The sequence below is a fragment of the Clostridium sediminicola genome, assembly GCF_050402865.1.
GTDB classification, from domain to species: domain Bacteria; phylum Bacillota; class Clostridia; order Clostridiales; family Clostridiaceae; genus Clostridium_AF; species Clostridium_AF sediminicola.
In genome coordinates, this window is record NZ_BAABMF010000021.1 from 1 (window position 1) to 57,671 (window position 57,671).

A 57,671-nucleotide genomic window follows, 5' to 3' on the forward strand; every position below is an offset into this window, starting at 1 on the left:
TAGGTGAAGGAAGAAAATTAGCAGATAAGATAGGAACAGATTTATCAGTACTTTTATTAGGAAATAAAATAGATGAAGAAGCAGAAAAATTAGCCCATTACGGAGTAGATAAAGTTATTTATTTTGATCATGAAAAGTTAGAAAATTACTCAACAGATGCTTATTCCAAAGTTATAGGTGAGTATATATTAGAAAATCAACCTGAGTCAGTATTGATAGGAGCTACTTCAATTGGAAGAGATTTAGCGCCTAGAATTGCAGGAAGAGTAGGAACTGGATTGACAGCAGACTGTACATCATTAGATGTAGATTCATCAGATAATAAATTATTACAAACACGTCCTGCTTTTGGTGGCAACTTAATGGCGACAATTATATGTCCAAAGAATAGACCACAAATGTCAACAGTAAGACCTGGAGTAATGGAAAAAGCAGAATATAAAGATAAAGCAGCAGAAGTAGTTAAGATAGTTCCTGAGTTAAAAGAAGAAGATATAATCGCAAAAGTATTAGAAGTAATTAAAAGTGAAAAGAAAGCTGTATCATTGACAGATGCAGAAATAATTGTATCAGGTGGACGTGGAGTTGGTGCTCCAGAAGGATTCAAGCTTGTTGAAGAATTAGCAGAAGTTTTAGGTGGAGTTGTAGGTGCTTCAAGAGCAGCAACAGATAGTGGATGGATAGATCAGTCACATCAAATAGGACAAACAGGAACAACAGTAAGACCTAAGCTATATATAGCATGTGGTATTTCTGGAGCTATTCAACATATGGCAGGTATGTCAGATGCAGAATGTATAGTAGCAATAAATAAAAATGCTAATGCACCAATATTTAAGGCAGCACATTTCGGTATAGAAGGAGATTTATTCAAAGTTATTCCGGAATTGATAGAAGCGATTAAAGAAATGAAATAGTAGTCAACATAAATAATATTGAAGAAAGGAGACATCAGATGAAACCATTAGAGGGTATCAAAGTACTAGATTTAACAGTGCTCAATGGATTATGTACTATGGAATTGGCAGATTATGGGGCAGAAGTGATAAAGGTTGAAAAACCAGGAATGGGAGATCTTATAAGAACTTCGGAGCCATTAAAAGATGGTATTAGTCCATATCATGCATTTCTTGATAGAGGTAAGAAGAGTATCACATTAAGTCTTGAAAGTGTAGAAGGAAAAAAGATATTTAAAAAACTTGTTAAACATGTAGACGTCCTTGTTGAAAATTTTAAAGTAGGAAAAATGGACGAATTAGGGTTAGGGTATGAAGTTCTGGAAAAAATAAATCCTAAGCTTGTGTATGCAACTCTTACTGGTTTTGGAACTACAGGGCCTGAAAAAGATTATCCTGCAAATGAGATAATTGCACAAGCCAAGAGTGGAATGATGGATATAACAGGTTTTCAAGATGGACCACCTACACTTATTGGAATGTCAATAGGTAATCAATATGCTTCTCTTTACTTAGCTTCAGCAATTTCTATTGCGATTTTTCATACTAAACGTACAGGCCAAGGTCAAAAGGTAGAAACGTCAATGTGGGAAGCTTTATTCGCTGTAACTGAAGACAAATTAACAAGTTATGATATTGGTGGAGAGAATCCGACTAGAGTAGGAAATGCACATCCACTTATCAACCCTTATGATATTTTGAAATGTAAAGACGGACATGTAGCACTTGGAGTATCAACAGATCGCCAATGGAAAAGCTTTTGTAGTGAATTTGGACTAGATGATTGGGTAACAAATCCTAAATATTGTGATAATGAAGCACGTGGAAAATATTATTTTGGAGATTTAAGAGATAAGTTAGAAGATTATTTGCAAAATTTTACTAAAGCAGAAGTTTCAGATAAATGTGAAAAGGCTGGAGTTCCAGCTGCGGGATGTAATACCGTTACTGAAGCAATGAATCAGGAACAATTAAAAGTAAGAGACATGATTGTTGAAGTAAATGACCAAAGAATAGGACCTATCAAAATGGTTGGTAAGACAATTAAATTTCATCAAGACAATGAACTTGATAATGTGTTTGCATCAGCACCATTACTAGGTGAGCATAATCAAGAGATATACAAATTGATTGGATTAAGTAAGGAAAATCAAATCTCATTGAAAGAAATGAAAATAATATAGTTAAAGGAAGGTGAAAATATGAGACCTTTAGAAGGTATCAAAGTGCTAGATTTTACCCAAGCTTTAGCAGGTGTTTTTTGTGCTTACTATATGGGGGATTTTGGTGCAGAAGTTATTAAAGTTGAAAGACCCAAATACGGAGATCAATCAAGAGGATGGGGACCCTTCAAAAATGAATTAAGCGGATACTATGCATCTTTTAATAGAAGCAAAAAAAGTATTACAGTAGATATGAGAAGTGAAGAAGGTAAGCATCTTATTTTAGATTTAGTAAAAGAATGTGATGTAGTATTAGAGAACTTCAAAGTAGGAACACTAGATAGACTGGGAATAGGATATGAAAGAATGAAAGAAGTAAATCCAAAGATTATCTATGGTTCTGTTTCTGGGTTTGGAATAGAAGGACCTCTTTCACATCTACCTTGCTATGATATAGTTGCAGCTGCAAGGAGTGGAATAGTAGATCGTACAGGAGAAAAAAATGGTGAACCAGTGAAACCTGGATATTCTCTTTGTGATAACTGGAGTGGATTAAATTTATTGAATGGTATTTCTATGGCATTATATAGAAAAGAAATATCCGGTGAAGGTATGAGACTTGATGTTTCAATGTTAGATAGTGCATTCTATTTAATGGATTGGCCAATGATTGAATATTCAGTTTTTGGTACAATTCCTGAAAGAAATGGAAACCATCATGCATCTATTGCGCCTTATGGGGTTTATAAAGCAGCTGATGGATATGTGGCTCTTGCTGTAGATTGTGAAGAGGATTGGAATAAGTTTTGCAAATTAATGGATTTAGATTATTTAAATAACAATCCTAAATTTATAGATAATGAAGCAAGGCTTAAAAATCTTTCGGAATTGGTTGAAGAAATAGAAAAAGTAACAAGTGAAATCCCTAAATTAAAAATTGAGAAAATGCTAGCGCCTAAAGGAATAGCAGCTGGTTCAGTTATGACAATTCCAGAAGTTATAAATAGTGAGCAAACAAAAGCAAGAGAAATGGTTATTGAAGTTAATCAAAAGGCAATTGGTAAAATGAAAACAATGGGTATTCCAATGAAATTTAGTAAAACTCCGGGTAACCCATACAGCTCCGCACCGTTGTTAGGAGAACATAACGATGAAATCTTAAGAAAACTTTTGTATCTTAGATATACTCAAGAAATACATGAAGATTTATATCATAAGCAAGTTGTCTAATGATTAAGCCATAAACAGAATACCAGCCAGATTGCTGTTATGGCTTGATCATGAAATTGTGCCATAAATATATCTAATAATTCAGAAAGTAAAGTTAGACATGGAAAAACTGTCCATCATAAGATGGGCAGTTTTTCTATACTTCAATATTATACTTTCTTTTAAGTCTGGAAGCTTTAGATTGACTCATCATAAGAGCTTCTGCTACTTTTCGTGTTGTTTTATGCTCTTTAAAAGCATCTTCTATAAGTCGTTTTTCTAAATTATCTATAGCGTATTGATAATTCTTTTTATTACTTGGGTCATTTTTAATAAGTTTTTCAAGAATGTATGGAGGAAAATCTTCTAGCTCTATAGAATTTTTGTTTGATAACACTACAGCTCTCTCTACAACATTTTTTAATTGTCTAATATTACCAGGCCAACAATATTTGCAAAGAATATCAAGTACTTGTTGTGAAAATACCTTATTGAATTCATATTTTTCATTAGCGGAGTTTAAAAAGTAATTGGAAAGGGCGATAATATCCTTTTTTCGCTCTCTTAATGGAGGTAATGAAAGGTTTACAACACTTAGTCTCCAATATAAATCTTGTCTAAATCTTTTTTCTTTAATTAGTGCCTCTAGATTTTGATTAGTTGCGGCAACTATTCTAATATTAACTGATTTTGGGGATTTAGCGCCTATAGGATAAAATGTTTTATCGTCAAGAACTGTAAGAAGTTTGGCTTGAAGAGCCATTGACATTTCTCCTATTTCGTCAAGGAAAAGAGTTCCATTATCAGCTAATTCAAGTAGTCCAATCTTTCCTTTAGGACTAGCTCCTGTAAAAGCATGAGGAACATAACCAAATAGTTCAGATTCCATCAAATTTTCAGGTATTGTTGCACAATTTATTGATAATAGAGGATGATTCTTTCGAATACTATTTTCATGTATGTGCTTAGCTAAATAAGTTTTACCTGTACCTGACTCACCTAATAACAAGATAGATATATCAGCTTGGGAAGCTTTATTTGCTATCTTCAATATATTTTTATAAGAAGAACTTTCAGCAATGAAAAGATTATTTGATTTCGAATCTTCTTCATTATGATTTTCAGTAGAATTATCATATCGTTTAAAGCTGATATCGTAATTATGTAATTTTTCTTCAACAGAACTAACTACCATTTCAATTTCGTCATTTTTATCAAGTAATGGGACAACAGCTGAGACTCCCGTTCCTCCCATACAGAATTTATGTTCAACCATAATACGTTTTTTTTCTCTATATAATGTTGGGTGACATGTTGGCTCCCAACGCCCTTTATAAAGATCAATGGTATGTTTACCTACGATTTCCATTGGGGTCAAACCATAGTGTCTAACACATGCAGGATTTACATATAACACTTTTCCGTTTTTATCAGTTACATATACTTCATGGTGAAGATTTTCTAAAATTCTTAAAAGTGTATCTCTATCAAGATGATCCAGATATTTTTTATTTTGAAGATCATTATCCATAATTAATACCTCCATAATATTCAAATGTATTCTTATGACGATTTTAAAAGTATTTTGTAGTACAAAAGATTGCTGTAGATTACGGAATGTAATTCATATATATATTATAACAAAAAATAGATATACTGTGTCGAAATGTTATCAATAAAGTAAGAGCTATTAAGAGTAAATATTTAAAGAGTGAGTCAATTGTGATTAGAAATTTATCTATATCACATCAAATCCATATGGCTTATCGACAATTTTATTTTCAGGTTTAGTTTTAATTAAATATAATGCCATATATATATCACCAGAGGATCCTAATAAGTTTAGTAAATAAATAAAAGCTCTAATCCACCCATCAAAAAATAGAGACAACAATGAAATAATAAATATAGGGAATAGTAATACGACTAAGAATTTATTTCTTTCCAAAGCTTTTCCGGAAGTCTCTTTTGTATATGCAAATAAACCGTTAAATCCAAAAGATACTGAACATCCAAAAAATTTATATGCTATGCCATGCATTAATTCGTGAAAAATTGTGATGAGAAGCATTATAAGGAAAATGTATAAAAAGAAATCGATTGAGGGATTCTGGGTAGGAATAGTAGAATATTTTGAAGTTATGAAACTATAAAGAGCACCATCAAGCATACTATAATGAATTACTGTTAGAATAATTGCAAGGGCAGTACATTTTAACTGAACTTTCCATGTTATTCTGAATGACATTCATATCACCTCCATTAAAGTATAGACGTTAAATATGAATATTATTCCAAAGTTATTTTAAGGTGTAATATAAATCACATTCTAAATATGATTAGGGATAGAAGAAAAATTAAAGAAATTCACGATGCATAATTAAAAAAGGAGATTAATTGAGCATCGTGAATTATGTATTTCCAATTGAATAAGGTACATTAAACTAAATATACTAGGTATCGAATTTTTCAAATATTGAATCTTCAGGTAAGGGTTTACTATAAAGATAACCTTGAAGCATATCACATTTGTATTTCTGAAGTTGTTTAGCTTGATTAGGATATTCAACTCCTTCTGCTACAACATTGAGACCAAATTTATGAGCTATATATATAATTGATTGAATCAAATCTTTTTCATTACTAGTTTTATTTATAGCATCAACAAAAGATTTATCAATTTTTAGTGTGTCAATAGGTAATTTTGTTAAATATGATAATGAAGAATATCCAGTACCAAAATCATCTAAAGAGATTTTTATACCCATTTCTTTTAGTGCATTTAAAGTTAAAGAGCAAGATTCAAAGTTATCTATTAGTGAAGTTTCGGTTATTTCAAAATTTATTAATGTTGGATCAATTCCTGTGGTTTGTATTATCTCATTTACAGAATCAATAAAGTTAATTTGTTTTAATTGTATTGCTGACACGTTTACTGATACAACTAATTTTTCTTTTTTTCCTACATTAATTTTTTCGGAGAATAAAAGAGCATTTTTTATAACCCATTTACCAATATCGAGTATCAATCCCATTTCTTCAGATAATTTTATGAAATCATTTGGTGATACAAAACCAAATTCTGGGCTAACCCACCGTATTAATGCTTCAAAACCTTTGATTTTACCATTCGTTACTCCAATTATTGGCTGATAGTATAGAACAAATTCTTCATTTGAAATCGCCTTTCTTAATCCATTTTGTAAAACTAACTTACGATTTAATTCATCGTTTATTTCTTTTTTAAAAAACTTATAACAGTTTCTACCTTTTTCTTTAGCTTTGTTCATTGCAGCATCTGCATTTTTCATAAGGTCAGAATATGAGACACCATGGTCTGGACAAATAGCAATACCTATACTGGCTGTAATATAAAATTTATTTTCCCCAATACAAAAATGTTTTTCTAGATTTTTAGATATTCTTTTTACTTCAGCCTCTATTAGTTCTTTACTATGATGGTTTTCTAAAAGAATTACAAATTCGTCGCCACCAAGGCGAGCTAAATAAGAATTTTCAAGAGTCAATTCTTTGAGAAGAGCACTAACTTTTAATAAAAGCTTATCTCCAATAGAGTGCCCATATGTATCATTAATAATTTTAAAGTTATCTATATCTATAAATACAAGAGATAAAGTATTAGTATGTTCATTAAAAGATTGTATAAATTTATTAAAATGGTATTTAAAGTTGGTTTTATTCGGTAAACCTGTTAATTTGTCGTAATATGCATACTGATGAACTTTTGAAAGTTGATTTTTCAATTTTTCATGGGTGAAGTTTAACTCTCCATTTTTTTGAATTAATCTTTTTTCAGCAACCTTTCTTTTTCTTATATTAGTTAAAAGTAAAAAAATGATGACTAAAAATGCTGAAAGAGTGAGGGAAGAGAAAATTAATAGTTTTCTATACCTTTCATAAAAAGAACTTTCTTTATTTAGTATTATGCTATCTTTGGGAATTAGAGAGCTTTCTATATTAAACTTTTTTAATTGAATATAATCAAACATAAATTTATTTGGAGTTTGACTTATAAAAGGGATTTTTTCAGGTGGTAATCCATCATCTAGAATTTGATTTATTAAATTAGCAGCGGCTTTTCCTTGTTCAAAATGACTGATTACTTTACCACCTAAAATACCTTCACCAATTCCATGAGACCATAGATGAAAAATAGGAGCTTTTGAGTTTTCTTTAATAAGTTCTAAACTTTCATAGAAATTAACCGAGATACCCATTTTATCTGTATAAGCCGATAAGAGTAATATAATGTCCTTTTCGCTAATTGTAGCTACTTCTTTTGAATATTCAGCAAAGTTAAAATTATCTAAGTTTATGTCAGTAAAATTTAACGTTTTATATTTGTTTTTTAAGGCATAATAGCTTTTTAAATCGCATTGCCCACTTGTAGTGCCATCTACAAGAGCAATAATGTTTTTGGCGTTACTTTGGAATTTTAGTGCCAAGGAAATAGTTTCATCCATAGAAATAGCTTCTGTGACACCTGTAATATAAGGGTTACTGCTGAATTTTATTGCTTTATTAACATCGTTAACTCCAAGAAATACTATAGGAATTTCTTTTAACAGGTCATCTTTGTATATATTAATAAAATCTAGAGCGTTATCATCACAAACTATAACACCATTGTATTTTTTTGTATTAGTTATTTTATATTTAAGAGAATTTAAAAAATTGTTTATATTTTCTTCTGTATTAAACCTTTTGGTATCCATAAATTCAATATCAATAAGTATTTCTGAATTGTCTAATTCTGATTTTATACCTTCAATTTGTTGATTGAAAGTTGGGAAGCTTGGACTATATGAACTTATGACTAAGATACTCTTTTCTGGTGAACATGAAATCTTTTTTGTTGAAAAAAAACTAGTAGTTACTATAAAACAAAATACTATTAATAAACATAGAGTAGTACTTTTTTTTAAAGGGAGCATTTATAATCAGCCTTTCATCTTCATTAGTATGCAGATTTAATTTTAAAATTTAAACATGTAATCCAATTATAACATGGATTTTAATTATAATAGTGAATTATGTCTAAAACCTAAAAATAATCAACTTTTTTTATTTTTGTATTTTTTTTAGCATTTCATAGTCAACAATTATTCTATGGAGTCATATTTTGAATTATATAGAGTAAAAAAGTTCAACTATAAATGGAGTTGACCTATTGTTTATCTATATATTTGAGCTTTAGCATTTTTAAGAGACTTAAATGAAGGATGATTACCTTACTGCTAATTAAGGTGAGCCTACTACAGATGATTAAAACTTATTAACTGTATGAGAAAGAGGACCAGCACTGCTTCAAGATGTAGTGTTTTTAGAAAAACTTGCACATTTTGACAGAGAGCGAATTTCTGAAAGAGTCGTTTATGCAAAGGGAGCAGGAGCACATGGATATTTTAAAGTGTACTAATTGGGTCTAAAGTTGTTGCAGATACAGTGAGAGATGTAAGAGGGTTTGCAGTTAAATTCTGCACATAAGAGGATAATTATGATTTAGTAGGTAATAATTTCCTGGTATTTTTTATTTGGAAAATGAGCTAAAGTTGGGTTAGGACTTTAGCCGATAAAGTTATTTCCAATCAATACTTTTATAAAAGGTAGGATAAAAATCCTACCTTTTAACATGAATATAACCATTTTTTTGAATTTTTCACTCGAATAAATGATATAATAAAGTATAAATATTGCTGTACCAATAAAAATCAACAATAGCTTAGAACAGATTCTAAAACAATAAAAGGGGTGTTTAAGTGAAGGGTAAAATATTTTTTGGAATTATTTTAATTTTAGTAGGTTTAGGAATTTTATTAGAACAATTTGGACTTTGGGATTTTTGGAATATTATTTGGATGTGGTGGCCAGTAATATTAATAGTAATAGGTGCATGGCAGTTAGCAACAAACCCTGTTTCAAAAACTTCAGGATTGATACTTTTGTTGGTAGGAATTTTCTTTCAGTTAAGAAAGCTAGATGTGATAAATGTAAGTCTTATAAAATTCTTCTGGACAGTGTTAATTATTGTGATTGGAATGTCTTTTATATTTTCTGCTAATGGTGTTAATAAAAGTAGTAAATATCATGGAAGAGACATAAGTGAAGATGTTATTGATAAATTTGTAATGTTTTCTGGTTTCAATGCAAGAAATTATTCTACTAGCTTCAGAGGTGGTAGTTTGGTAGCGGCTTTTGGTGGCATGGATATTGACTTAACAGATGCTAATATTTCCACTGAAGGTGCTAGGTTAGACGTAACTGTTGCTTTTGGAGGTATTGATATAATTGTACCAGATAATTGGAAGGTCATAGTGAAAGGTGTACCTATTTTTGGTGGATGGTCTAACAAAACAAAGGCAAATAATTATTCTGCAGTAGAAGGCCCAGTACTATTGTTAAAATGTTTTGTGGCATTTGGTGGAATTGAAGTTAAAACTTATAAAAGTAGAGAAAACGACATGGCATAAGCTTTGTCGTTTTTTTTCAGATTAAAGATATTGTGTTTATTAATTAGTAGAGTTAATAAAGGTATTATTTTCAAAAGTAACTGGTAGTTTTGGTTTATTACAGAGAAAACCTATGATTGAGCTTAAGAGTGAAATAAATGCCATAGCAATAATAGCCCAATTATAACTACCTAAATTATCAAATACAGCCCCAAAAGGGATAGGTCCAAATGCAGAACCTACAACAATGAACATAGTTGCTGCAGCTTGGATGCTACCTAAGTATTTTCTACCAAAATAGTTAGGCCACATTACTTTTCCTGATACATCTTGAACGCTTTTAGCAATACCGTAAAGGATCATAAAGAGTACTGCTGCTGTAAGTGTTTTTACAAAAACAAGAATTAATAGAGCAAAAGCTTCTATAACAAAAGTTATAGAAAAAACATATTTGGGATTCCATTTATCAAGGATAAATCCTCCAATAATTGGTGCAATGAATCCAGGAAGACCCATAAGTCCTAAGATATAAGCTGCTTGAGATTGATAAATTCCTTTTTCGCTCATAATAGAAAAAAAATGAAATACTAGCCCAGTAGTAATCATAGGGGTTATGGTTACACAAAAGCCTAAAAACCAAAATTCTTTTGTTTTCATTGCAGTTTTTAGTGTCCATGAATTCTGTTCCATACTAACGCGTTCTTCGTTTATATCAGCAATGCTATTAATACTTTTGTTATCAGGTAAAACTCCAATTTCTTCAGGAGTGTTAACTACTAGTGTCCACATAAGTGGAAGGAAAATAAGTATTATAAGAATCGACCATATTCTCCAAGACGATTGCCAACCATAATTATTAATCATCCATATATTTAAAGAAGGTACAGAAACAGAAGCTAGTGAACCACCAATTCCATATATACCTATTGCAAGAGCACGTTTACCTTTAAACCATTGAGGTACAAGTGTACTGGGTATTAATGCCAAAGAGCCTTGTCCAAAATATCTTGAAGCTAAAAACCCAAAAAATATCATATATATTCCGGAGATAAAGCTATTAAAAATACATGTAATAGCCAGCATTACGCCACAGAATATAAAAACAATTCTTTGTCCAAATCTATCAACTAACTTACCTATGCCTAGTAGTGATAACCCTGAAATCAATGTGGCAGTTGAATAGATTACCGATATAGTAGTACGACTAATTTGAAATGTTTCAATATAGGAATTTATAAAAGTGGAAATTCCATAGGATTGCCCAGGTGACGAAAAAAATAGACTTAATGCAGCTAAACCAACAATAACCCATCCATAATAAAAGTTCTGATTAATTTTCTTTGCGATTCTAGTATTCATCTTAATCTCCTTAATGATAGTTTAAATTATTACTCTTTATCTATGAAAGAGTATAAGCTATTTAGAATAAAGATACAACTTTTAATAAAAAACTTTTTATAATAAAATCACTGACTTAACAGTGTTACGTAGAATATATTAAGATTTGAAAAATATGAGTTAATCTAGACTGTTTATTTATATTTTGAGTTATAATAAGAGTAGAAATTGGCAATTTATAAAAAGGAGGAATTATGAGTTTTAATAATTCAATTATAGAAACTATAAAAAAACGAAAGTCAGTGAGAACGTTTGAAAATAGAGAGATAGATAATGATACTTATAAAAAAATATATAACTATTTGGAAGTAGAGGAAAACTTGAAAGGACCATTAGGGGGCAATCCTAAGCTGGGTTTAGTTCCTGTAAATAGAAATATTACTGATAAGGGTATGAAAATTGGAACATATGGATTTATCAAAAATCCACAGGCATACATCGTAAGTGTTATAGAAAATAATGAAATATCACTTGTAGAACTAGGATATGTCTTTGAAAAAGTGGTTTTATATTTAACAGAAATAAATCTTGGAACTTGTTGGCTTGGAGGTACTTTTACACGCGATTCATTTGAAAAGCAAATTAATATCAATAATAAAGAAATAATTCCTACAGTTACTCCTATTGGTTATGAAAGAGAAAAACCAGGTTTTCTCCAATCGGCTATAAGATTTGCAGCTAAATCAAATAGTAGAAGACCTTGGAAAGAACTTTTTTACTATTCTAATTTTGAAAAAGAATTGAAGGAAGAAGATGCAGGTGAATTTTCAACAAGTTTAGAGATGGTGAGACTAGGTCCATCGGCATCTAATAAGCAACCATGGAGAATTGTATTATCTCAAGATAAAAGGACCATTCATTTTTATTTATCACATACACCTAATTATGCAGGTAATAAAATGGGATTTGATATGCAGAGAATAGATATTGGAATTAGTATGTGTCATTTTGAACTAGCATGTCAGGAATTAAACATTGTTGGTAAATGGATAATTGAAAATCCGAATATTGATTTGCCTGATGAACATATGGAATATATAGTGAGCTTTAGGAAGTGAAATAAAAGACGAAGAAAATTAGTGACAAGTGGCAAGTGATAAGTGACAAGTTAATGAAAGAGATCGTTGAAGAATAACTTCTACTAAATTCTTTCAAAAAACATATAGAGTTTTTAATTCAACTAATTATTTATGCAAGTCCAAAACTCATAAGTGCCTGAGATTTTGTACATGTATAAATAAAGTTTCGTAATAAAAACTCTTAATTGAAGATTGCATATTTTTGAAAGAAAAGTAGAACTAATCCTTAAGCCGACTCTTAGGATAATTCTCTTGCAGAAAATCTTTAACTAAGCCTTAATCATCTTCGACGATAGAAACTGTACTTTTGCTACGCAAAAGGAATCTTTTATCTTTTGTTTAATTAAAAGCTTTCGCTTGCGAAAGGTATCCACAACTTGTAACTTGTCACTTTTAACTTGTAACTATAAATTGCTCCGCGATTTATAAAAAGGGAGGATAATATGATTAAAATTTCTGGTTCAATAATAAAAAAAACGAAGATTATCAGTGAAGAAATAGTTTCTTCCACAACAGATGGGAGTTATCAAGATAAATTAAAAGAATGTATTACTGAAATTTGTTATAGATTAGATATAGAAAAACCTTATTGGTTACCTAATAATTTAGAGGAGTATAACAAAAGGAATAAAACATCTTTTGATGAGCATAATTTTGTTGATGAAATTGCTTTTGATAAGTTTGTTATAGAAGAAATTGAAGAAATATAAATTGAGAATCGAGAGAATAATTGGTAAAATAAGATTATAAAAAAGATAAAGTATAGACAAAAGGGGTGTTTTTAATGAAATCTTTAAAAGGAACTAAAACAGCAGAGAATTTAATGAAATCTTTTGCTGGAGAGTGTCAAGCTAGAACTAAGTATACATATTATGCATCAACGGCAAAAAAAGAAGGATATGTTCAAATATCAAATATATTTATGGAAACAGCAGAAAATGAAAAGGAACATGCTAAAAGATTCTTGAAATTTCTTAATTCAGACATGGGGAACGAGGGAGTAGAGATAAATGCTACTTATAATGCAGGACTAAGTACTACTGCTGAAAATTTAAAGTATGCAGCTGGTGGAGAAGAGGAAGAGTGGACAGAGTTATATCCGCAGTTTGCAGCAACTGCTGAAGAGGAAGGATATTCTGAAATTGCAGAAGTATATAGAAAAATAGCAGAAGTTGAAAAGAAACATGAAGCGAGATATAGAAAATTATTAGCAAATATTGAAAATGGACAAGTATTCAAAAAAGATAATGAAGTTTTATGGAAATGTAATAATTGCGGATATATTCATGAAGGATTAGAAGCTCCTGAAGTTTGTCCGGCTTGTGCGCATCCACAAGGGTATTTTGAGGTATTTACAGAAAACTATTAATAAACTATTTTATATGAACTTATTTTATATGAACTTATAAAAAAGACCTTTTAGAGTTAATTTAAACTCTAAAAGGTCTTTTTGTATTGGTAAAAATTACAATGGCATTCTACGTCAAAATACGACAAAATTCGAGTATAATATATGTATAAGTTTTATAAAACAAAAGATTAACTTAAAATGCACTTCACAATAATAATTTGGAGGTACAAAAGATGAGAAATATAAAATACGGTAATGTAATATCATTATTGATACTAATAAGTTTTATTTTAATAGCGACAAATTTTGTTTCTAATCAATCAACAAGTAAGAAACACGGTGAAACCGTTGGATCTTTAACTTCGGCTAGTTCAAAAACTGAAATAAAAGAAGAAAGTAATAATGATTTAACTAAAAAAACAAATGAAATAAAAAGTTTATTAAACTATGATGAAGAAGAACTAAATGAATGTCTTCCAGAGGACAATAGTGATGAAATAGATGCCCTACCAAAAGATGAATCAGATGAAGTTAAAGAAGTTAAAGAAACTAAAGAATACCATGAGAAAGAGGACATTAAGACTGAAACTAAAACTGAAGAAAAGAAAGAACAAGTAAAAGAGGAAACTAAAAAGGAAACTGAAGAAAAAATTGAAGAGAAAGTAGAAGTAGAAGAAAAAGTAGAGGTAGAAGAAAAGCTGCTAGTAGAAGAATTAAAAAAGATAGGTAATTCAAGTCAAGTGATAATTGTTACAGGTGATTATGGGAGCAACAATGTAATTGTAAAAACATATGAAAAAGTTAATAATAAATGGACAACCATATTATCTTGTACAGGGTTTATAGGAAGTAAAGGATTTGCAGTTAACAAGGTTGAAGGAGATAAAAAAACACCAAGAGGAATGTATACTTTAGGTACAGCCTTTGGAAGATATGATAATCCAGGAACTAAAATGACTTATACTAGAACAGATACAAATGATGTTTGGGTTGATGACAGTAATTCTAAATTTTACAATACATGGAATTATAAAGATCAAAATAATGGTCAATGGAATTCAGCAGAAAACTTATACATTGCACCATATAATTACTCGTTGGTTATAAATTATAATACTAGTAAAAGAGTACCTGGAAAAGGTTCGGCAATATTCTTCCATGTTAGCGTAAAACCAACTGCTGGTTGCGTTGGAGTAAGTGAAAGTAATATGGTAAAAGTGTTGAAATGGCTAGATCCAGCTAAGAATCCTATAATTATAATGACACCGAAAAGTGAGCTAAACCAATACTAAATGCAGTTGACAGTTTTAAGTAAAGGAAGATTTTCTTTTAGAAAATCTAAAATTAAGCTTTTTTACTAGAACAATATGAACAAAAACTATAGTAAACAAGGGATAGTAGATAGATTTGTGTAAAAGAATAAATCTATTTACTATCCTATTTTTGAATTTAGATTTTTATCAAGTAAATATATACTTAAAAAATGAAATCAAATTGGTGTTTTGGAAGTCCCTTCTTCAGTATTTTCACATGATGAATTTATCCGCCTGAATTCAATAGGGGGAATACCTTCATGATGCTTAAAAAACCTAGAAAAATAATGTGGATCTTGAAATCCTGTAGAATGTGCAATCTCCATAATTGAAAGACTTGAATGACAAAGATAATGTTTTGCTTGTTTTAAACGTATTTTAGCAAGATGTTCTGAAGGAGAGTAACCAACTTCAGCTTTGAACCTAGTAGTAAAGTGAGATCTGCTTAAACCTGCATAGGTAGCAATTTGCTTGATAGTAATATAATGTGGATAATTAGCATCAATAAATGCCAATGATCTTTCTATAGGTTTTGTGAATTCTGCCTGTTCACATATAATATTGATAGAATCGCTAGCACACTCATTTATAATCTGACCAAAAAGTTTATACAAACAGCCAGATGACTTTAAGACCATACCTGAAGAACTATTTAATGAAGAATCAACAATTTCCTTAATATTATCGAAGATTTCAGCACTGTGAATTCCCTTGATAACACAGTTATCAGGTGTTATGCTTAAATCATTAATAAGCTTTTGGGCATTTGGACCGTTAAAACCAATCCACCAGAGCTCTAACAAATCTTTTGAATCGGTTTTATAATAATGAACAACTCCAGGAAAGAGAAAAAAAGCATCATGTTTTTTTATCTTGTATTCAATATTGTTACATCTAAATATACCTTTGCCTGAGGAAACAAATATTATAAAATAATCATCTAGAACCCTTGGCTTACATTCATAATTTTGTAAAGCAGTAAGATACCCTACCCAAGTTGTATATAATCCAACAGAATGATGATATTTAGATTTATGTAAAACGTTAAATTTATATTCACCAAACATAATTGCACCTTCTTATATTTATTATCAGTCTATATTTTAATAATACCACACAAAAATCCACCTGAGAAAGACTTCTGTCTATATGTTTTAGCTCTATTGAAATATATAATTAAATTAAATAATCTTAAAGGCGGTGTTGATTTGGTAAATATTTATGAAAAAAACAAAGAACGATTCCAAGCAGCATATGAAAAGATAAAAAAAGTTTATGAACATAAGGAAACAAAAGAACTTCCTATTGTTTTATCAGATGTTAATTATTGGGTTTCAGGAGATACTCCAAGTCTTATTCCAGATGATTATTTCACAAATTTTGAATCAATGTTTGATTTTCAAGTAAGTAAAATAGAAAAGCACTTAAACAAATTTGATGATGATTATATACCTTTACTTTTTCCCTGGTATGGAACTGGAGTAGTTCCTTCAGCACTAGGTTCTGAAATTGTATTTCAATCAAAGATGGACCCTAGTGTCCATGGAACTGTTCTAAAAGAAGCAAGGGATATAAAAAAACTTTGTTTACCTGATCCGTATAAGAATGGATTAATGCCGAGGGTACTAAAATGTATTGACTATATGAAAGCAAACTCAGACCTTCCCATTTCTTTTACAGATCCTCAAGGGCCTCTTAATATTGCGCTTTGCTTGTGTGGTGTTGAAAATCTTTTTATATGGATGTATGAGGAACCTAGGTATGTTCATGAAATTATGGAGTTTTGTACCGAAGTTTTTATACAATGGGTTAAGGTACAAAAGAAACATGCTGGGCAACAATACAATAATGGAGCTTTTCCGCATGGTATTGTTTTACCGGAGGGATTTGGAGGAATATGGATTTCAGATGATGATTGTACTGTTATATCTCCAGAGCTCTACAAGAAATTTGTAGTTCCATATAACTCTAAAATATTTAAGGCTTTTGGCGGTGGTACTTTGCATTTTTGTGGAACAGCTGAGCATCAACTTGAAAATTTTTTAAACACTGAGGGATTAACGGGAATCAATAACTTTTGTATGGGTAATTTTAGTCAGGTATCCAAAATGCAAGAAATGTTTAAAGATAAACTTGCACTTATGATTTGTGATTTTACTCCACTTGATATTGAAAAATATTATACAGAACTAATTAATATTTTGAATTTCAAGGGAACTATTCTTTCTACTTTTATATCTCCTGAATGTGCCCTTGTAAATGGTAAATATGAGAATATTATAAGGGATAGAGATGAGTTAATGAATAAAACTAATGAGATTATTACAAGGCTTGTTTGTGAAAAAAGGTTTTAGTTTATAAACCTCTTTAGAATGGTTTCTAAAGAGGTTTCATTATTAGAAAAATCACTTTAAACATTATGATGAATTTTTATACTTATTTGGAGACACACCAACATATTTTTTAAAGGCCATTGAGAACTGTTGGGGATTTTTAAAGCCAACTTTTTCAGCAATTTCATAAGATTTTAACTGAGATGATGACAGCATTTCTTTGGCTTTCTTTATTCGCAAATCCATAATATAATTACTTAAATTAATTTCTGTTTCTTTTTTAAATATCCTGCAAAGGTATACCTTATGAACATTTAAATTGTCAGCTATATATGATAAACTCAAATCGTAATTTGAGTAGTTATGTTTTATGAAATCAATACAATCATTTACGAGTTTACTATATTTATTACAAGTTTTTTCATCTTTGATTCTTAATATTTTTACAAAAATATTTGAGAACCAATTTGACATTTTATTAATTGTTTCAAATTCAGAAACCTTAGCTATAGGCAGATAGTCAACGTCAAATACATTTATATAGGGAATGCTATATTCATTTAATATTATTGCTATAATTTCAAATAAATGCGAGTTAGTGAACTTAATATAATTATATTGCATAAAGCCTTTTAAATCTTTTGAGTATATATTATTTATTTCTTTTAATAATTTTTCTTCATTGTTATTATTAAAAGCATCTTGTATATTATCTAGTCTTCTCTTCAAAATATCTGTATTTAATTGACATTGATCCGAATAGAAAGTGTTATGCAAAATTGTTTTTCCGTTTCCTAAGAAAATTTTATATTTTAGCATATCGAAAGTTTCGGTATGCTTTATTGGTAATTTCCTTAAATCAATAAATTGTCTACTGATACTTATAGTTAAAGAAATATTTAGTGAGGATAATATTTCTCTTTTTATTGCTTCAGCTATTTTATGAATTTTTTCTATATAATTTAGCTCGCTATTGTCTCTTTTTAAACTTAAAATGGCAGAAAAATTACCATTTTTAGTATATACACATTCTCCGTTACAATGGGTTTTTATAATGCTGTTTATGGTCGTCAGAATTTCTTTGTTAATATTTTTTTCATCGATATAACTTTTAGTAGCTAGATTTAAATAATATTCATCTATGGATATACACATTACAGAATACATGCTGTTTTCTGCAACAATATCAAGATTATATTCCTTTATTAGATAAATAATTCTTTCAATATTATAACTATTAAAAAGTAGGTCTTTTAATACACTATGTTTAAACTCTTCAAAAAACTTTTCTCCTTTAGAGAATTCAGTATAGAGTATACTTTGAGAACTATTGAGCTCACCTTCAATTTTAGAAAGAAGAGCATATAATTCTTCAGCAGTAATAAGATCTTTTATTAGATAGTCGGTTACTTTCATTTTTATAGCTTCTTTAGCATAATAAAAATCTTCATGGCAACTTAGAATAATAAATTTTTGATTTGGATTAATCTTTTTTATTTCTTTTATCATTTCTAATCCATCCATGACAGGCATCTGTATATCAGTTATTATAAGATCAGGCAATATACTTTTATATTTAGAAAGGGCATCTTGCCCATTTTTAGCAGTATCAATAATTTTAAAGTTTGTTTTATGCCAATCAATAATATAATTTATAATATCTCTTCCGGGTTTTTCATCATCTACGATAAGTACTTTATACAATATATCCACCTGCTTTCTTAAAATTTATAAACTATTCTAAAATTGGTATTATGAAGGTAATGCTTGTCCCGAGCCCAGTGTTGCTAAAAATTTTGATTTGAGATTCTTTTCCAAAATACATTTCTAATCTTTTATTTACATTTGAAAGGCTTAAATTATTTGATCCTTTTTTAGCGAGACTTGGTCTGTTTATAAGCAAATCTTTCAAAGTATCTTTTTTTATACCGACACCGTCATCAATTATTTTTATTCTAAGATAGTTAGTATCTATTCTAGAAAAAGTAACCTTAATTGTCCCAAAGCTGTCTTTTGGAGAAATTCCATGGTAAATTGAATTTTCAACTAGCGGTTGTATAAGAAGTTTTGGTATTTTATACAAAAGAATATCTTCAGGAGCTTCTATTAAAAATTTTATAATGTTATCATATCTATAATTTTGAAGTTTTATATAACCTTGAAGATAATTAATCTCTTCGCTTATTGTAATATATTTTTTCTCAATAGACATATTAATTCGGAGCAATAAATTAAAGTTCTGAATTAAATTACGAACTTCGACATCTTCATTTTTCATAGCTATATATGAAATTGTATTTAATGTGTTATGAATAAAATGTGGATTCATTTGTGATTGTAAAAGATCTAGTTTAGATTGAACTACAGCTACTTCTAAAGCTTTCTTTTCTTCTTCTTCAATATAAACTTTATCAATTAAATTTTTTATATCATAGACCATTTTATTGAACCCATTTATTAGAGTTTCTATTTCATCGTTAGTCTTAAATTCGATTTTTTCCGGCCACTCTCCTTTTTCAAAACATGCCATAGACTCTGCTATTTTATGTATAGGATAAGAAAGCTTTGTAGATAAATATAAACTAAATACAATAACAATAAATATGAATATCAAACCTATTAAAATTACTGATTTAATTAAATCATTCAAGCTTCCAAATATAGTTTTTGAAGGCATAATTCCTACAATTGTCCAATCAGGATAGGAATCAATTTTTCTTCTGAAAATTGAATACATACTTTTGTTAATCTCTATAGCATTATTGTCTTCCATAATAGATTTATCAAATTCAATATCACCTAGTTGATAGATTACATTTCCTTTACTATCATAGATATAAGTTGTTTCAAAAGTATCCATGCATATATTTTTGATATTATTGAAAAAAGTATTTATTTTCAAATTAATAATAAGGTACCCTAACCCGCTATAGTCACTTTTATTATAAAAACGAAGATAATAAGTTATTCTGTTTTTATCCTCTAGATTATCAGAAGCAATGGGGAAACTTGACGGCTTTGAAAATTTATTAGAATAATTTTTTACTATAAAATCATGGAATTCATCATCATTGTTAATTATTGATTTGAAATTTTCTGATGAATATACTGGATCGAGGATGTTCATGTTTTCGTCAATTGCAATTATTGAAGTAATGCTATTATAGTCTGATGAGTAATGGGTAAGATACTTTGATATTGCTTTAGTCCTTATCGTATCTTCTTCGAGATCTGATGGTTTATTTAATAGTAAATTTTCAATATAAGAATTATTTCTTAATGGGTTTATATAAGATAGAATTTCTGAAATATTGGAATCAATTTGTTTTATTACAAGGTCCATTTTTTGCGAAATTATATGTGTTGACTGACTAATTATCTGATTAGAAAAGACTTTTATAATAGTAAAGCTAATTACAACTACAAGGAAAATAATAATTGAGGAAAAATATATAATTAGTTTATGTTTAAAAGATTTCGGTTTTAGCATAATGATTACCTCTCATAAGTTTATTTTTAGCTAGTATAATAAATTTAAAAATCCTCTTATCTAAAAATAAAACAAAAAAGTTATAATTTTTATAAATTAGTTAATGAACTATAAAAAAAGTTAATCTGAAACATTAATTATATTTATATAACTTTGTATAATTAAAACATAGCAAAGATAACGTTTACTAAGTTAAATGTTATCACAAATTAATAAATAATCAAATGAAATTATTAAATTTTTGGAGTGATACTAGATGAGGAGTACTTTAGAATTTAGGAATATTACTATGGAATTTCCTGGAGTAAAAGCTCTAGATAATATGAGCTTCAAAGCCTATGGTGGTGAAGTTTTAGCTTTTCTAGGGGAAAACGGAGCAGGAAAATCCACATTATTAAAAATTTTATATGGAGATTATCAACCAACAAGTGGGAAAGTATTTTTGGATGGAAAAGAAAACGAATTCAAAAATCCGAATGATGCAATAAATGCAGGTATAAGTATTATTTATCAAGAAAGACAAGTTGTGCCTTATTTATCTGTTGCAGAAAATATATTTATGGGAAATATGCCAGAAAAAAATGGAATGATAGATTTCAAAACTATGAATAAAAATGCACAAAAGGTTATAGAAGAGTTTAAACTACCTTTTAAAGCAACTGATAAAGTGAGAGATTTAAGTGTAGCATATCAGCAGATGGTTGAAATTATGAAGGCATATTCAAGAGATATAAAAGTAATTGCTTTTGATGAGCCTACTGCTAGTTTATCTGATGCAGAGATTAATAGTTTATTTGATATCATTGAAAAGTTAAAAAAGAGAAATGTTGTTGTATTATATGTATCTCATAGGTTGAAAGAAATTTTTCAAATTACTGAAAGAGTAGTGGTTTTTAAAGACGGTAAATTTGTAGATTTACTAAATACAAAAGAAACTAATGACAAAGAATTAGTAAAGTTAATGGTAGGAAGAAATTTAGGAGATATCTTTGACAACCTTGATAGAAATAAAAAATTTGGTGAAGATATACTTAAGCTTCATAAAGTAAATAATGATTATATAAAAGATATATCATTTAATCTTAGAAAAGGAGAAGTTCTAGGACTGGCAGGGCTTGTAGGAGCAGGAAGAACTGAAGTTGTAAGAACAATATTTGGTGCAGATAAAATAGAATCTGGAAATATTTATTTGGATGGGAAAGAGATAAAATTAAGATCACCAAAAGATGCCATAGAATTAGGAATAGCTCTTTGTCCAGAGGATCGAAAGGAAGAAGGAATAGCACCTGTAAGAAGTGTAAAAGATAATACAACTATGGCTATACTTCCTAAAATATGTAAAGGACTATTTGTAGACTTTTCAAAAGAAAAGGAAATAACTCGAAAGAGTATTGATGATTTGAGTATTAAAACTCCTTCTATGAACAAAGCTATAAAAGAATTAAGTGGAGGGAATCAGCAGAAGGTTATCTTAGGAAGATGGCTTGCAATTAATCCAAAGGTACTGATTTTGGATGAACCAACAAAAGGTATTGATGTAGGAGCAAAAGCCGAATTTTATAGAATAATTTGTGAAGTTGCTAAAAAAGGTATTGGTGTTATTGTTATTTCTTCAGAACTCCCAGAAATAATTGGTATATGTGATAGGATACTTGTTATGAAGAATGGAAGGATTACTGGTGAAATAAGTAGTGAAGAAGCAACAGAAGAAATAATTCTAGAATATGCTATGATACATGATAATAAAAAGAAAATTGCAAATTAGATTAAGGAGGTTTTATCAATGGAATCTTTAAAAATAGAAAAAACTGATAAAAAATCAATGTCATATATAAAAAAAATTCTTAATTCAGATAAGATTGGACTTATAATAGCTTTAGTAATTATGATAGCAATATTTGCTTCGTTATCACCACATTATTTTACTCCAGGAAATTTTATGAATATTCTTATAGCTGCTTCACTAACAGGTTTAGTTGCAGTTGGAGAATCATTTTTGATAATATCAACTTATATTGATTTATCACCTGGTTCTGTTGCTGCATTTTCAGGAGTATTATGTTCTGTACTTCTTTCAACAGGATTAGGAACTGTGCCTGTAATTATTCTTGTCATAATAGCAGGATTATGTATAGGAGCATTCAATGCATTTTTCGTAAATGAACTTAAGATTGAGCCTTTTATAGCAAGTTTAGCTGCTATGTCGATTTTTAGAGGGCTTGCATATATAATTTGTGATGGAAAGCCTGTGTTTATAACTAATTCAACCTTTTTAAAAATTGGTGTTGGAAGAATTTTAGGGATCCCTATACCGGTAATAATACTTTTATTAACTTTCATAGTTTTTGGTATCATACTTTCAAAGACAAAACTTGGAAGACATACTTATATCATTGGTGGGAATAAAAATGCAGCAAGATTAGCAGGCATTAACCCTAAAAAAGTAGCGCTTAAACTTTATATGATTATGGGAGCTTTGTCAGCAATTGGTGGAATTATTTTAGCCTCTAGAATGACATCTGGCCAACCTTCTGCATTTGTTGGTTTAGAATTTGACGGTATTACTGCAGCTGTATTAGGTGGTATGGCATTTAGTGGCGGTGTAGGAACTATGTTTGGTACAGTTCTTGGAGTTCTGATTTTACAAGGGTTTAATAATGGCTTATTGTTGTTGAATGTTCCATCATTTTGGCAATATGTTGCCAGAGGTTTATTGCTACTAGCGGCATTATCTTTCGATTATTTTAGAAGTAAAAAGAGAGCTAAAGCTTAAGAATTGAGTGCAAATATATAATAAAATTTATATATATAATTTTAAGGGGGTATTAAGGTATGAAAAAAATTATTGGTTTAGTAATGAGTTGTGTTTTAATAGCAGGATTATTTGTGGGTTGTACATCAAATAATTCTACAAACAAATCAAAATCTAGTAATACTGCAGAAGAATCAAGTAAGGATAAAGGCGATGACAAAATTGTTATAGCAGCTATTTATAAAGCATTAGATCAAGTTTGGTTTCAAGATGAAGGTGCTGCTGCAGAAAAAGCTGCAAAGGCATTGGGGGCAGATGAAGTTTTATTAATTGATGCAAAAATGAATCCAGACACATATCTTACTGCACTAGATAATGTAATAACTCAACAAGTAGATGGAATTTTAGTATGTCCACCAGACCAAAAATTAAGTGCTGCAACAATTCAGAAATGTGAAGCAGCAGATATACCTGTAATTGCATGTGACGATGCTCTTCAAGACGAGAATGGAAATTTCTTAGCACCGTTTGTAGGAATAGATGCAAAACAAATTGGTAGAGATATGGCAGCATGGCTTTCCGATTATGTTGAAGCTGAAGGAAAGATCAAAGATATGAAAACAACAGGATTGTTGTTAATGACAGTTGATACAGTATCAAGTTGTTTACCAAGAACAGAAGGTCAATTAGAAGTTTGGAAAGAGAAGCAACCAGATTTTTTAGAAGAAAATATTTTCAGAGCAGACTATAATGGTGAAACTGCAAAAGGATTTGATGCAGCTGCAGCAGTTCTAACATCTCATCCTGAAATTAAAACTTGGTTAGTAATGGGAGTTAATGATGAAGGTTGTGCAGGAGCTACTAGAGCTTTAGAACAACAAAATTTAGATAAAGATGCAGTTGTAGTAGGATTAGGTGGATACTTAGCAAAAGGTGAATTTGATAAAGATTATTCTTGTTTTGTATCATCAGCATTTATTGATGCCAATGATATAGGTACAACTTCTGCTACTGAATTAATGGAAAATATTTTAAATGATAAAGAAATACCAATGGATTATAGAATTAAAGCTAAAATGGTAACAGCTGATAACTATAAAGATATAATGGGTGATGCAGCAAATTAAAGTTTTCCCCTGAATTGTTATTTATTAAAGCCACTTATTATAGAGTGGCTTTAATTATAGCTTAAGGCAGGCAAATTAAGATTTGATGGAGGTAGAAAAATGAATTCAAGAGAAAGGTTTATGAAAGTAATTAATGGGGAGATGCCTGATAGGGTACCAGTAACTTTATTTATACAAGATCAAGGACATTTTATTAATCAAATGTACCCTGAAGTTGATCCATTAGATTACTATACATTGCTGTTGAAGGTTATTGAATTTCAAAAGCAATTAGGTGTAGACATTTTTGTAAGGATGTTATTTGATATAACAGACCCATTGAACATAATGCTAGGTGGATTAAATGTTAAAGATCAAACTGAAGATTGGCAAGTGCATACGGAGAATATCGTTAATGGAAGTACAACAGTACAAAGATCAACAATTAAAACACCTGATGGAATTTTGACTCAAGATTTTTCTATTAACGAAGAAAGAAAAGGTACGTTAATGTATGCGTGCACAAAACATCCTATTGAGAGCGAAGAAGATTTGGATATTGCAATTAAATATGAACCTAAAATGACATTAGAAAATAAAGCAATGATCAAAAAAAATATTAAAAGAATCAAAGATGTCCTAGGAAACGATGGTATATTAGGTACATGGACACCTGGTGGTGTATTTAATAATGTATCTACTCTTATTAATCACGAAGATTTATATTGTTTATTCTTAACTGATTATGAGTATTATGAAAAACTTATGAATTTTGGATTAAACCGTATAACTGATTATGCTTTGGCTATGGAAGAAGGCGGTGCTGACGTACTATTATTTGGTGGTAATGTTGCAGGGGGATTTCTTGGAAGTGAATTTTATGATAAATATATAATGCCTTTTGAAAAAAAATATGTTGATACTATTCAGAAAAATGGCACTCCAGCAATGTTGCACAATTGCGGAGAAATAATGAATCTTGTTGAATCCTATAAAAAATTAGGAGTTAGGATGGTGGAACCATTCTCACCTTCTCCACTAGGTGATGCAGATTTAGCAAAGGCTAAAGAAATTGTAAATGGAGAGTATATAATTACTGGTGGAATTGATCAAGTAAATGTATTGCAAAAAGGTAGTGTTGATTTAGTAAAAGAAGTAACGGAAAGAACTATGAAAATTGGTAAACCAGGAGGTGGATTTATACTACAATCTGCTGATTTCTTAGAATATGGTACACCTTTAGAAAATTTAGAAGCTTATGTAAAAACTGCAATGGAAAATGCTTGGTATTAGTTTACTTAATATAATCTATGAAGTAATAAAAAAGGGTAATTATTGAAGTACTAATAATTTACCCTTTCTTTATATCCCTATAGGCGCTAGGGGACATCCCCATAACTTTTTTGAAAATTCTAGAAAAATAATATGGATCATTATATCCTAATTTGTTTGATATTTCTGAAATGCTGTTTTTAGATAAATCTAAATGGTTGCATGCATGCTGAATTTTTAGCCTTATAAAAAAATCAATAGGAGTATGTCCGGTATTTTCTTTAAATATATATGTTAAATGACTTTTGGATAAATTAATATGTTTTGCAAGTATTTCCAAAGTTAAAAGTTTCGATATATTATCTTTCATAAACTCTAAAGTTTCATTGATGTATTTTGTGTTTTTATCAAGATAAGATTCCTCCTCTAAGGATAAGAAAAAAATACTTGATAAAAAATGACTGAAAATTTGGCTGGTATAAATAATATTATTTAAGGTATAACCTCTGTCTAAAGTTAAAATCATTGTATTAAATAAGTTAAATAAAATTGGAAATTTAGATATAGGGACAGGAAAAGTTGAGATAGTATTACTATATTCCTGTGGGAAATAATGAATTACATTTTCTCCATGAAAATGAATCCAATAAATGTCCCATGGATTTTCTGTGCTAGAACCATATACATGAGGAATTCCTTTTGGAATAAATAATATATTATTTTCAGTAATTATTAGTTTTTTTCCATCAATTTCAACAAAACCCATTCCTTTAACACAATAAATTAGGATATATTGATTACTTCCATTCTTTCTTTCTATATAGTGATATTGTGCATTTGGATAAAAACCTATATCAGTAATAAATAAGTTCTTAACCAAAGGGTGAATGGAGGTTTTACTTACTAAATATCTTGGTAACACTATTATTTTCTCGTTTTTAAAGCCTTCTATTTTTTTTATATTATCCATATTTAAATTATATAATATTACTATTATATTTTCAATAGAATAGTAATATAGTCCATTTTTGTAAAGATAAATTGCATGGTAAGATGGTGCGAAAAAGTATATATTTTAATTAAGAAGAAAAAACAATTTAGTTAAGTAAGAATGTAAAATTCACTATTGAAATTAATATTATTGAGAAAATAGAAAACATAAAAAGGGAGTGTGGCAAAGTGTATAAAGATTTTGGAGTGAAAATATGGGAAGAAATAGTTGAAATACCTACTTATTGTGTTGGAGAGCCTGATAAGAATCCAATGTTTCTTGAAAAAAGAGTTTATCAAGGAAGTTCAGGAAAGGTATATCCCCTTCCTTGTACTGACAAAATAAGCGATGAAAAAGTGAATAAAAAATATAATATGGTATATCTTGAAAATAAATATTTAAAAATTGATATCCTACCAGAAATAGGAGGAAGAATACAGAGAGCTTATGATAAGACAAATGATTATGATTTTGTATACTATAACAAAGTGATTAAACCTGCGTTAGTTGGTTTAGCAGGTCCTTGGATTTCAGGTGGAATTGAGTTTAACTGGCCACAGCACCATAGACCAAGTACCTTTTCACCAGTTGAATATTCTCTTGAAGAAAATACTGATGGTAGCAAAACTGTTTTTGTAAGTGAAATTGATAGAATGTATGGTACAAAAGCAACTGTAGGATTTACATTATATCCGGACAAAGCATATTTAGAAATTAAGGCTCAATTGTACAATGGAACAGAAGTGCCACAAACTTTCTTATGGTGGGCAAATCCAGCTGTTGCTGTAAGCGATTATACAAAATCAATTTTTCCTCCAGATGTGCATGCTGTTTTTGATCATGGAAAAAGAGATGTTTCTAAATTTCCAATAGCTACAGGTGAGTATTATAAGATGGATTATTCTTCAGGGGTAGATATTTCTAGATATAAGAATATACCAGTACCTACATCATATATGGCTTATCATTCTGATTACAATTTTGTTGGAGGTTATGACTTTTCAAAGGAAGCAGGAATACTACATGTAGCAGATCATCATGTTTCACCAGGTAAAAAGCAATGGACCTGGGGATGTGGCGATTTTGGGCAAGCATGGGATAGAAATCTAACTGATGAAGATGGTCCTTATATTGAATTAATGACTGGAGTTTTCACAGATAATCAACCAGACTTTACTTGGTTACAACCTTACGAAATGAAGAAGTTTACACAATACTTTATGCCATATAAGGCTGTTGGAGAAGTTAAAAATGCATCCATAGATGCTGCAATAAATATTGATATTGCAGGGGATACTGCAACTATTTATGTTTATACAACTTCTGAAATGGAAGGATTATATGTAAAGCTAAAAAAATTCGAAGAAGAAATTTTTAATGAAAAAATTAATATTTCTCCTGAAAAGGCTTATGTAAAAGAAGTTAAAATAGATGAAAATATAGATTCCTCTGAGTATGAATTAGAATTAATAGATAGTAATGGTAAAATGTTATTATCATACAAAGAAGATAAAAAAGAGTTACTAAAAACACCTGAAGCGGCAAAACCTGTAAAAGAACCTGAAGATTGCAAGAATAACGAGGAATTATTTTTAACAGGGTTGCATATTGAGCAATATAGGCATGCAACTTATGAACCAGATCCATATTATCTTGAAGGTTTGAAAAGAGATCTAAATGATATAAGAATAAACAATGCTTATGGAGTTTTATTATACAGAAGAGGACTTTTAGAAGACAGTGAAAAGCATTTTAGAAGAGCAATAAAATCAATAACTAGAAGAAATCCTAATCCGTATGATGGTGAACCTTATTATAACTTAGGATTAACATTGAAGTTGCAAGGAAGATTAGAAGAAGCATATGATGCATTTTATAAATCAGTTTGGAATAATGCATGGCAACATAGTGGATATTATTCATTAGCGCAAATTTCATGTGAAAAGGGAGAATTTAATGAAGCACTTGAGCATGCAGAAAATTCTATAATAAGAAATTACCATAGTACAAAAGTAAGAAATTTAAAAACTTCATTATTACGTAAAATGGGAAGATTGCAAGAGGCTGAGAATTTTGCATATGAAACTATAAAAATTGATAAACTAGATTTTGCTTCAAGAAATGAATTGTATTACTTGTATAAAGCAAATGGAGAAAATGAAAAGGTAAAGAGTGTTAAAAAAGAATTAATTAGAATACTACGAAACTCAAATCATAATTATTTAGAACTTTCTTTACAATATGCTTCAGCAGGACTTTATGATGAAGCGATTGATGTATTACAGTTATACTGTGATATTACAGAAAAAGATATTTACCCAATGGTATATTACTATATGGCATATTTCTATGATAAAAAATCAAATAAAGAAAAAGCACTAAAATACTTTAAGATTGCACAAAATGCTAATCCAGATTATTGTTTCCCAAATAGATTGTATTCTATGATTGTATTAGAGAAAGCTATAGAAATGAATCCGGATGATGCAAAAGCAAGATATTATCTTGGAAATTTACTATATGATAAAAAACAACACTTAAAAGCAATTGAACTTTGGGAAGAATCAGTGGAATTGGATTCTACTTTCCCTACAGTTATAAGAAACTTAGCTTTAGCACAATTTAATAAATTTAACAAAAGAGATAGTGCTAGAGAATTACTAGAGAAAGCATATAATTTAAATAAAAATGATGCAAGGGTATTATTTGAACTAGATCAGCTGTATAAGAAAATAGGAATGGAACATAGCAAAAGACTTGATTTTCTTAAAGAAAACATTAATGTTGTTGGCCAAAGAGATGATTTATATATAGAGTATATTACTTTATACAATAATCTTGGACAGCATGAAACTGGTCTAAAATTATTAATGGAGAGAAAATTCCATCCATGGGAAGGTGGAGAAGGTAAGGTTATTTCACAATATTTATTAAGTCTTATAAGCCTTGCTAAAAAAGCTATCTCAGAAAATAAATTAGAGGAAGCTATTGAATATTTGGAAAGAGCAAAAGTATATCCACATAATTTAGGAGAAGGAAAACTTGCAGGTGTACAAGAAAATAATATTGATTACTATTTAGGATGTGCATATGAAGAATTAAAAGAAAAATCAAAAGCTAAGGAGTACTTTTTTAAGGCTAGTGTAGGTCTAGAAGAGCCAACAGATATGATGTACTATAATGATCAGCCTGCTGATAGTATCTTCTACCAAGGGTTAGCACTGGAAAAGTTAGGAAGAGAAACTGAAGCAAGAGGTAGATTTAATAAACTTTATGATTATGGTGAGAAGCATATATTTGACAAGGTTAAAATTGATTATTTTGCAGTATCATTACCTGACTTCTTAGTATTTAATGAAGATTTAAATAGGAAGAATAAAGTTCACTGTAAATATCTTATGGGGTTAGGCTGTTTAGGACTTGGAAATATAGAAAAAGCGGAAAAAGAATTAAAAGCTGCAAGAAAACTTGATTTGAACCATCAGGGAATTTTAGTACATTTAAATTTATTGTAAAGGAAATAACTTAAGAAGAAGGCTATGCTATAAGTTTTCATTTATAGCGTAGCCTTCTAACAAAGAATCAACATTTATATATAAAATCTAAAAAGGAGAATTGAAATATGATAAAAGAGATAAAGTTTAAAGGATGTAGTGGTATTTTATTAGAAAATGAAAATTTGAAAGCGATAGTATTACCTTTTTTAGGAGGTAAAATAGCATCTCTATATCATAAGAAAAAAGAGTTTGAACTATTATTTCAAAATAAAGATAATAGTTATAAAAAACCAGAAATTTATTCTGATTTTAGCAAATTTGATGCAGCTGGATTCGATGATGCTTTTCCATCTATCAATATAGGACAAGTTAATTATTCTGGTAGCTTAATAAATTATCCTGATCATGGTGAAATATGGAGTGCAGAATTCAACTGTGTAATTGAAAATGAAATCGTAATTTTAAATTATAAAAGTGTTATTTTGCCATACATATATCAAAAAATAATATCTTTAAAAGATGATAGATTAATTATAAAATATACTATTCTTAATAATGGGAAAGAAACTATACCTTGTTTTTGGACTATGCACTGTCTTATTAATTGTGAAAAAGATATGGAAATTATATTCCCAGAAGGAACTAACGAGATTGAAAATGCCATGGATAGTAATAATCTTGGGGCAGAAGGAAGTATACACCCATATCCAGTTGTTAAAACAGACAAAGGAACTGAATTCTACCTTAATAAAGTGATAGAGACTGAAAGCAAAAATTGTGAAAAGTTCTATGTAAAAGGTAAAGTAAGAGGGAATAGTTGTGGTGCATATTATCCTAGCAAAAATATAACTTATAAAGTTGAATATGATAAAGAAATACTACCATACTTAGGTTTTTGGGTGACAGAAGGAGGGTTCAGAGGAGACTATAATTGCGCTCTTGAACCATCTAACGGATATTATGACAGTATTGAAATTGCTAAGAAAAACAATGCATTTTATTCTCTTAAACCAAATGAACCCTTGGAGTTTGAAATCAAAGTACAATTAAAATAATTCAACAGCTTGTAAATGAAAATAGGAAAAGATAAAATAAACTTATTGGTTTATAAATGATTAGAAGGAGGGAATGTTCATGAGTACTACAGATTTACTTTGTGAATTTTTAAAGAATACAAATATTTCTTCTCTTTTATGGCGTTACTATATTAATGAGTTTATGCCTGGCTGGAGTATGCAAGATTATCATAATCATGAAGCTTATGAAATTATTTATTGTACCTGCGGTGAAGGTTTTATAAAGTTAAAAGACGATTTAGTTAAAATAAATAAGAATGATTGTATTGTGATTTTTTCTAATAAATCTCATAAATTCTATGTTGAAGAAAATAATAAGTGTACTTTATTGAATATTCATTTCAATATTAATAAAAGGGAAACAATACTTTTTAATACTGATACATTAAATAAAAAGGTATATGCTAAATTCAATAACAATAGTGAAATAAAGTATATTATGAATGAGATTGTTAGAGAGATGGATAACAAAAAAGATAATTATGATGTGTTAGTTAAGATGTATTTTTTTCAATTATTTATTTTTTTATCTAGAATTTTTGATGAGAAAAGAATTAAAGAAAAGAAAGTTTCAAATACATATGTAGATAATGCTTTGGAATTTATCCATGAAAATTATAATATGAAATTATCACCTAAAATAATATCAAAGGCAGTTCATATTAGTTCAGATTATTTGTTACATATTTTTAAAGAACATACAGGACAATCCGTTATGGAATACATAACTATAAAAAGGATTGATAAAAGTAAAGAATTATTACAAAATACTTCTAAAACAATATCAACAATTGCTCATGATTTAGGGTTTTCAAATTCACAATATTTTAGTACACTTTTTAAAAAATATATAGAAATGACTCCAAATCAATTTCGTAAAATTAGTAAATTATCAAATAACAGTGATTCAAACATTTTCAAGTAAAGGTAAACAGTAAATTAAAAGAAAATGCCTCCTTATTTATCTATAATTAAGTTATAGATAAATAAGGAGGTTATTTAAATGGCATTAACAAATAGAGAAAATGTTTTAAAAGCACTTAGAAGAGATAATCCAGAGAGTGTTCCTTTTGAATTTGTATTAACATCAACTTATAAGAAAACCTTTGCAGAAAAAACAGGTAAAAAAGATTATGAAGAGTATTTTGGTTTTCCAATCCGGTATATAAAACTAAATCCTACTAACAAGAGAGTTGATTATTCAGTCTATTATGATGATTTGCCAGAAAATGCGACTCCTTTAGAATGGAATCCAGAATGGGGAGTTATGGGGGTACAAGGTTCTATTGCTCACTTTCAAGAAATGCTGCACCCAATGACTAATTTTGAAACAGTAGAGGAGATATATAAATACCCTTTCCCAGATTTTAATGAAGATTATCGTTGGGAAGGTGTACCTGAACAAGTTGAGTCCCTTATTAAAAATGATTTGGTTGCAGTAGCTTTTATGCAAATGACTATATTTGAGGTTTCATGGTATTTAAGAGGAATGGACAATTTCATGATGGACATGATTATAAATAAAGAATTTGCTGAAGCATTGTTGGATAAAATAGTTGAAATACGTGTAGATATGGCTCAAAGATATGCTAATGCTAATGTGGATATTTTGATGCTTGGGGATGATGTTTCTACTCAACTAGATATGATGATAAGTCCAGAAATTTGGAGAGAAATGATAAAACCAAGACTTGCTAAAGTTATAAAGGCAGCAAAAGATATTAAACCGGATATATTAGTATTTTATCATGGAGACGGAAACTTACAAAAGATTATACCAGATTTAATTCAAGTAGGAGTAGATATTCTGAATCCTGTTCAACCAGAGTGTATGGATCCAGTAGAAATAAAGAAATTATACGGTGATAAATTATCATTTTGGGGGACTTTAGGAACACAAACTACAATGCCTTTTGGAACGCCAGAAGAGGTTAAAAAAGAATGTAAAAGACTTATAGAGAATGTAGGTAAAGGTGGAGGGTTATTATTAGCACCAACTCATGTTATTGAACCTGAAGTTCCATTCGAAAATTTAGAAGCATATATTTATGCAGTAAAAGAATTTGGGAAATATTAAAATGTCGTGGTAAAACTTACCCACGTTTTAGTTGTAAGGTATAAGTTGTAAGTTTTAAGTTTTGGATACTTATCACTTACAACTTACAACTATAATTTGTTTATCATGCTTGCCAAATATCCTGCACCAAATCCATTATCAATATTCACGACACTAACTCCACTTGAACAACTATTAAGCATAGCGAGTAATGCAGACAATCCTCCAAAATTAGCTCCATATCCAATACTAGTTGGAATTGCGATTACAGGTTTATCAACTAATCCACCAACTACACTGGCAAGAGCACCTTCCATACCTGCTGCTACCACTACAACTTTTGCACCTCTTATAAGCTCTAATCTATCAAATAATCTATGAATTCCAGCTACACCTACATCTGAAATAACTTCTACTCTATTTCCTAAAATTTCAGCGGTTACAGCGGCTTCTTCAGCTACAGGCAAATCAGAAGTGCCGGCAGTTACAACAGTGATATATGTATCAGGTTTTTCTATTTCTCTTTTCTTAACAACAATTGTTCTGGAAAGTTCATTATAAACAGCTTCATCGCATATTTCTTTAACAGCAAGATACATTTCCTTGCTTGCTCGTGTTCCTAAAATATTAGTATTTTTAGTAAGCATAAATTCTACTATTTTTTTTACTTGTTCTACTGTTTTACCTTCACAATAGATAACTTCAGGATAACCTACTCTTAATTCTCTATGATTATCAATTTTTGCAAAGCCAAGATCTTTAAAAGGCAGATCTTCAAGACTATTTACTGCATCATCTATATCTAAGGTTCCGTTCTTAACTTCTCTGAGTAAAGTTTTTAAATCATTTGAATTCATAAGAATACCTCCATTATTTTTTATTCAAATCTGATATCGTTTCATTTAAACTTCCAACTCTATATCCTTGTAAATCCATTGTTACATATTTAAAACCAAAATCTTTTAATTTAGAAGATATTTTGTCTAAAAGTTTTTCATCAAATAGATCGGCTCTTTTGTTTCTATTTACCTCTATTCTAGCTAAATCACCATGAGAGCGAACTCTAACCTCTCTAAAACCTAAAGACATCATATATGTTTCTGATTTTTCAATTCTATCTAGCTCACCGGTTTTTATTTCACTACCATAGGGAAGTCTAGATAGAAGACAAGCGTAAGCTGGTTTATCCCATGTTGGAAGATTTAATTCTTTTGAAAACTTTCTAATATCTGCTTTTGTAAACTCATTTTCTAGTAAAGGACTCTTTATTTCTAATTCTCGTAAGGCCTTTATTCCTGGTCTATAGTCTTTTGTATCATCCATATTTGTGCCATCTAAAACAAATTTATAACCATTTTCTTTAGCGTAATTTTTTATGGTCGAAAAAATACCTTTTTTGCATATATAGCATCTATCTTCAGGATTGAACTGAATTGCTTTATCTAAGTCCACTTGGACAAATTCATGTTTTATATTCATATCTTTAATAAGTTCTTTAGCCTCTGCTATTTCCCATTTTGGTATAAATGGGGATACTATTGTCAAAGCAACTGCATTTTGTCCTAAGGCCTCTTCGCATGCTTTTAATAAAAATGTACTATCTACTCCACCTGAAAAAGCAACAACAACACTTTCTAATTTTTTTAAATAATTTATAAGATTATCATATTTTCTTTTCATTGTACTCTCCTTACTTAGATAGACTATTTAACTAAATATCTATTATTTCAAAAAAATAACCACGAAAGTTAAACTATCAACCTTCGTGGTTTATTACTAATGTAAAAACAAGACTTTCTTAGTCTCATAAAAGTATTGTAATACAATATCATAGATGTGTAAAGTAATCTTTTAATATTCCTTCGTTTATATTGAGTTAAACTGATTTATTTATAATGTAAAGGTTTTATGTTAATATTATTTATATAGATAAACAACTTCAACTATACATTTATAATAATTATGAATTACATACTTTGTATTATAATTTAAGAGGAGGATTACAAAATGAAAGAACAATTAAAAATTCTTGCTATCAATCCTGGATCTACATCTACTAAAATTGCTGTATACAGTGAAAAAACAGTATTGTTTGTAGAAACTATTAATCATTCTGAAAAAGAACTTAATAATTTCGAGACTGTTCAAGAACAATTCTTAATGAGAAAAGACGCTGTTTTGAAAGTTTTGGAAGATAATAATTTTAATATAAAGGATTTAGCAGCTATAGTTGGAAGAGGAGGAATTTTACCTCCAGTTAAATCAGGAGCATATGTTGTAAATGACCTTATGGTGGATAGATTGAAAAATAGACCACTAGTAGAACATGCATCAAATTTAGGCGCAATTATTGCTTATGAAATTTCGAATAATCTTGGAATTCCATCGTATATATATGATTCAGTTGCTGTGGACGAAATGGAAGATATAGCCAGAATATCAGGAATGCCTGAAATTGAAAGAATTAGTTTATCTCATGCCTTGAATATGAGAGCAGTAGCAATAAAGACAGCAGAAAAAATAGGGAAACTTTATACGAAAAGTAATTTTATTGTGGCACATTTAGGTGGGGGAATCTCTATTAGTGTTCATGAAAGAGGTAAGATGGTTGATATAGTTAGTGATGATGAAGGACCATTTTCTCCAGAAAGAGCTGGAAGAGTACCATGTAGAAAACTTATTGAACTCTGTTATTCAGGAAAGTATGACAAAAGAACTATGCAGAAAAAACTAAGAGGAAATGGTGGAATAAAGTCATATCTTGGAACTCATAGCACTCTTGAAGTTGAAGAAAAAATTAATGCTGGAGATGATAAAGCTGTGCTAATTTATGAAGCTATGGCTTATCAAGTGTCTAAAGGAATTGGGGAACTTGCTACAGTAGTAAATGGTATGGTTGACAGAATAATAATAACGGGAGGTATTGCTCATTCACAAATGATGACAGAATGGATAAAAAGCAGAGTAGAATTTATAGCGCCAGTTGAGATAATGGCTGGAGAAAATGAATTAGAATCTTTAGCTTTGGGAACACTGAGAGTTCTTAATGGGGAAGAAGAGGCGAGGGAATACATTGAACAATAAAAAAATATATAGATATATGATTATAATTTTATTTTTAGGTATTTTAACATTTTTGGCTATTAATACAATGGTAATATATAAAGCTAATAAATATATATTGAATAAAGAATCTCATTTTCCGAAAGTAGAGGCTTTATTAGTTCCTGGTGCTTATGTATATCCTGATGGCAGGCCGTCAGATATACTAAAAGATAGACTTGATACTGCTTTAGAGGTCTTGGAGCAGGATAAAAATATGAAAATACTTGTAACAGGTGATCATGGTACTGTCAATTATGATGAAGTTAATGCTATGAGAAAATATTTAGAAAAAAATGGTGTTGATACTTCAAACATATTTATGGATCATGCAGGGTTTAGCACTTATGAAAGTATTTATAGGGCGAAGGAAATATTTCAGGTAGAGAGCGCAATATTAGTGACTCAAAGTTTTCATTTGAAAAGAGCAGTATATAATGCAAGAAAAATTGGTATAAATGCTTATGGGATTGAGGCTGACAAGCATATTTACGTAGATATTTTTAAATATCAAATAAGAGAGAGTTTAGCTAGATGTAAGGATTTTCTTTTAGTAAATTATCTAAAAACAAAGCCTAAATTTTTAGGAGAGAAAATACCTATTAGCAGCAGTGATGGGGTATTAACTCACGATAAAAAATAATATAGTCCATCTTAGTAGTCAGAAAAAGCATATATAGCGTAAAAGTCATCGTAACAAGCTATAGAAATTCTTATTTATTTTCGTAATACATGCGTTAAGAAAAATTATTGTTTGAGCTTGCGAGTTATAATTTTTTAGCAGGTATTTAAGAAAATGAATTAGAATTTATTAGCAAAGTGCAGTGACTTTCTAGCTATATATGTCTTTATTTATTTAGAGCATTATATTTTGAATATTACCATTCATCCAAGCTTCAATATTTTCAAAAACAATTCTAGCTCTTCTAAACATTGATTCATCAGTCGCAAATGCTACATGTGGAGCCAAAAGAGCATTTTTTGCATTAAGTAATGGATGATTTTCTGGAATTGGAGGTTCCGTTTCAAAAACATCTATTCCTGCACCGGCGATTTTATTTTCGTTTAATGCATCTGCAAGAGCTTTATTGTCAACAACAGCACCTCTTGCAACGTTTATTAATATTGATGAAGGTTTCATAAGAGCAATCATTTCTTTATTTATTAATAATTTAGTATCAGGTGTTAGAGGAGTATGTAGTGATACTATATCACTTTCTTTCATTAGTTCTTGGAGAGGAACATACTTTATTCCTAATTCTTTAGCTTCTTCTTTTTCAGTTCTACTATATCCAAGTAAATTACATCCAAAAACTTTTGCAATTTCTGCAACTCTTAAACCAATAGAACCAGTACCTACTATACCTACTGTTTTTCCATATAATTCATTACCAACAAGACCAACTCTTGTTTTACTTTCACGTGTAGCTATATCGCAGGCATTAAGATTTCTTAAAACTGATAGAGTAAGACCAAGAGATAATTCTGCAACAGAGTGAGCACAATAACCAGCAGCATTACTTATTCTAACACCTTTAGCTTTGCAAGCGTCTATATCTACGTGATCAATTCCCACAAAGGCTACAGAAATTAATTTTAAGTTTTCAGCAGCATTTATTACATCTGCATGGAGTGGAGAATTTGCGATTATAAAAACATCTGCACCTTTAGCTAATTTTATTTTCTCTTCTTTTGTTTCGATTTTTTTGTAACATGGTACAAACTCATGGCCTTTTTCGATAAAAGAATTTGCTAAAGATTCAATATCACTTTTACTAACGCCAAGAGGCTCAAGCATAACTATACGCATTAATAAACACTCCTTTTTCTTATAAGTTTAAGTAAGGTTTATTTCTAGCATATCATTTATAGATTAAAAGTCAACCTGAAATAAAATGCGAATCACTTTTCTTACCAATTTATAAAAAGTGTGAAATTTAATCCACACTTTTTATGAAATACTAACCTTATTTTAAGCCTTTCAGTCTTTCATTTAAAAAAATTATTCTATCTCTATTATTAATTGTTATTTGTCATTTCGTTTTCAGCTTGAGATTTTGTTTGAGATAATTCTAAATTATCAAAGCTTGATAAATCTATGCTGGAATTTTCATTAATATAATAAGTAAATTCAACATTATCACTTTCTACTGTTAAAGGCAATTCATTACTCATATTTAAAGGTGCTATAAATATTTTATTAGGATTCTCATTAGTTACAATATAATAGTAGGTAGTGTCGTCGATAATCGATGATCCAATTCTTTTTATAGTACCGCTTTCTCTTGTTTCTTCACTACTGTTTTGAAGCCCTTGCCAATCTCCATGATTTTTAAGTTTCTTTATATAATTTGATTTTGTTTTGCTTAATGACTCGCCTACTCCTACTAAACTATAATCTTTTACATTGACCATAGCATAAAGCTTAACTAAGCCTTTTTTATCTTTCAAAGTCATAAAATAAGTAGCTTCTCCATCCACATTAATAAGAATTGGGAAAGTAGCAGAGTATTCTAAATTTTGTACTTGTCCTTCTGCTGATTCCATAGCAGCAATTTCATGGGAACCAGAAACTTTATAAAGATTTGTTTCCTTTGTTTTGGTGTCAACAAGCATAAAACCAATTGTTGCTTCATCAGCTCCTGCAGAGGTCATACCTGTATAATAAAAACATTTACCATCATTATATACAATATTGTATCCATCTGTAGTTTGTACTTCATCTTTTTTCGATGGATTCCACCAGCCATGCACATATTTACCCCAATAATCTAATTGTTTCATAACAAAGTTAGCAGGGATTACTCTATCTACCCAATCAGGAATACTTTCCAAATCATAATCTTCAATAGCACCTGTTTCAGCATCTACAATAATAACTCCTTGAGCTTTTGATCCAGTAAATCCAAAAGTATTTTGGTATTTTGTTATAACCCAAAAAGGTTTCATTTCATCATTAAGTTCAAAAGAAAAATCAGTTAAGCCAATATTCTTATAACCTGACATGTAAACATGACGAGCTAAATCATCTCCAAGAAATGCATTAGGTTGATATTTTATTTTAATTTTCTTACCATCAACTTCTTGGACTAGTTCAATATCTTGTTGATTAGTAGCGCTTATCATAATATAACCAGGAGTTCCAGCTTTATTTCCATTCCATTTAAAAAATCCGGAATGCATTAAGGGAGCTACCCAATACAACTTGCCATTAACATTTTGTTGAGTAAATTCTCCTAATGTTACTTGACTACCTAAGGCCACTTGTTCACCAAGTTTTTTATCTCCTAAGTTTTGAGCTAATGATTGATCAACTACAGGAATTTGCGTCAAATCAATAGGGGAGATTTCTGTGGAAAAATCTTTTTCTTGGATTTCTCCTATCATCGTTCTCTTTTTAGAGCTATTTACTATCCCTGTTGATGTTACAATGTTAAATAGAAATAACACCAATACAATTGATGGGAGTATAAGATATGCTATTGATTTTTTTGACAAATAACCTAGAGCTATTGATAATGGAATAGTTAATATAAATAAGAAAATAACTGTACCTAAATAACTTAAAGATAATACTGGTAAAAACATATACCAACCAATCAAAGTAAGTATTATACAAATGAATAAAACAATTAATAATAATGAATTTTTATTTTTCTTCAATTTAAAACCACCTTTTTTATTTGAGAGTTGATAGTTGGCAGGTCACAGTCGACAGCTAGTGTAATTTAAGCACTGTCAACCGTAAACCATTACTTTTACCATCTCCCTTCATTTAAGAAAATGTTTTATATTAATTCAGGGGATTGAATTAACTAATTTAGTGAAAACTTGTGTGATTAACTTAATAAATATATATTTAAATAACGATTACAGTTAAATAAAAAACATAAAAAAGCAATTAGAATCATATTAAGAGTTAATTAATACTGTATTTAATGTATGAATTAATTATATAACAAGGTTAAACAAACTTCAAAGTCTATACTAGCTTGAGAAATGTTAAAAATGTAATATATATAGGAATATTGAAGATTATATTAATAATTCTCAATATTGCTTTTAGTTACTCTATATATCTAGTAATCTTGATTATAATTATGGTGAAAAGTTTACTAAAATTGTTTTTAAGGCATAAGCGTATGGATATTTACCAATAATAAACATATGAACTTTTTAGATAATTAATTTTTGCTAAAAATAAGATTAGTTTACAATATGCTGAAAATACAATAAAATTGAAAGAAGTGATTTTATGATGAATGATATGGAGGATATTATGAATTGTAATACTTTGGTGAATATTGTTGATGATTTTAATTACCATAATATAGTTGCATCTTTACAGTTAAAACCTAATGAAGTAGTTTTTATTTATACTAACACATTACATCAAAAAGAAATTTTGAATAATTTACAGGAGTTTTATTCTGATAAATTACCACAGACAAAATTTATTTCAATGGAAATTAATGATATTGATATGGTTTCTTATGAAAAATTAATTAAGGAATGTGATAATAAAAACACAATAGTAAATATTTCAGGAGGTAGTAAACTTCAAAGTCTATACCTTTATAAAGTTGCTGAAAAGAATGGATTTAAGTCTGTTGTTATTCATGAAGAAAAAGATGAAATGCTACTAATTGAACAGAATGAAGTTAAGACTATGGAAAATAATCTTCAAGACTTATTGGTTTTTGATTATATTGAGAGTAGCGGTGGTAGGATACTTAATGATGAATCAAATTTGGTAAATGATAAAGGCATTGAAAAAATAACAAATTATATTTTAGGACATTATGATGATTGGAAAATTTTAAAGAAAGTTTTCATAAATCCAAATATTGTGAAACATTGTGAAGGAAATCCTTATCTTATAAATATATTATTAACTCAAACAAAAGATTTTCAAATGAAGGTGCTTACAAATTTTATAGATAATATGTGTTCACAAAAAATAGCTAATAAAGTGAATAGTAATAATAAAATAATAACATTGAAATTTACCTCAAAAGATGTTAAAAACTTTTTATTCAAAACAGGATCATGGTTAGAAGTGTTAACTCATGAAATAGTAGAGGGTATAGCGAACATAAATGATGTGAAAAGTGGAGTAGTTTTTTTATGGGATGATGATAATCTTCACGTAAAGAATGAAATTGATGTATTAGCTACTTCCGGTAAAAAACTAATTTATATTTCATGTAAGGATACATCTCATTATGATGAAGATACTCTTAATGAACTACATGTATACAGTGAAAAAATTGGTGGAGAGTTTGTACAAAAGATATTAGTAACAACCTCTGAACCTACGAAACGAAGTACATTTTCTAGAGCTGAAGAAATGAGAATAAAAATAGTGATTTTTAAAGGGAATGTTGAAGAATTCAAGAAAAAATTAGAAAAAATTATTAAAAATTGATATAATCTTCATATACATGTAGATAAACAAATTCAACGATTAATTAATTTTAAGTGATGTTTATCTATCAGTTGACAGGTTACAATTGACAGTATCAAGTTTAGGAAAACTTTCGCAAGAGCAAGCGAACAGAGACTTATTAATGGATTTTTTTAAGAAAATCAACATTAACTGACACCTGTAAACTGAAAACTGTGAACTGAATATATGGGGGTATATAAATGAAAAAAATAGCAGTGCTAGGAGCAGTTCTAGAAAATCCAAAAGAAAGTAGTAGTAGATTTAATGAAATTGTTGCAAATTTCAAAGGAATAGTTAAAGGAAGAATGGGAATACCGTTTGAAGACGAAGATATGTCTATTATTTCAATTATTGTAACAGGGACTTTAGATGAAATAAATAGCCTTACCGGAAAACTTGGAAATATTGATGGTGTTACAGTTAAAACATCTATATCAAAAAAAGAAGTAAAATAAAATTTTTGGATTTAGTTTTATATAAAACACCCTACATTATTAAAGATAATGTGGGGTGTTTTTGTTATATGACAATTTTTTTAGAGTGTACATAAAAAACAATTTACAAAAAATGTATTTACTAATTTATTCCAATGTAATATAATGGAATAAATTGGATTTTAATTTATTTTGTATTAACTGGAGGAGGAGAAAGTGATGTCAAGTGGAAATTCAAATGGGAAAACAAAAGTTGTAAGTGGCTTTACAGTACAAGTTATTGATGATGGCTATGCTGATACTAAATCAAAATCAGAAAACTCAAATATGTTCATAACACCTTCATATGTAACTGCTTGGAGGCAATTTTATGATAAAGATAGTGATTTAACTCAATTACCAAAAAGTAATTTAAGTAGAATTGAAGCGAGAGTAAATGCAACAAAGTTTTTAGTTGGTGAATGTGCAGTTAAACAAGATAGAGCACTTCAATGGAACGGAGCATTGGACAAGCATAATGATACTTCTTTTGATGTATTATTAAAAACCCATTTGAATTTAATGGCCACAAAACCAATGAGTAGGGTTAAACTTGTGATGGGATTGCCTGTAAAAGCATGTTTGGATAAAGAAAGAATGGATAAAATGAAGGCCAAAGTTGTTAGACAGCATGAAATTGGAGTAAAACTTTACGGTATGAAAGATTTTGAAAATAAAATAATAAAAGTTGATGATTTGATTATAAAAGCCCAACCCCACGGAACTTTATGTGATCTTATTTTAGATAATAAAGGAGAAATTACAAATAAAGAATTGGCAAGAAAAGTCAATGCTATATCAGATATTGGCGGTAAGACTCATAATTTATATTTAGTTGATACCTTAGAACCCCTCTCAGATTTTTGTGATACAAAAAACAGCGGGATGTATACTGCTTATATGTGGATCAAAGATTACATCGAACAGGAATTACATTTAAGTGTAGCTGATGGACAAATTCAATATATTGTTGCAGCAGGTCAGATAAAAGGATACGATCTAACTCCAATTATTAAAAAAGCATATTCTACATTAGCAAAGAGAATAATTTTGGAGATACAAACTGTATGGGCAGATGCATTTCCCTTTATAGATAATCTTATTTTTACAGGAGGAGGTTCAGCTGCGTTGAGACCTTATCTTGAAGAAGAATTTCAAAAAGCTACTTATCTAAGTAGAACTCAGAATCCATCGGGTTTATTTAAACAAGGTATTAGGAGATGGAAGCGCTCAATTTGATAAATATAGATAGGAGGTAAATCATGCAAATATCCCTTTACATAGGTACTAGAAAAAAGAAAGATAGGATTGTTAACCAAGAGCTTTCTAAGTTTATTGAAGGTGATAGAAGTGCAAGAATAAAAGACTTAATCTTAAAAGGATTGATATTTGAAGGTAACGAAGATATTGATGAAAAATTATTAGATGTTAGGTATATGATGGGTTTAAATGTAGAAGTTAAAACGGTTAAAAATAATAATTTAACCCACAAGCCTATAAAACAGGAAAAGACTAACTTGAGAAATAAAAATACTATAAAAGAAACAGAAAATATTATACCAGACTTTAAAAAAATAAGGATAAAAAACTCTGATGTATTGGATGATTTAGAATTAGAGGATAGAATATAAATCAAAAAGGCAGGTTAATCAAACCTGCCTTACCCTATAAGGATTTAAGAGCTTAAAGTCATCTTAACTCCGACTAATATAAATCATTACATATCTAAATACAATCTTTCAACTGTAAGAAAACATTACACAACTCATAAAAATCTTTGCTCGACCAAAAAAAATCCCTTAGAAACATGGTATTATCTTTCGACAACAGCACATCTCTAGCATTAAATTTTAATATTCAAAGTTAAAGAACTTCAAACACGTTATAAACTCAAGCCTGCGGAACTAAAGTTGATCTTCGCTCAACTATTATGCATCTTTTTTAATAGTATAAACATCGGTAGACACTTATACAACTATACAAAACACATAATAATCTTCCCGCCGACTCAGTCAAAACCATACCAACGATCCTGAAAAAATCTTAGGTCGAATAATACACAACCATATTTGATCACGTATTACTCTTAACTCAACAACTTTAAACCCTTTTCAGTAATTATGATACCCATTTTATAATAAAATAAACATGGTAAAATAAGGAATCGTAATAGAAATATAATTCGAAAAAAACTGGCATTTTATTTCAGTGCACAATGTACAGTTGGCAGGTGACAGTAAAGGGCACCTTTTACTGAGTAAAAGCTTTTAATTTAAAGTTCTTTCTTTTGTGTTAGCAAAAGTACCTTATTTAGACTTTATTTATGTAAAGAAGAATAATTCAAATTTTGGAGTTGATCTAGGTAACAGTGGTATAAAAGATGAAGTATTAAATTTTGGTTTGAAAGGTAAAGATATATCTATAGGAGGAAGAATTATTTCTGTGGCTGATACATTTGATGCTGTCACATCTGATAGAGTCTATAGAAAAGGAATGTCAAAAGATAAGGCTACAGAGATACTACTTGAAGAATCTGGTGAACAATTTAATCCTGAAGTGATTAATGCATTTATGAATATTGTGGATAGTATAAAGATTAAAGAATAAAAGTACGAAATGTTTTTTCGTGCTTTTTTCGATTTACTTATTAAAGATTTTATTTTATAATGTGGTTAAACCACATTGTCATTTATATTATTGCAATAAAGTTATTTAAACAGAAGTAAAAATTAAAGGAGGAAATACATATGAATAGTTTATGGAATTTAAATTTACAGGTTATAGGAACTAGTATTATAAATTATGGATATAAAATCATTATTGCGCTATTGGTTTTATTCATAGGTTTTAAAGCAATTAAGATAATTATGAAAGTATTCAAAAAGTTTTTGGGTAAAACAGATATTGACGAATCACTTTATAAATATTTGGTGAATATAAGTGAAATAGGACTTAAAATATTACTGACATTTGGTATACTGGAAACTACAGAGTTAATTAAGATTGCTCCATTTTTAACAGTGATTGGTGCTGCTGGACTAGCAGTAGGTTTAGCTTTTCAAGGGAGTCTTTCAAACTTTGCAGGTGGAGTATTAATTTTAACTTTTAGACCATTTAAGGTTGGAGATTTTATTGAAGCTCAAGGATACGCAGGGATTGTTGATGAAATTTCAATAATCTATACTGTCTTAAATACTGTAGATAATAAAAGAGTAATTGTTCCAAATGGGGATCTTTCAAATAGTAGTTGTATAAATTATTCCGCTAATGATAAAAGAAGAGTTGATATAACATTTGGAGTAGGATATGACGCAGATATTAATAAAGTAAAAGAAGTTATTGGACAAATTGCCAATAAGCATGAATTTATATTTAAAGATCCAGCACCATTTATAAGAGTAGTAGAACATGGTGATAGCTCTGTTAATTTTGTTACTAGAGTTTGGTGTAAAACTGAACATTATTGGGATGTATATTTTGATTTGATGGAAGAAGTGAAAGTTGCATTTGATAAGGAAGGAATAAACATTCCATACCCACATATGGATGTGACTATGCTAAAAAGCTAATTTCTGATATAATAATAGGATAGCATAATTAGAATTTTTATAATTTTTAGCTTTGAAGAAGACATATGCTATAAATTATATCTTAGCAATTTTTTTATAATACTAATATTATTTCTATTTGAATTAATTTAGGCAAAAGTTGTGAAGATAGCGGAAAGTAACTTATGTTAGAATGTCTTTCAAATAAAATAATATTTAGTTCTTAGAATTCAACATAATGCTAAGAAATATTTTCTTGTAGAACATAATATACTTAATAGAAGACTTTAGAATGTTCTATGTTACTTTACATTTGGATTATACTAGAATATATAACTAATGAAGGGAGCTGATGCTCCCATTTTTCCTTTTGGAGGTAAGAAAACTAAACTCTTTTTCTTACAACAAAGTTATCTTTTACAAGTAGCCAATTTTGGGGGAAATCTCTTCCTAATACCCAATAGAAAAAGCCCCTAATACCTAATTCTTTTACAAGATCAAACTTTGCTTGAATACTACGAGCATCTTCAAACCATACTTCATGTTGTTGACCGTTTTTATCATAATAATTAAAATAAGGAGATTGAGCTTTTTCGTCGTATTGTATACTTACATTATTTTTTTTTGCTAATTTTATTGCATCTTGAGGTCCAATAGACTTAGCCCACCTTCCTCCTTTTACGTAAGGGAGAGTCCAATCATAGCCGTAAAGAGGGATACCCATCATAATTTTATTTTTGGGCACTTGTGTAATTGCGTAATCTAGAACTTGCTTAACTTTGTTTAAAGGTGATACAGCCATAGGAGGACCACCTGACCATCCCCATTCATAAGTCATGAAAAATATAAAATCCATAATTTCTCCATGAGCTTTATAATCATGTCCTTCGTATAGAGTTCCTTTTTGATCAGTAGATATTTTAGGAGCTAATGCAGAAGAGATTAGATAATTATTAGCTTTTAATTTTTCTTTTGCTTTTCTTAAAAATATATTATACCTTTCCCGATTTTCAGCACCTACATATTCAAAGTCAAAATCTAGTCCTTGGTATCCTTTTTCTTTCATTATACTAATTGCTTCGTCTAAAATTTTATTTTGAAGTGAAGGATTAGTTAGTATATCAGTTGCCAATTCAGTGGTAAATGTACCTTTCTCAAAGTTTGTTAAAACCATGAGAGGAAGGGCACCTTGACGATAAGCAGAATTTATAGAAGGATTATCATCTATAGGAGTAAGAGTACCATCTCTATTTACCGCATAGCTGAAAATTGTAACATATGTTAAGTTTTCAGCAACTTTATCAACTTCTTTCCCGGAGTTTACACCAGTAATTTTTGGATCAATATATCCTCCAGTATCTATAATTGGTCTTTTCTTAGGTGGGATGTACAAGCGGATTCCTATCGGTAAAAATGCAGGATTCATTATACCATTAATTCTCATAAGGTCATAAACGGATAGCTTATATTGTTCACTAATGGAGTAAAGTGTTTCGCCGGATTTTACAAAGTGATATTGCCCCCAAATAGGAATAACAATAGTCTGTCCAACGACTAAACTACTTGGATTTGGAATATTGTTTGCATCTATAAGCTTCCCAAGGGGGAAACTATATTTTTTAGATATTTTCCACAGGGTATCACCAGATTTAACAACGTGTATCTGCATTAATTCATCTCCTTTTAAAGTATTAGTTTTATTACAAGTCACATTAATATTATATGGAGAGAAAGACATTGTGTAACTAGAAGTATTCAAAGAAGATAAAAATTTAAATTCAAAAAATCATATTATTTTTGCATATGGGTATACTAAAATCGATTTGTTGAGATTTCAAAAGAAAACAGGAGGCGACACACATGAAAAAAACAATGAACATAACGGCAGCAATTTTAGCAAGTATACTTACTATTGGTTCTCTAGGGATATCAGTATTTGCAGAGCCACAAGGTAATGGAGATGCAAAAAAAGAAAATGGGATAAATATAACTGAAAAACGTGATAAAAACAGACAGGATAAAAACAGACAAAATAATTGTAAAAGAATTTCACCATTAAAAGCTAAAGAAATGCTCCAAAAAGATGGGAATATTATTCTGTTGGATGTAAGAACTCCAGAAGAATATGCAGAAAAACGTATTCCTAACAGTGTGAATTTGCCAATAGATGATTTGGGAGAAAAAGCTTCAGAAGTTTTATCTGATAAAAATGCAACAATAATAGTTTACTGTAAACTAGGAAAGAGAAGTAAAAGAGCAACAAGAATTTTATGTAAAATGGGATATACAAATGTTTATAACTTAGGTGGAATTCAAGATTGGCCTTATGAAACAGAAAAAAATTGAATTTGCTTTGATAAAACAAATGGTTTTCGTGGATTCGAAAACCATTTGTTTTATCTATAGAGTTTCCAGTTGAACTATTTATACTTTTGGTTGGAGAAATCTATATAATAAAAATAGTAAGATTAATATAAGAATTATCCAATATACTTGTGTAGTAAAAAGTATAGTATTTCCTAATAAACGCTCTATTACTACTAGAGAAGCAACTATGAAAATGAAGAATAAAGCAAAATTAATAGTTTCTTTACGTTCTACCTTTTTTCTTTTTTTTATGTCTTTTTCAAAATGTCCATTTATAAAAAATGTTGCTAATATATATGAAGAAATGCTCAATATAAAAATCATCAATAGCATAGCTACAGATATATTAAAGGTAACCCAAGATTGAGAATTATTTAGTATTTTTGGCAATTCAATATTTACGTAAGAAAAGAAAGTGCTTATTATTAAACTTAGTAGAATAATTTGTATATTTTGTCTGAGTCTTTGTCTCTTATCATGATTACCATAGGAAGAGATAATATTATCACAAAAATCTTTAATATCGCTTCCTAAAATATTATGAATATCCGTTTTTCTTTCTTGACCTTCAAGGAGCATCGTTAGAATATCTCCAACAGCTTCTTCGGCATCTACATCAATTAACCTACTTGTTCGTAAATAAACTATAATTTCTTCATAAGTTTTTTTGTACTCTCCTGTGAGATTTTTGCTTAAAGCATGATGAGCTTTGATTTTTTCTTTTAAACTTACCACAATAAATATCCTCCTTAATTATTTAAAATTCCATCAACACAAATTTTTAATTCATTCCAGGTACTATTAAAATCATTTAAGTCCTCATTACCTATATCCGTTAAACTATAATATTTTCGTTTTGGACCAAGGGGGGAAGCTTTTTTTATAAAACTCAGCTTTTTATTTTTTTCCAGTCTAATTAAGATTGGATAAACAGTACCTTCGGTGCAATTTTTGAATCCATAGGTCTTTAGTTTTTCTACTATTTCATATCCATAAGTTTCTCCGTTGCTAATGATTTTTAAAATGCAGCCTTCTAGTATTCCCCTTACTAGTTGAGAATTATCTTTCATCAAATCACCTACCTTGTTAAACATAGTAGTAAAGTTAAAAAAACAAGTACTTTGTATTACCAAGTACCTTAACTACATTGTAACACAAAGTAGTGTGAGTGTAAATATATAACATTAAGTATTTATTGTAATTGTATAATTAATCTTCACGTCTCCAATCAAAGATATCCTGAATAACATTTAGCTTATGATTGTTTATAATAACAGTAACGTTGTCAATCCACTCAATGTTAGCATGGTCTTCTCTATAGTTCCAATATATATTTTTAGACTTTTTTATTTTTTCATTGTAGTTTAATTCAGCTCTTACAGCAGGTGCCGAGAGAGTTCCTTCTGATACATATGCCTTAATAGTATATTTTCCATCAGGTGATTGTACTTCGGTAATAAATTCGCCTTTTGGTAATCTTCCCATATGGTAAAAAGCCCAGTATACTCCATAGGATAGAAGTGCAAGAACTATAATAAGAATAATGGCTATTTTCTTTTTCAATAATTCTCCTCCTTTAAGTAAATGAACACCCAAACCCAATTGAACGATACCTATAATCAAGCATTCAACGCTAATAAGATAAACATCAAGAATTAGCATTTGAGCAATAATACTTATAAGTAATAAACTACCCATAATTATCCCAATAATTCCAGAATGCTTTTGAGATTTTATAAAATTATTAATTCCAGCTAAAAAATTTCCAAGTCCGAAAATTAAAATAGCAATAATTCCTGGTATAAACCAATTATTAAATGGAACTTTAGTCAGCCATTCTTGGGGAAACTCAGGAGGAAAACTCCTATATGCTCCATTAGGGTTAAGTATCATTAAACCTCCAGTTGCAAAGGCTGCAACTGCAATTAATAACTCAAATAGACCATATAAAATTTTACTAAATTTTAGTTTCATTATTTTCATCTCCTATAGATAAACTTTTACTAAAACAAAAAGTTATCTTCTTTATTCTTTAACAAATACTTATATAAAAATTTGTAAACAAGAATATTCAAAGCAATTAATGAAAGTACACAAAAAAACATACTAGGTAAGGCTCCTCTGTTTATATAAGCTTTATCTTTATAAAAGAATAAAAAGAGTAATAAATGCCAAGGAACAAATGAAATTATTAAATTCCAAAGGCACATAAGTACAGATATTTTCATATTATTTAAGGTTATAGTCCAAGTTAACAACAAAGAAAATAATACTGTAGCAAATACAAAAATCAAACTAAAACTTACGGTGCGAAAAGATAAATATTCAAGCCAAAGTACAAATAAAGCCAATGAAAGGGACAACCAATAATTTTTTAACAATAAATTTTTATTTTTCAACAGTATATCCTTCATCTTCTAAAAACTCCTTGATACTATTCTTTTTAATATTAAATTCATACCATTTAGTAGAGGTATCTAACTCTTCAATTATTCTATTTATATACTCTTTAGAATTATAGCTAATATAATAGTCAAGTTCGTCTTTTAAAGAATAGATTTCCTCAAATGCATCAACAGAAAGACTTATATTATATGCCATATCAATTTTAGCAGTAGCCATGTATCGTTGAATATTCCTTTTAGCGATAAAACCATCTACATTAAAGAAATTTATTACTGTATACATTGTTAATAGTGATATCAATGTTAGTTTAGCTATAGAAACTTTTATAGACCAAATCCCCACAAAAGAAATAATTAATAAAATAAAAATTGTTAAAATTGTATAATGAACATAAAATCTTAAATAAGTAAATCCATAATAATTTTCATATAAAGATAGTTTGAAATGGGATGCATAAAGCATATTTAAAGTAAACAACACAATTAAAGACAATAAAATTTTAGATATTTTCTTGGCTTTTTCATTTTTATACCATATATATTTAGTGGAAAAATATATAATTGATAAATTAATCAATGTAACTAAAACTAGTTGGAAGAATCCTGTTCGTGCATATTGAGCATAAGTTATACCAGCAGGTAGAGTTTTTCCACCATTAGTATATAAAAAGCTAGATTGTATTATGGCAAATAACAAATATACGATATTTAATGATATTAGTAAGACTAATATTATCGATGAACTCACAGAAGTTTTTTCTTTTTTAGTAACTATTAATCTTTGAATAGGATAATTGAAACTCCACATAAAACCAAAGGTAGCTATAAAAACTATAAAAATCCTTAAAAAGTGTCCAAAATCAAAATCTAGATCTAAATTAGGAATCCAGTCTGTAATATAATAATTAAAAACTAAATCTGATGAAGCTAGTAATAACAATATTACAATTAATACTGGAATAGTAATTAAAATACCTAAAATAATATCTTTATTTAAAGATTTTTTTTCTTTTTTTGAAGCAAAAACATCTTTTGAAAATGAAAATGGTTTAAACATATTTTCTATAGTTAAAGGTAAAATTCTTCTGAAAAAATCTTTAACAAATCTAAATTTATACCATTCTAAAGAAGCATATATAATAAGCAAAAAGCTAGAAGTAAATAATATAGGAAGCATTAAAATATTCATTGATCTTAAAGTGATATTATTATTTAATGTATAACTAAATGATATTAACAAAGAAGGTATCAATAAGAACCATCCTGCACTTTTTCTAAGTTTAATTGTTTCTTTATTTGTTACATAAAAACATACAAGTAGTATCAAACAATAAATGAAGAATGAAATACCAATATTTTTTCCAATAAAAAAAGTATCAAAAATTATAGCAGATAAAAGTATTATGATAATACTCCATATTTTTGTAGTAGATGATTTATCTCTATCAATTGTTCTTATCTCTTCATTTCTTCCTTTGCTTAAATTGTGATATTCTAGCCATTTATTACTAGACTGAGTTAAATCAATTTCATTAATTGAATTTCTATAATCCATAAAATCACCTCATTAATCTTTTTTGTATTCTAAAATGTCACCAGGTTGACAATCTAATTCTCTACATATTGCCTCTAATGTTGAGAATCGAATTGCTTTTGCTTTTCCTGTTTTCAATATTGATAAATTTGCATTTGTAATTCCTACTTTTTCGGCTAAATTGGAAAGTGAAATTTTCCGTTTTGCCATCATAACATCTAAATTAACGATAATAGCCATAATTTGTCCCCCGTTTATATTGTTAAATCATTTTCTTCTTTTACTTGAACGGCTTGTTTGAATACCTTAGAAAGTATTAGTATAAAGCACCCTGCAAAGAAAAATATCATTGCTTCAAAGTCAGTGTGAATACCTGTTAAATCAAAGGTTATAATATCAAAATCTGTATACTGTTTGTTTATAACAAAATTAATTATGTAATTTGAGGTAATAGTGAAACAGCAAATTGAAATTCTTTTTAAACTGCGCTCATTGTCAGAAACAAAAGGAGTAACTTTTATTAGAGTACATACTATTCTTCTTAGATAGTAAAGAATAGCTAAAGATGCAATTCCTCCAATTGCAAATAGAATATAAGTTATTGTTAGTCTTGGAGTTAACTCTCCAGTATTCAATACATATTTAACAAAGGTTATAACCCATAAAACTAATCCACCAACCATTAATAAATCAAGTAAAATCCTTAAAATTGATGATAATGACATCTTTCCATAATATTTCATGAAAAATCCTCCTAAAGAATTGTTTTAATTAACTACTTTAAAGTAATAATACATCATATTATTTTGAAAATCAATATAAAATTAGTGTAAAATGATATTTTTTTATTGAAAAACAATAAATTAGTTAGTTTGCAGATTGCAGTCTACAGTTCACAGTAAAGGATACCTTTCGTTTATACGAAAGCTTTTGTATTGTAATAAAAGATTAAAAACTCTTTTGTAAAGCAAAATGTGTTGGTTAAGAATAAATAAGAAATAGAACAATAAATAGTTAAATGCGACATAATATGTTAAAATATTTCTTGTAAGATTTGTTTGTAATTTTAGAAAAATTGAGGTAAAAAGAAATGATAAATATACTTGTAGTTGAAGACAATGAAGTAATAAGAGAAAATCTATGTAAAATAATAAATGAAAATTTTTATGATATAAATTTACGATCTGCAGAAACAGGAGAAGAAGCAATAGATATATTGAAAAAAGAGAGAATAGATTTATTTTTTCTTGATATTGAACTTCCAGATATTGGAGGTATGAAGATTGCAGAAGAGATTCGTTCAATTGAAGACTATGAATTCTCATATATTGTTTTTATAACCACGTATATTTCATATCTCCCAAAGGCGCTACAAGAATATCATTGTTACGATTTTATAGAAAAACCTTTTAGTAAGGATAAAATTATTGATACAATAAACAAACTTTCAAAAGGTATAAAACAACAAACAAAAGATGATGAAAAAAAGGTTATAACCCTTGAAAGCGGCATTGTGATTTATAAAATTGTTTTAGATGATATATATTTTATAGAAGTACAAGCTAGAAACTTAAGAGTTCATACAGTAAATGGCGTGCTGGAATTTAATAATATACCTTTAAAGAAAATAAAAACTAAAATTAACGAAGCAGGTTCAAATGATTTTGTAAAGGTACATAAGTCTTATGTTGTTAATATGAAGAACATTCTGAAGGTTAGCAAATATGGTAAGAGGTTATGGGAGATAAGTTTTAGTAATTATGATGAATGTGCTTTATTAAGTGAAAAATATAAAAAAGATTTATTTGAAAGAACGGAATTATAAGGGGAATGGCATTAATGGGTCTATATGAAATAATAATATTATCTACTATGGAAATAATAAGTACTTCTTTAATTATAGTAAAAATAGATAACAGAATTAGAGAAAAGAAATCAAAAATAATTGCTTTAATAGCTTTTTCGGTTATATTTAGTTTTGTTTTTAATAATTTTAATTTACCTATGAGAGCAGTTACAGTTGCGATTTATGAAATAATATTGCTAAAGATATTATTTCAAATTAACTTTGTTGCTGCTATATTTGATTATTTTACTGCATTTATTTTTGTTTATATTTTTCAAGTATTTGTTATGTTAGTAATGCAACTTCTTAAAGTTAATATAAATGAGAATATTTTCATAAATGGAGTAATAATGAGTATAGGTGTATTAATAATCAGTTTAGTAGTGTATAAGTATGTACCTATAAATAAGATAACTGATATGTATATAAAGGAAGATATGTTGGTTAATTTCATTAGTATTATTATAATATTTCCTTTTATGATACATAGTTTCATATGGGATTCTAGTATTACTGAAGGATTGGGATATTTACCTTTAATATTAAGTGGGATAATTATATGGACTTTGCTTGTGATTATTGTTTTTTATGAAATAATTAAAATAAGAGAAAATAAAAAAGTTATAGAAATATACAATGAATATAATCCTTTGCTCCAAAATTTAATGAATGAACTTAAAGGTAAACAACATGATATTAGAAATCATCTTCATGCAATATATGGTATAGCGGAACATGAAGGAAATGATGAGATAAAAGATTATATAGATAATTTAGTACAGAGTTTTTCTGAGAAAGACAAGCTTATTAATACTGGTAATATTATAATAAGCTCCTTAATATATAGTAAAAGCAATATTGCCAATTCAAAAAATATAGATTTTAAATTTAATTATGAAAAACCTATTCCAGTATATCCATTGAAAGATTATGAAATCACAGAGGTAATTGGAAATATTATTGATAATGCTATTGAAGCTACAGAGTCAGTTGATAAAAAAGATAAAAAGATAGTAATTAATATGAAAAATGAAGAAGAACTAAAGGTAATAGAAGTACAAAATACTGGAGTATTGTTAAATAATATAGAAAAAAATAAATTTTTTAAAATTGGATTTTCTACAAAAGGTAAAAAAAGAGGATATGGACTTTATAATGTTCAAAAGATAGTAAAATCCTATAAAGGATTTATAGAAATTTCACATAACAATGGAATAACAACTTTTAAACTAATGTTTCCATAAACAAAGTTATTTGCTTTTTTCGTGGTTAATACATCCTGATATTATCAGTTGTATACTTTGTAATACTATAGTCCATATACCAGTTGTGAAAAATTTTGAATGATAAAAAAAAGTAAATAATATAACAAGCCAAAAGAGTGTAATTGATAATGCAAGCGTTTTGGCTTTTTCTTTATGCTTAAAGCTAGTTATTGGTCTGGATTTTGATGGTATAGGAGAAAAGTAAAAAATTATTATTATACTGAGATAACTAATAACAAAATAAAAATAAAGATTATTAATAAAAGGAATAGTCGGCAGTATAACTATTGCAAATATAAAAAATGCTACCGAAAAAAGAAAACTGTATATATTATTATAAAAATGAAAGCCTCCACTAAAATATCCTATTGATGTTAATAAAATAAGTGCAAATATAAATTTATCAAAATGACCCCAAAAGGCAAATAAAATAATCAATAATGAAATTTTGACAATTTCATAGAAAAAAGTTTTTATAGTATATTCTGTTTTACTAATGTCTCCAGTAGACATTAGATTTTTTTTGGCTATGATGTTAGAAAAGCTTTTTATAAAGTTATTTATTTGCATTGTAAAATATCCCTTCGTGAAATTTAATTTATCTTTGTTTAAAACTCGCTGAAAATTACTTTGACATTAACTCAAACCAAGTGCAGAGTCAATAGAAGTTGCATGAAACGGGTATATTTTGTCATGAAACGGGTAGGGGTACATTTCATGACAGAAAAAGCACGTTTCATGCAAGATGGGTTGTACAGGCTATGGGTTTAGTATAGAGTTGATTGTGTCGACAATTATTATAAAAATATAACTTTTATGGTTTGATTTGTAATAAGGAGTCTATTATCAAGCGCTTGAGAGTAGAAAATATAATAAAATTAAGGAGGAAATTTTATGAAAAAATCAAAAAAAATAATTAGTGCTTTAACTCTTTTAGTGATGTTGGTTTCATCTAAACCTGTATTTGCTAGTGAATATAAAGTGTGGAGTGGCTCACATACTTTTACAAGTTCTTGGGAAGTACCAGTATATGGCTCGGATTGGGTGATGAAATATGGATTTAATACATTTTTGATTAATGAAGATTACACTCATACAAAACATAATTCAGTGGAACATATGGCAGTGGTTGTAAACAAATATTCGTCTAATAATATGGCAGAAGCAGGTTACTGGGCAAAAATAGAAGTTAGGCACAACTCTGATACTGTACTTTATGGGATAAAATATTAATAATATATTTTTATATTTATTAATAAAATTCAAAATTAAAAACTTCCTCATTGTTATGGATAAATAAGAATGGGGAAGTAAGAAACTATAAAAAAATATAAGTTATATTGGCAACTAAGAAGTACGGAGGGATATTTATGAAATGGATTAAGTATATTATTAGTTTTTTAATAATGTTTATAGGTCTTTTAATTATAGGAGAAAGTCATATTTTTTATTTAGATAATTTTTATACTCAATATGATAATACTACATTATATTTACAAAGTCGTATAACTAGTGAAGAAATGATTACTGATATTCTTGATTCAGCTGCTCGCAACGAAGTTGAAGTATTTACCTATATAAGACTTCAGCCTAATATTTCTCTTGCTGAATACGAAATTTATGGGACATCAGGAGTTGAGAAATATATTAATGAGAATTCAAATATATTTGAAGGAAAGTACACAAGCCTTTTTGTGGGGAATATAAATATTGAATTCAATGATATTGAAAATACACCTAATATTGAGAATATGCATGACTATTATATTATTGGTAGTAAAGGGCAAGTTCATCAATTCAAAATGGATTTAATTGATAAGTATGCAGGTAATCATCCTAAAGAAGGTTATCCTGATAAAGAGTCAAGAAATAATACAGTTGCTATATGGCTACTTATCATTAGTATAATTTTATTACTATCTTTTTATGATGTAATTTTACAAAAGAAAGAAAATGTTGTTAGAGTGTCTATGGGAGAAAAAATAAGTAAAATTATTTGGAAAAATATTATTTTAGATTCTTTAGTATTTAGTTCAATTTTTACAGGAATATTATTTATACTAACAAGATATACTCATGTATTCTTCAATTTTAAAATCTCAATTATAGCATTTATTTTTTTATTATGCATTAATGGGTTATTATATTTAAATATATATTTTTATGATAT

Annotated in this window: 50 protein-coding genes and 1 pseudogene (1 of these 51 running past the window's edge); 31 read left to right on the forward strand and 20 right to left on the reverse strand. The window is 28.8% G+C overall.

The window, feature by feature from the left end:
* From ACQ3F0_RS22430 to ACQ3F0_RS22440, 3 genes are all read left to right on the forward strand, one after another.
* The coding region (locus tag ACQ3F0_RS22430) for an electron transfer flavoprotein subunit alpha/FixB family protein (protein ID WP_428867958.1) at positions 1-917 on the forward strand (917 nt) is incomplete at its 5' end.
* A gap of 38 nt (positions 918-955) precedes the next feature.
* Positions 956-2,140 (forward strand): CaiB/BaiF CoA transferase family protein, encoded by a 1,185-nt coding sequence (locus tag ACQ3F0_RS22435; RefSeq protein ID WP_428867959.1) that lies wholly within the window; start codon positions 956-958, stop codon positions 2,138-2,140.
* A gap of 18 nt (positions 2,141-2,158) precedes the next feature.
* A complete protein-coding gene (locus tag ACQ3F0_RS22440; RefSeq protein ID WP_428867960.1) occupies positions 2,159-3,349 on the forward strand; it encodes a CaiB/BaiF CoA transferase family protein in 1,191 nt (396 codons plus the stop codon).
* A 136-nt stretch (positions 3,350-3,485) separates the two neighbouring features.
* On the opposite strand, the gene ACQ3F0_RS22445 is transcribed toward ACQ3F0_RS22440, so the two are convergent.
* From ACQ3F0_RS22445 to ACQ3F0_RS22455, 3 genes are all read right to left on the reverse strand, one after another.
* A complete protein-coding gene (locus ACQ3F0_RS22445) occupies positions 3,486-4,859 on the reverse strand; it encodes a sigma-54 interaction domain-containing protein (protein ID WP_428867961.1) in 1,374 nt (457 codons plus the stop codon).
* Positions 4,860-5,066: 207 nt separating this feature from the next.
* The gene (locus ACQ3F0_RS22450) at positions 5,067-5,576 is read right to left on the reverse strand and encodes a DUF3267 domain-containing protein (protein WP_428867962.1); all 510 of its coding nucleotides are present in this window, start codon (positions 5,574-5,576) and stop codon (positions 5,067-5,069) included.
* A gap of 205 nt (positions 5,577-5,781) precedes the next feature.
* Positions 5,782-8,283 (reverse strand): ABC transporter substrate binding protein, encoded by a 2,502-nt coding sequence (locus ACQ3F0_RS22455; RefSeq protein ID WP_428867963.1) that lies wholly within the window; start codon positions 8,281-8,283, stop codon positions 5,782-5,784.
* A gap of 380 nt (positions 8,284-8,663) precedes the next feature.
* On the opposite strand from ACQ3F0_RS22455, the pseudogene ACQ3F0_RS22460 reads away from it, so the two are divergent.
* Both ACQ3F0_RS22460 and ACQ3F0_RS22465 read left to right on the forward strand, forming a co-directional pair.
* Positions 8,664-8,753 (forward strand): annotated as a pseudogene (locus ACQ3F0_RS22460) (catalase); the annotation flags it as partial.
* A gap of 355 nt (positions 8,754-9,108) precedes the next feature.
* Positions 9,109-9,819 carry a LiaF transmembrane domain-containing protein gene (locus ACQ3F0_RS22465; RefSeq protein ID WP_428867964.1) on the forward strand — a complete coding sequence of 237 codons (711 nt, stop codon included), beginning with the start codon at positions 9,109-9,111 and terminating at the stop codon, positions 9,817-9,819.
* 39 nt (positions 9,820-9,858) lie between these two features.
* On the opposite strand, the gene ACQ3F0_RS22470 is transcribed toward ACQ3F0_RS22465, so the two are convergent.
* The gene (locus tag ACQ3F0_RS22470; protein WP_428867965.1) at positions 9,859-11,157 is read right to left on the reverse strand and encodes an MFS transporter; all 1,299 of its coding nucleotides are present in this window, start codon (positions 11,155-11,157) and stop codon (positions 9,859-9,861) included.
* Positions 11,158-11,390: 233 nt separating this feature from the next.
* On the opposite strand from ACQ3F0_RS22470, the gene ACQ3F0_RS22475 reads away from it, so the two are divergent.
* The 4 genes from ACQ3F0_RS22475 to ACQ3F0_RS22490 all read left to right on the forward strand — a co-directional run bounded on the left by ACQ3F0_RS22475 (position 11,391) and on the right by ACQ3F0_RS22490 (position 14,918).
* Complete coding sequence (locus ACQ3F0_RS22475; RefSeq protein WP_428867966.1) at positions 11,391-12,254, forward strand: nitroreductase family protein; 864 nt, start codon at positions 11,391-11,393, stop codon at positions 12,252-12,254.
* Positions 12,255-12,718: 464 nt separating this feature from the next.
* Complete coding sequence (locus ACQ3F0_RS22480; RefSeq protein WP_428867968.1) at positions 12,719-12,985, forward strand: hypothetical protein; 267 nt, start codon at positions 12,719-12,721, stop codon at positions 12,983-12,985.
* A gap of 74 nt (positions 12,986-13,059) precedes the next feature.
* The gene (gene rbr / locus ACQ3F0_RS22485; protein WP_428867970.1) at positions 13,060-13,644 is read left to right on the forward strand and encodes a rubrerythrin; all 585 of its coding nucleotides are present in this window, start codon (positions 13,060-13,062) and stop codon (positions 13,642-13,644) included.
* 215 nt (positions 13,645-13,859) lie between these two features.
* On the forward strand, positions 13,860-14,918 hold the full coding sequence (locus ACQ3F0_RS22490) for a L,D-transpeptidase family protein (RefSeq protein ID WP_428867972.1): 1,059 nt from the start codon (positions 13,860-13,862) through the stop codon (positions 14,916-14,918).
* Positions 14,919-15,115: 197 nt separating this feature from the next.
* Here ACQ3F0_RS22490 and ACQ3F0_RS22495 read toward each other — a convergent pair whose 3' ends face one another.
* A complete protein-coding gene (locus tag ACQ3F0_RS22495) occupies positions 15,116-16,006 on the reverse strand; it encodes an AraC family transcriptional regulator (RefSeq protein ID WP_428867973.1) in 891 nt (296 codons plus the stop codon).
* Positions 16,007-16,147: 141 nt separating this feature from the next.
* Here ACQ3F0_RS22495 and ACQ3F0_RS22500 point away from each other — a divergent pair, with 141 nt between their 5' ends.
* Positions 16,148-17,293 carry a uroporphyrinogen decarboxylase family protein gene (locus ACQ3F0_RS22500; protein ID WP_428867975.1) on the forward strand — a complete coding sequence of 382 codons (1,146 nt, stop codon included), beginning with the start codon at positions 16,148-16,150 and terminating at the stop codon, positions 17,291-17,293.
* A gap of 63 nt (positions 17,294-17,356) precedes the next feature.
* On the opposite strand, the gene ACQ3F0_RS22505 is transcribed toward ACQ3F0_RS22500, so the two are convergent.
* Together ACQ3F0_RS22505 and ACQ3F0_RS22510 are read right to left on the reverse strand one after the other, a co-directional pair.
* The gene (locus ACQ3F0_RS22505; RefSeq protein ID WP_428867977.1) at positions 17,357-18,976 is read right to left on the reverse strand and encodes a response regulator transcription factor; all 1,620 of its coding nucleotides are present in this window, start codon (positions 18,974-18,976) and stop codon (positions 17,357-17,359) included.
* A gap of 31 nt (positions 18,977-19,007) precedes the next feature.
* On the reverse strand, positions 19,008-20,762 hold the full coding sequence (locus tag ACQ3F0_RS22510; RefSeq protein ID WP_428867979.1) for a sensor histidine kinase: 1,755 nt from the start codon (positions 20,760-20,762) through the stop codon (positions 19,008-19,010).
* A gap of 256 nt (positions 20,763-21,018) precedes the next feature.
* Here ACQ3F0_RS22510 and ACQ3F0_RS22515 point away from each other — a divergent pair, with 256 nt between their 5' ends.
* The 4 genes from ACQ3F0_RS22515 (at position 21,019) to ACQ3F0_RS22530 (ending at position 25,913) form a co-directional block, all read left to right on the forward strand.
* Positions 21,019-22,527: a sugar ABC transporter ATP-binding protein gene (locus tag ACQ3F0_RS22515; protein ID WP_428867981.1), complete on the forward strand. Its 1,509-nt coding sequence runs from the start codon at positions 21,019-21,021 to the stop codon at positions 22,525-22,527.
* 18 nt (positions 22,528-22,545) lie between these two features.
* Positions 22,546-23,535, forward strand: a complete 990-nt coding sequence (locus ACQ3F0_RS22520) for an ABC transporter permease (protein ID WP_428867982.1) — start codon at positions 22,546-22,548, stop codon at positions 23,533-23,535.
* 59 nt (positions 23,536-23,594) lie between these two features.
* Complete coding sequence (locus ACQ3F0_RS22525; RefSeq protein ID WP_428867984.1) at positions 23,595-24,641, forward strand: substrate-binding domain-containing protein; 1,047 nt, start codon at positions 23,595-23,597, stop codon at positions 24,639-24,641.
* A 99-nt stretch (positions 24,642-24,740) separates the two neighbouring features.
* Complete coding sequence (locus ACQ3F0_RS22530; RefSeq protein WP_428867986.1) at positions 24,741-25,913, forward strand: uroporphyrinogen decarboxylase family protein; 1,173 nt, start codon at positions 24,741-24,743, stop codon at positions 25,911-25,913.
* 58 nt (positions 25,914-25,971) lie between these two features.
* Here ACQ3F0_RS22530 and ACQ3F0_RS22535 read toward each other — a convergent pair whose 3' ends face one another.
* Positions 25,972-26,814 carry an AraC family transcriptional regulator gene (locus tag ACQ3F0_RS22535; protein WP_428867987.1) on the reverse strand — a complete coding sequence of 281 codons (843 nt, stop codon included), beginning with the start codon at positions 26,812-26,814 and terminating at the stop codon, positions 25,972-25,974.
* Positions 26,815-27,071: 257 nt separating this feature from the next.
* On the opposite strand from ACQ3F0_RS22535, the gene ACQ3F0_RS22540 reads away from it, so the two are divergent.
* From ACQ3F0_RS22540 to ACQ3F0_RS22555, 4 genes are all read left to right on the forward strand, one after another.
* Positions 27,072-30,398 (forward strand): DUF5107 domain-containing protein, encoded by a 3,327-nt coding sequence (locus tag ACQ3F0_RS22540; RefSeq protein ID WP_428867989.1) that lies wholly within the window; start codon positions 27,072-27,074, stop codon positions 30,396-30,398.
* Between the two features lie 107 nt (positions 30,399-30,505).
* Positions 30,506-31,435, forward strand: a complete 930-nt coding sequence (locus ACQ3F0_RS22545) for a DUF5107 domain-containing protein (protein ID WP_428867990.1) — start codon at positions 30,506-30,508, stop codon at positions 31,433-31,435.
* 79 nt (positions 31,436-31,514) lie between these two features.
* Complete coding sequence (locus ACQ3F0_RS22550; RefSeq protein WP_428867992.1) at positions 31,515-32,381, forward strand: helix-turn-helix domain-containing protein; 867 nt, start codon at positions 31,515-31,517, stop codon at positions 32,379-32,381.
* A gap of 78 nt (positions 32,382-32,459) precedes the next feature.
* Complete coding sequence (locus ACQ3F0_RS22555; protein ID WP_428867993.1) at positions 32,460-33,533, forward strand: uroporphyrinogen decarboxylase family protein; 1,074 nt, start codon at positions 32,460-32,462, stop codon at positions 33,531-33,533.
* An 89-nt stretch (positions 33,534-33,622) separates the two neighbouring features.
* Here the strand turns inward: ACQ3F0_RS22555 and larB are convergent, their stop codons facing one another.
* Together larB and larE are read right to left on the reverse strand one after the other, a co-directional pair.
* On the reverse strand, positions 33,623-34,369 hold the full coding sequence (larB, locus tag ACQ3F0_RS22560) for a nickel pincer cofactor biosynthesis protein LarB (protein WP_428867995.1): 747 nt from the start codon (positions 34,367-34,369) through the stop codon (positions 33,623-33,625).
* A gap of 13 nt (positions 34,370-34,382) precedes the next feature.
* Positions 34,383-35,192: an ATP-dependent sacrificial sulfur transferase LarE gene (gene larE / locus ACQ3F0_RS22565; RefSeq protein ID WP_428867997.1), complete on the reverse strand. Its 810-nt coding sequence runs from the start codon at positions 35,190-35,192 to the stop codon at positions 34,383-34,385.
* Between the two features lie 327 nt (positions 35,193-35,519).
* On the opposite strand from larE, the gene buk reads away from it, so the two are divergent.
* Together buk and ACQ3F0_RS22575 are read left to right on the forward strand one after the other, a co-directional pair.
* The gene (gene buk, locus ACQ3F0_RS22570; protein ID WP_428867998.1) at positions 35,520-36,596 is read left to right on the forward strand and encodes a butyrate kinase; all 1,077 of its coding nucleotides are present in this window, start codon (positions 35,520-35,522) and stop codon (positions 36,594-36,596) included.
* Positions 36,586-37,257 (forward strand): SanA/YdcF family protein, encoded by a 672-nt coding sequence (locus ACQ3F0_RS22575; RefSeq protein WP_428868000.1) that lies wholly within the window; start codon positions 36,586-36,588, stop codon positions 37,255-37,257. The genes buk and ACQ3F0_RS22575 overlap by 11 nt, the downstream gene beginning before the upstream one ends.
* 213 nt (positions 37,258-37,470) lie before the next feature.
* On the opposite strand, the gene ACQ3F0_RS22580 is transcribed toward ACQ3F0_RS22575, so the two are convergent.
* Together ACQ3F0_RS22580 and ACQ3F0_RS22585 are read right to left on the reverse strand one after the other, a co-directional pair.
* Positions 37,471-38,424, reverse strand: coding sequence for a 2-hydroxyacid dehydrogenase (locus tag ACQ3F0_RS22580; protein WP_428868001.1), 954 nt, complete (start codon positions 38,422-38,424; stop codon positions 37,471-37,473).
* A 209-nt stretch (positions 38,425-38,633) separates the two neighbouring features.
* Positions 38,634-40,277: a Yip1 family protein gene (locus ACQ3F0_RS22585; RefSeq protein WP_428868003.1), complete on the reverse strand. Its 1,644-nt coding sequence runs from the start codon at positions 40,275-40,277 to the stop codon at positions 38,634-38,636.
* Between the two features lie 616 nt (positions 40,278-40,893).
* Between ACQ3F0_RS22585 and ACQ3F0_RS22590 the strand changes: the two genes are divergently transcribed.
* The 6 genes from ACQ3F0_RS22590 (at position 40,894) to ACQ3F0_RS22615 (ending at position 46,105) form a co-directional block, all read left to right on the forward strand.
* Entirely contained in the window at positions 40,894-42,042 is a 1,149-nt protein-coding gene (locus ACQ3F0_RS22590) for a Card1-like endonuclease domain-containing protein (RefSeq protein WP_428868005.1), read from the forward strand.
* A 221-nt stretch (positions 42,043-42,263) separates the two neighbouring features.
* Entirely contained in the window at positions 42,264-42,518 is a 255-nt protein-coding gene (locus tag ACQ3F0_RS22595) for a TM1266 family iron-only hydrogenase system putative regulator (protein WP_428868007.1), read from the forward strand.
* Between the two features lie 198 nt (positions 42,519-42,716).
* Positions 42,717-43,775: a ParM/StbA family protein gene (locus ACQ3F0_RS22600; protein ID WP_428868009.1), complete on the forward strand. Its 1,059-nt coding sequence runs from the start codon at positions 42,717-42,719 to the stop codon at positions 43,773-43,775.
* 23 nt (positions 43,776-43,798) lie between these two features.
* A complete protein-coding gene (locus ACQ3F0_RS22605) occupies positions 43,799-44,167 on the forward strand; it encodes a hypothetical protein (RefSeq protein ID WP_428868011.1) in 369 nt (122 codons plus the stop codon).
* A gap of 658 nt (positions 44,168-44,825) precedes the next feature.
* Positions 44,826-45,143: an HD-GYP domain-containing protein gene (locus tag ACQ3F0_RS22610; RefSeq protein ID WP_428868012.1), complete on the forward strand. Its 318-nt coding sequence runs from the start codon at positions 44,826-44,828 to the stop codon at positions 45,141-45,143.
* A 140-nt stretch (positions 45,144-45,283) separates the two neighbouring features.
* Positions 45,284-46,105 (forward strand): mechanosensitive ion channel family protein, encoded by an 822-nt coding sequence (locus ACQ3F0_RS22615; RefSeq protein WP_428868014.1) that lies wholly within the window; start codon positions 45,284-45,286, stop codon positions 46,103-46,105.
* Between the two features lie 364 nt (positions 46,106-46,469).
* Here ACQ3F0_RS22615 and ACQ3F0_RS22620 read toward each other — a convergent pair whose 3' ends face one another.
* Entirely contained in the window at positions 46,470-47,753 is a 1,284-nt protein-coding gene (locus ACQ3F0_RS22620) for a glycoside hydrolase family 18 protein (RefSeq protein ID WP_428868016.1), read from the reverse strand.
* Positions 47,754-47,944: 191 nt separating this feature from the next.
* Here ACQ3F0_RS22620 and ACQ3F0_RS22625 point away from each other — a divergent pair, with 191 nt between their 5' ends.
* Positions 47,945-48,430: a rhodanese-like domain-containing protein gene (locus ACQ3F0_RS22625; RefSeq protein WP_428868018.1), complete on the forward strand. Its 486-nt coding sequence runs from the start codon at positions 47,945-47,947 to the stop codon at positions 48,428-48,430.
* Positions 48,431-48,508: 78 nt separating this feature from the next.
* On the opposite strand, the gene ACQ3F0_RS22630 is transcribed toward ACQ3F0_RS22625, so the two are convergent.
* The 6 genes from ACQ3F0_RS22630 to ACQ3F0_RS22655 all read right to left on the reverse strand — a co-directional run bounded on the left by ACQ3F0_RS22630 (position 48,509) and on the right by ACQ3F0_RS22655 (position 53,133).
* On the reverse strand, positions 48,509-49,186 hold the full coding sequence (locus ACQ3F0_RS22630; RefSeq protein WP_428868020.1) for a DUF1048 domain-containing protein: 678 nt from the start codon (positions 49,184-49,186) through the stop codon (positions 48,509-48,511).
* Between the two features lie 14 nt (positions 49,187-49,200).
* Positions 49,201-49,521: a PadR family transcriptional regulator gene (locus ACQ3F0_RS22635; RefSeq protein ID WP_428868022.1), complete on the reverse strand. Its 321-nt coding sequence runs from the start codon at positions 49,519-49,521 to the stop codon at positions 49,201-49,203.
* 139 nt (positions 49,522-49,660) lie between these two features.
* Positions 49,661-50,425 (reverse strand): DUF5412 domain-containing protein, encoded by a 765-nt coding sequence (locus ACQ3F0_RS22640; RefSeq protein WP_428868023.1) that lies wholly within the window; start codon positions 50,423-50,425, stop codon positions 49,661-49,663.
* A gap of 414 nt (positions 50,426-50,839) precedes the next feature.
* A complete protein-coding gene (locus tag ACQ3F0_RS22645; protein ID WP_428868025.1) occupies positions 50,840-52,411 on the reverse strand; it encodes a DUF4153 domain-containing protein in 1,572 nt (523 codons plus the stop codon).
* 12 nt (positions 52,412-52,423) lie between these two features.
* A complete protein-coding gene (locus tag ACQ3F0_RS22650) occupies positions 52,424-52,630 on the reverse strand; it encodes a helix-turn-helix domain-containing protein (protein ID WP_428868026.1) in 207 nt (68 codons plus the stop codon).
* A gap of 14 nt (positions 52,631-52,644) precedes the next feature.
* Positions 52,645-53,133: a DUF2975 domain-containing protein gene (locus ACQ3F0_RS22655; RefSeq protein ID WP_428868028.1), complete on the reverse strand. Its 489-nt coding sequence runs from the start codon at positions 53,131-53,133 to the stop codon at positions 52,645-52,647.
* Between the two features lie 347 nt (positions 53,134-53,480).
* On the opposite strand from ACQ3F0_RS22655, the gene ACQ3F0_RS22660 reads away from it, so the two are divergent.
* Together ACQ3F0_RS22660 and ACQ3F0_RS22665 are read left to right on the forward strand one after the other, a co-directional pair.
* On the forward strand, positions 53,481-54,215 hold the full coding sequence (locus ACQ3F0_RS22660) for a LytR/AlgR family response regulator transcription factor (RefSeq protein ID WP_428868030.1): 735 nt from the start codon (positions 53,481-53,483) through the stop codon (positions 54,213-54,215).
* A gap of 14 nt (positions 54,216-54,229) precedes the next feature.
* The gene (locus ACQ3F0_RS22665; protein WP_428868031.1) at positions 54,230-55,480 is read left to right on the forward strand and encodes a sensor histidine kinase; all 1,251 of its coding nucleotides are present in this window, start codon (positions 54,230-54,232) and stop codon (positions 55,478-55,480) included.
* Positions 55,481-55,486: 6 nt separating this feature from the next.
* On the opposite strand, the gene ACQ3F0_RS22670 is transcribed toward ACQ3F0_RS22665, so the two are convergent.
* Positions 55,487-56,071 (reverse strand): accessory gene regulator ArgB-like protein, encoded by a 585-nt coding sequence (locus ACQ3F0_RS22670; RefSeq protein ID WP_428868033.1) that lies wholly within the window; start codon positions 56,069-56,071, stop codon positions 55,487-55,489.
* 324 nt (positions 56,072-56,395) lie between these two features.
* Here ACQ3F0_RS22670 and ACQ3F0_RS22675 point away from each other — a divergent pair, with 324 nt between their 5' ends.
* The gene (locus ACQ3F0_RS22675) at positions 56,396-56,734 is read left to right on the forward strand and encodes a mediterrocin family bacteriocin (RefSeq protein ID WP_428868034.1); all 339 of its coding nucleotides are present in this window, start codon (positions 56,396-56,398) and stop codon (positions 56,732-56,734) included.
* 137 nt (positions 56,735-56,871) lie between these two features.
* A protein-coding gene (locus ACQ3F0_RS22680; RefSeq protein WP_428868036.1) for a DUF1430 domain-containing protein crosses the window boundary here: on the forward strand, positions 56,872-57,671 show its 5' end (the start). It continues 1,195 nt past the right edge of the window; 800 of the gene's 1,995 nt are visible here — the first part of the coding sequence; its start codon is at positions 56,872-56,874; its stop codon lies beyond the right edge, outside the window.

Bases quoted from the DNA above. Each gene is read 5' to 3' on its own strand.
- ACQ3F0_RS22435 (WP_428867959.1), top strand. From the start codon at position 956: ATGAAACCATTAGAGGGTATCAAAGTACTAGATTTAACAGTGCTCAAT.
- ACQ3F0_RS22440 (WP_428867960.1), top strand. From the start codon at position 2,159: ATGAGACCTTTAGAAGGTATCAAAGTGCTAGATTTTACCCAAGCTTTA.
- ACQ3F0_RS22445 (WP_428867961.1), bottom strand. From the start codon at position 4,859: ATGGATAATGATCTTCAAAATAAAAAATATCTGGATCATCTTGATAGA.
- ACQ3F0_RS22450 (WP_428867962.1), bottom strand. From the start codon at position 5,576: ATGTCATTCAGAATAACATGGAAAGTTCAGTTAAAATGTACTGCCCTT.
- ACQ3F0_RS22455 (WP_428867963.1), bottom strand. From the start codon at position 8,283: ATGCTCCCTTTAAAAAAAAGTACTACTCTATGTTTATTAATAGTATTT.
- ACQ3F0_RS22470 (WP_428867965.1), bottom strand. From the start codon at position 11,157: ATGAATACTAGAATCGCAAAGAAAATTAATCAGAACTTTTATTATGGA.
- ACQ3F0_RS22475 (WP_428867966.1), top strand. From the start codon at position 11,391: ATGAGTTTTAATAATTCAATTATAGAAACTATAAAAAAACGAAAGTCA.
- ACQ3F0_RS22480 (WP_428867968.1), top strand. From the start codon at position 12,719: ATGATTAAAATTTCTGGTTCAATAATAAAAAAAACGAAGATTATCAGT.
- rbr (WP_428867970.1), top strand. From the start codon at position 13,060: ATGAAATCTTTAAAAGGAACTAAAACAGCAGAGAATTTAATGAAATCT.
- ACQ3F0_RS22490 (WP_428867972.1), top strand. From the start codon at position 13,860: ATGAGAAATATAAAATACGGTAATGTAATATCATTATTGATACTAATA.
- ACQ3F0_RS22495 (WP_428867973.1), bottom strand. From the start codon at position 16,006: ATGTTTGGTGAATATAAATTTAACGTTTTACATAAATCTAAATATCAT.
- ACQ3F0_RS22510 (WP_428867979.1), bottom strand. From the start codon at position 20,762: ATGCTAAAACCGAAATCTTTTAAACATAAACTAATTATATATTTTTCC.
- ACQ3F0_RS22515 (WP_428867981.1), top strand. From the start codon at position 21,019: ATGAGGAGTACTTTAGAATTTAGGAATATTACTATGGAATTTCCTGGA.
- ACQ3F0_RS22520 (WP_428867982.1), top strand. From the start codon at position 22,546: ATGGAATCTTTAAAAATAGAAAAAACTGATAAAAAATCAATGTCATAT.
- ACQ3F0_RS22525 (WP_428867984.1), top strand. From the start codon at position 23,595: ATGAAAAAAATTATTGGTTTAGTAATGAGTTGTGTTTTAATAGCAGGA.
- ACQ3F0_RS22530 (WP_428867986.1), top strand. From the start codon at position 24,741: ATGAATTCAAGAGAAAGGTTTATGAAAGTAATTAATGGGGAGATGCCT.
- ACQ3F0_RS22545 (WP_428867990.1), top strand. From the start codon at position 30,506: ATGATAAAAGAGATAAAGTTTAAAGGATGTAGTGGTATTTTATTAGAA.
- ACQ3F0_RS22550 (WP_428867992.1), top strand. From the start codon at position 31,515: ATGAGTACTACAGATTTACTTTGTGAATTTTTAAAGAATACAAATATT.
- ACQ3F0_RS22555 (WP_428867993.1), top strand. From the start codon at position 32,460: ATGGCATTAACAAATAGAGAAAATGTTTTAAAAGCACTTAGAAGAGAT.
- larB (WP_428867995.1), bottom strand. From the start codon at position 34,369: ATGAATTCAAATGATTTAAAAACTTTACTCAGAGAAGTTAAGAACGGA.
- larE (WP_428867997.1), bottom strand. From the start codon at position 35,192: ATGAAAAGAAAATATGATAATCTTATAAATTATTTAAAAAAATTAGAA.
- buk (WP_428867998.1), top strand. From the start codon at position 35,520: ATGAAAGAACAATTAAAAATTCTTGCTATCAATCCTGGATCTACATCT.
- ACQ3F0_RS22580 (WP_428868001.1), bottom strand. From the start codon at position 38,424: ATGCGTATAGTTATGCTTGAGCCTCTTGGCGTTAGTAAAAGTGATATT.
- ACQ3F0_RS22590 (WP_428868005.1), top strand. From the start codon at position 40,894: ATGAATTGTAATACTTTGGTGAATATTGTTGATGATTTTAATTACCAT.
- ACQ3F0_RS22595 (WP_428868007.1), top strand. From the start codon at position 42,264: ATGAAAAAAATAGCAGTGCTAGGAGCAGTTCTAGAAAATCCAAAAGAA.
- ACQ3F0_RS22600 (WP_428868009.1), top strand. From the start codon at position 42,717: ATGTCAAGTGGAAATTCAAATGGGAAAACAAAAGTTGTAAGTGGCTTT.
- ACQ3F0_RS22605 (WP_428868011.1), top strand. From the start codon at position 43,799: ATGCAAATATCCCTTTACATAGGTACTAGAAAAAAGAAAGATAGGATT.
- ACQ3F0_RS22615 (WP_428868014.1), top strand. From the start codon at position 45,284: ATGAATAGTTTATGGAATTTAAATTTACAGGTTATAGGAACTAGTATT.
- ACQ3F0_RS22620 (WP_428868016.1), bottom strand. From the start codon at position 47,753: ATGCAGATACACGTTGTTAAATCTGGTGATACCCTGTGGAAAATATCT.
- ACQ3F0_RS22625 (WP_428868018.1), top strand. From the start codon at position 47,945: ATGAAAAAAACAATGAACATAACGGCAGCAATTTTAGCAAGTATACTT.
- ACQ3F0_RS22635 (WP_428868022.1), bottom strand. From the start codon at position 49,521: ATGAAAGATAATTCTCAACTAGTAAGGGGAATACTAGAAGGCTGCATT.
- ACQ3F0_RS22640 (WP_428868023.1), bottom strand. From the start codon at position 50,425: ATGAAACTAAAATTTAGTAAAATTTTATATGGTCTATTTGAGTTATTA.
- ACQ3F0_RS22645 (WP_428868025.1), bottom strand. From the start codon at position 52,411: ATGGATTATAGAAATTCAATTAATGAAATTGATTTAACTCAGTCTAGT.
- ACQ3F0_RS22650 (WP_428868026.1), bottom strand. From the start codon at position 52,630: ATGGCTATTATCGTTAATTTAGATGTTATGATGGCAAAACGGAAAATT.
- ACQ3F0_RS22655 (WP_428868028.1), bottom strand. From the start codon at position 53,133: ATGAAATATTATGGAAAGATGTCATTATCATCAATTTTAAGGATTTTA.
- ACQ3F0_RS22660 (WP_428868030.1), top strand. From the start codon at position 53,481: ATGATAAATATACTTGTAGTTGAAGACAATGAAGTAATAAGAGAAAAT.
- ACQ3F0_RS22665 (WP_428868031.1), top strand. From the start codon at position 54,230: ATGGGTCTATATGAAATAATAATATTATCTACTATGGAAATAATAAGT.
- ACQ3F0_RS22670 (WP_428868033.1), bottom strand. From the start codon at position 56,071: ATGCAAATAAATAACTTTATAAAAAGCTTTTCTAACATCATAGCCAAA.
- ACQ3F0_RS22675 (WP_428868034.1), top strand. From the start codon at position 56,396: ATGAAAAAATCAAAAAAAATAATTAGTGCTTTAACTCTTTTAGTGATG.